The 57,671-nt window shown below is 41.7% G+C and carries 48 protein-coding genes, 11 tRNA genes and 2 pseudogenes (2 of these 61 running past the window's edge); 24 read left to right on the top strand and 37 right to left on the bottom strand.

Going from position 1 to position 57,671, the window contains the following annotated elements; all coding sequences use genetic code 11:
- A protein-coding gene (locus tag PULV_RS02970; protein WP_193330898.1) for a hypothetical protein crosses the window boundary here: on the top strand, positions 1–1,712 show its 3' portion. 532 nt of this gene lie to the left of the window's left edge; the window shows 1,712 of its 2,244 coding nt (coding positions 533–2,244); the start codon falls outside the window, past its left edge; it ends in the stop codon at positions 1,710–1,712.
- 152 nt (positions 1,713–1,864) lie between these two features.
- Here the strand turns inward: PULV_RS02970 and PULV_RS02965 are convergent.
- Positions 1,865–2,110 (bottom strand): annotated as a pseudogene (locus PULV_RS02965) (endonuclease III); the annotation flags it as partial.
- 134 nt (positions 2,111–2,244) lie between these two features.
- On the opposite strand from PULV_RS02965, the gene PULV_RS02960 reads away from it, so the two are divergent.
- Together PULV_RS02960 and PULV_RS02955 are read left to right on the top strand one after the other, a co-directional pair.
- The gene (locus PULV_RS02960) at positions 2,245–2,562 is read left to right on the top strand and encodes a hypothetical protein (RefSeq protein ID WP_193330897.1); all 318 of its coding nucleotides are present in this window, start codon (positions 2,245–2,247) and stop codon (positions 2,560–2,562) included.
- A gap of 315 nt (positions 2,563–2,877) precedes the next feature.
- A complete protein-coding gene (locus tag PULV_RS02955; protein WP_193330896.1) occupies positions 2,878–5,508 on the top strand; it encodes a TonB-dependent receptor domain-containing protein in 2,631 nt (876 codons plus the stop codon).
- Between the two features lie 113 nt (positions 5,509–5,621).
- On the opposite strand, the gene PULV_RS22130 is transcribed toward PULV_RS02955, so the two are convergent.
- The 3 genes and pseudogenes from PULV_RS22130 to PULV_RS02940 all read right to left on the bottom strand — a co-directional run bounded on the left by PULV_RS22130 (position 5,622) and on the right by PULV_RS02940 (position 7,597).
- Complete coding sequence (locus PULV_RS22130) at positions 5,622–5,747, bottom strand: hypothetical protein (RefSeq protein WP_405127478.1); 126 nt, start codon at positions 5,745–5,747, stop codon at positions 5,622–5,624.
- A 179-nt stretch (positions 5,748–5,926) separates the two neighbouring features.
- A pseudogene (locus tag PULV_RS02945) lies at positions 5,927–6,162 on the bottom strand (endonuclease III); the annotation flags it as partial.
- A gap of 514 nt (positions 6,163–6,676) precedes the next feature.
- Positions 6,677–7,597, bottom strand: a complete 921-nt coding sequence (locus tag PULV_RS02940) for a WYL domain-containing protein (protein ID WP_193330895.1) — start codon at positions 7,595–7,597, stop codon at positions 6,677–6,679.
- 811 nt (positions 7,598–8,408) lie between these two features.
- On the opposite strand from PULV_RS02940, the gene PULV_RS02935 reads away from it, so the two are divergent.
- Complete coding sequence (locus tag PULV_RS02935; RefSeq protein ID WP_193330894.1) at positions 8,409–8,762, top strand: YegP family protein; 354 nt, start codon at positions 8,409–8,411, stop codon at positions 8,760–8,762.
- 103 nt (positions 8,763–8,865) lie between these two features.
- A complete protein-coding gene (locus PULV_RS02930; RefSeq protein ID WP_193330893.1) occupies positions 8,866–9,729 on the top strand; it encodes a hypothetical protein in 864 nt (287 codons plus the stop codon).
- Positions 9,730–9,983: 254 nt separating this feature from the next.
- Here PULV_RS02930 and nth read toward each other — a convergent pair whose 3' ends face one another.
- The 19 genes from nth to PULV_RS02835 all read right to left on the bottom strand — a co-directional run bounded on the left by nth (position 9,984) and on the right by PULV_RS02835 (position 19,881).
- Positions 9,984–10,616, bottom strand: coding sequence for an endonuclease III (nth, locus tag PULV_RS02925; protein ID WP_193330892.1), 633 nt, complete (start codon positions 10,614–10,616; stop codon positions 9,984–9,986).
- A 36-nt stretch (positions 10,617–10,652) separates the two neighbouring features.
- Positions 10,653–11,354: an electron transport complex subunit E gene (locus PULV_RS02920; protein WP_086742982.1), complete on the bottom strand. Its 702-nt coding sequence runs from the start codon at positions 11,352–11,354 to the stop codon at positions 10,653–10,655.
- Positions 11,351–11,989 carry an electron transport complex subunit RsxG gene (rsxG, locus tag PULV_RS02915; protein ID WP_193330891.1) on the bottom strand — a complete coding sequence of 213 codons (639 nt, stop codon included), beginning with the start codon at positions 11,987–11,989 and terminating at the stop codon, positions 11,351–11,353. Before rsxG ends, PULV_RS02920 begins: the two co-directional genes overlap by 4 nt.
- Positions 11,986–13,044: an electron transport complex subunit RsxD gene (gene rsxD, locus PULV_RS02910; RefSeq protein ID WP_193330890.1), complete on the bottom strand. Its 1,059-nt coding sequence runs from the start codon at positions 13,042–13,044 to the stop codon at positions 11,986–11,988. Before rsxD ends, rsxG begins: the two co-directional genes overlap by 4 nt.
- Positions 13,041–15,425, bottom strand: a complete 2,385-nt coding sequence (gene rsxC / locus PULV_RS02905; RefSeq protein WP_193330889.1) for an electron transport complex subunit RsxC — start codon at positions 15,423–15,425, stop codon at positions 13,041–13,043. The genes rsxD and rsxC overlap by 4 nt, the downstream gene beginning before the upstream one ends.
- 9 nt (positions 15,426–15,434) lie before the next feature.
- Positions 15,435–15,989: an electron transport complex subunit RsxB gene (rsxB, locus tag PULV_RS02900; RefSeq protein WP_193330888.1), complete on the bottom strand. Its 555-nt coding sequence runs from the start codon at positions 15,987–15,989 to the stop codon at positions 15,435–15,437.
- The gene (gene rsxA, locus PULV_RS02895; RefSeq protein ID WP_086742987.1) at positions 15,989–16,570 is read right to left on the bottom strand and encodes an electron transport complex subunit RsxA; all 582 of its coding nucleotides are present in this window, start codon (positions 16,568–16,570) and stop codon (positions 15,989–15,991) included. The genes rsxB and rsxA overlap by 1 nt, the downstream gene beginning before the upstream one ends.
- A 152-nt stretch (positions 16,571–16,722) precedes the next feature.
- Positions 16,723–18,651 carry an EAL domain-containing protein gene (locus PULV_RS02890; RefSeq protein ID WP_193330887.1) on the bottom strand — a complete coding sequence of 643 codons (1,929 nt, stop codon included), beginning with the start codon at positions 18,649–18,651 and terminating at the stop codon, positions 16,723–16,725.
- 152 nt (positions 18,652–18,803) lie between these two features.
- A tRNA-Asn gene (locus PULV_RS02885) sits at positions 18,804–18,880 on the bottom strand.
- A 26-nt stretch (positions 18,881–18,906) separates the two neighbouring features.
- Positions 18,907–18,983, bottom strand: a tRNA-Asn gene (locus PULV_RS02880).
- A 21-nt stretch (positions 18,984–19,004) separates the two neighbouring features.
- Positions 19,005–19,081 (bottom strand) — tRNA-Asn (locus PULV_RS02875).
- 23 nt (positions 19,082–19,104) lie between these two features.
- Positions 19,105–19,181, bottom strand: a tRNA-Asn gene (locus PULV_RS02870).
- A gap of 23 nt (positions 19,182–19,204) precedes the next feature.
- Positions 19,205–19,281 (bottom strand) — tRNA-Asn (locus PULV_RS02865).
- A 23-nt stretch (positions 19,282–19,304) separates the two neighbouring features.
- Positions 19,305–19,381: transfer RNA gene (locus PULV_RS02860), tRNA-Asn, on the bottom strand.
- 23 nt (positions 19,382–19,404) lie between these two features.
- Positions 19,405–19,481 (bottom strand) — tRNA-Asn (locus PULV_RS02855).
- 23 nt (positions 19,482–19,504) lie between these two features.
- Positions 19,505–19,581: transfer RNA gene (locus PULV_RS02850), tRNA-Asn, on the bottom strand.
- A 23-nt stretch (positions 19,582–19,604) separates the two neighbouring features.
- Positions 19,605–19,681: transfer RNA gene (locus PULV_RS02845), tRNA-Asn, on the bottom strand.
- A 23-nt stretch (positions 19,682–19,704) separates the two neighbouring features.
- Positions 19,705–19,781: transfer RNA gene (locus PULV_RS02840), tRNA-Asn, on the bottom strand.
- 23 nt (positions 19,782–19,804) lie between these two features.
- A tRNA-Asn gene (locus tag PULV_RS02835) sits at positions 19,805–19,881 on the bottom strand.
- Positions 19,882–20,738: 857 nt separating this feature from the next.
- On the opposite strand from PULV_RS02835, the gene PULV_RS02830 reads away from it, so the two are divergent.
- Genes PULV_RS02830 through PULV_RS02820 form a run of 3 tightly spaced genes read left to right on the top strand, consistent with a single transcriptional unit; the run spans position 20,739 to position 25,022 of the window.
- Complete coding sequence (locus tag PULV_RS02830; protein ID WP_193330886.1) at positions 20,739–22,112, top strand: MATE family efflux transporter; 1,374 nt, start codon at positions 20,739–20,741, stop codon at positions 22,110–22,112.
- Positions 22,109–24,100, top strand: coding sequence for an excinuclease ABC subunit UvrB (uvrB, locus tag PULV_RS02825; RefSeq protein ID WP_086742990.1), 1,992 nt, complete (start codon positions 22,109–22,111; stop codon positions 24,098–24,100). Before PULV_RS02830 ends, uvrB begins: the two co-directional genes overlap by 4 nt.
- The gene (locus PULV_RS02820; RefSeq protein ID WP_086742991.1) at positions 24,093–25,022 is read left to right on the top strand and encodes a class I SAM-dependent methyltransferase; all 930 of its coding nucleotides are present in this window, start codon (positions 24,093–24,095) and stop codon (positions 25,020–25,022) included. Before uvrB ends, PULV_RS02820 begins: the two co-directional genes overlap by 8 nt.
- A 32-nt stretch (positions 25,023–25,054) precedes the next feature.
- Here PULV_RS02820 and PULV_RS02815 read toward each other — a convergent pair whose 3' ends face one another.
- Positions 25,055–25,297, bottom strand: coding sequence for a hypothetical protein (locus PULV_RS02815; RefSeq protein ID WP_086742992.1), 243 nt, complete (start codon positions 25,295–25,297; stop codon positions 25,055–25,057).
- Between the two features lie 245 nt (positions 25,298–25,542).
- Positions 25,543–26,202: a 7-cyano-7-deazaguanine synthase QueC gene (gene queC, locus PULV_RS02810; protein WP_086742993.1), complete on the bottom strand. Its 660-nt coding sequence runs from the start codon at positions 26,200–26,202 to the stop codon at positions 25,543–25,545.
- A 151-nt stretch (positions 26,203–26,353) separates the two neighbouring features.
- Here queC and queE point away from each other — a divergent pair, with 151 nt between their 5' ends.
- Positions 26,354–27,019: a 7-carboxy-7-deazaguanine synthase QueE gene (gene queE / locus PULV_RS02805; protein WP_086742994.1), complete on the top strand. Its 666-nt coding sequence runs from the start codon at positions 26,354–26,356 to the stop codon at positions 27,017–27,019.
- 120 nt (positions 27,020–27,139) lie between these two features.
- Here queE and PULV_RS02800 read toward each other — a convergent pair whose 3' ends face one another.
- Genes PULV_RS02800 through PULV_RS02780 form a run of 5 tightly spaced genes read right to left on the bottom strand, consistent with a single transcriptional unit; the run spans position 27,140 to position 30,635 of the window.
- Positions 27,140–27,571 (bottom strand): DUF2069 domain-containing protein, encoded by a 432-nt coding sequence (locus tag PULV_RS02800; RefSeq protein ID WP_086742995.1) that lies wholly within the window; start codon positions 27,569–27,571, stop codon positions 27,140–27,142.
- The gene (gene wrbA / locus PULV_RS02795; RefSeq protein ID WP_193330885.1) at positions 27,568–28,122 is read right to left on the bottom strand and encodes an NAD(P)H:quinone oxidoreductase; all 555 of its coding nucleotides are present in this window, start codon (positions 28,120–28,122) and stop codon (positions 27,568–27,570) included. The genes PULV_RS02800 and wrbA overlap by 4 nt, the downstream gene beginning before the upstream one ends.
- Entirely contained in the window at positions 28,119–28,469 is a 351-nt protein-coding gene (gene arsC / locus PULV_RS02790; protein ID WP_193330884.1) for an arsenate reductase (glutaredoxin), read from the bottom strand. The genes wrbA and arsC overlap by 4 nt, the downstream gene beginning before the upstream one ends.
- Before the next feature lie 50 nt (positions 28,470–28,519).
- Entirely contained in the window at positions 28,520–29,968 is a 1,449-nt protein-coding gene (bepA, locus tag PULV_RS02785; protein WP_086742998.1) for a beta-barrel assembly-enhancing protease, read from the bottom strand.
- 1 nt (position 29,969) lies between these two features.
- On the bottom strand, positions 29,970–30,635 hold the full coding sequence (locus tag PULV_RS02780; RefSeq protein WP_193330883.1) for a hypothetical protein: 666 nt from the start codon (positions 30,633–30,635) through the stop codon (positions 29,970–29,972).
- Positions 30,636–30,923: 288 nt separating this feature from the next.
- Here PULV_RS02780 and PULV_RS22095 point away from each other — a divergent pair, with 288 nt between their 5' ends.
- Both PULV_RS22095 and PULV_RS02770 read left to right on the top strand, forming a co-directional pair.
- Positions 30,924–31,058, top strand: a complete 135-nt coding sequence (locus PULV_RS22095) for a hypothetical protein (protein ID WP_264372473.1) — start codon at positions 30,924–30,926, stop codon at positions 31,056–31,058.
- Positions 31,051–32,115, top strand: a complete 1,065-nt coding sequence (locus PULV_RS02770) for an AI-2E family transporter (RefSeq protein WP_193330882.1) — start codon at positions 31,051–31,053, stop codon at positions 32,113–32,115. Before PULV_RS22095 ends, PULV_RS02770 begins: the two co-directional genes overlap by 8 nt.
- Positions 32,116–32,193: 78 nt before the next feature.
- Here the strand turns inward: PULV_RS02770 and bcp are convergent, their stop codons facing one another.
- Together bcp and PULV_RS02760 are read right to left on the bottom strand one after the other, a co-directional pair.
- Entirely contained in the window at positions 32,194–32,670 is a 477-nt protein-coding gene (bcp, locus tag PULV_RS02765; RefSeq protein ID WP_086743001.1) for a thioredoxin-dependent thiol peroxidase, read from the bottom strand.
- Positions 32,671–32,679: 9 nt separating this feature from the next.
- Complete coding sequence (locus PULV_RS02760; RefSeq protein WP_086743002.1) at positions 32,680–33,213, bottom strand: glycine cleavage system protein R; 534 nt, start codon at positions 33,211–33,213, stop codon at positions 32,680–32,682.
- Positions 33,214–33,463: 250 nt separating this feature from the next.
- Here PULV_RS02760 and bamC point away from each other — a divergent pair, with 250 nt between their 5' ends.
- On the top strand, positions 33,464–34,525 hold the full coding sequence (gene bamC / locus PULV_RS02755; RefSeq protein WP_086743003.1) for an outer membrane protein assembly factor BamC: 1,062 nt from the start codon (positions 33,464–33,466) through the stop codon (positions 34,523–34,525).
- Between the two features lie 151 nt (positions 34,526–34,676).
- Positions 34,677–36,050 (top strand): YjiH family protein, encoded by a 1,374-nt coding sequence (locus tag PULV_RS02750; protein ID WP_086743216.1) that lies wholly within the window; start codon positions 34,677–34,679, stop codon positions 36,048–36,050.
- A gap of 27 nt (positions 36,051–36,077) precedes the next feature.
- Here the strand turns inward: PULV_RS02750 and PULV_RS02745 are convergent, their stop codons facing one another.
- Positions 36,078–36,281, bottom strand: coding sequence for a DUF2897 family protein (locus PULV_RS02745; protein WP_086743004.1), 204 nt, complete (start codon positions 36,279–36,281; stop codon positions 36,078–36,080).
- 158 nt (positions 36,282–36,439) lie between these two features.
- Between PULV_RS02745 and PULV_RS02740 the strand changes: the two genes are divergently transcribed.
- Positions 36,440–37,774 (top strand): ankyrin repeat domain-containing protein, encoded by a 1,335-nt coding sequence (locus PULV_RS02740; protein ID WP_193330881.1) that lies wholly within the window; start codon positions 36,440–36,442, stop codon positions 37,772–37,774.
- A gap of 153 nt (positions 37,775–37,927) precedes the next feature.
- Positions 37,928–40,171 (top strand): aminotransferase class V-fold PLP-dependent enzyme, encoded by a 2,244-nt coding sequence (locus tag PULV_RS02735; protein WP_193330880.1) that lies wholly within the window; start codon positions 37,928–37,930, stop codon positions 40,169–40,171.
- 105 nt (positions 40,172–40,276) lie between these two features.
- On the opposite strand, the gene PULV_RS02730 is transcribed toward PULV_RS02735, so the two are convergent.
- Positions 40,277–41,299, bottom strand: a complete 1,023-nt coding sequence (locus PULV_RS02730) for a LacI family DNA-binding transcriptional regulator (RefSeq protein ID WP_086743007.1) — start codon at positions 41,297–41,299, stop codon at positions 40,277–40,279.
- Positions 41,300–41,651: 352 nt separating this feature from the next.
- Here PULV_RS02730 and pgi point away from each other — a divergent pair, with 352 nt between their 5' ends.
- The 7 genes from pgi to PULV_RS02695 all read left to right on the top strand — a co-directional run bounded on the left by pgi (position 41,652) and on the right by PULV_RS02695 (position 53,415).
- Complete coding sequence (pgi, locus tag PULV_RS02725; protein ID WP_193330879.1) at positions 41,652–43,295, top strand: glucose-6-phosphate isomerase; 1,644 nt, start codon at positions 41,652–41,654, stop codon at positions 43,293–43,295.
- Between the two features lie 503 nt (positions 43,296–43,798).
- Positions 43,799–45,268 carry a glucose-6-phosphate dehydrogenase gene (gene zwf, locus PULV_RS02720; protein ID WP_086743009.1) on the top strand — a complete coding sequence of 490 codons (1,470 nt, stop codon included), beginning with the start codon at positions 43,799–43,801 and terminating at the stop codon, positions 45,266–45,268.
- Between the two features lies 1 nt (position 45,269).
- A complete protein-coding gene (pgl, locus tag PULV_RS02715) occupies positions 45,270–45,977 on the top strand; it encodes a 6-phosphogluconolactonase (RefSeq protein ID WP_086743010.1) in 708 nt (235 codons plus the stop codon).
- A 726-nt stretch (positions 45,978–46,703) separates the two neighbouring features.
- Positions 46,704–49,259 carry a TonB-dependent receptor gene (locus tag PULV_RS02710; RefSeq protein WP_193330878.1) on the top strand — a complete coding sequence of 852 codons (2,556 nt, stop codon included), beginning with the start codon at positions 46,704–46,706 and terminating at the stop codon, positions 49,257–49,259.
- Positions 49,260–49,372: 113 nt separating this feature from the next.
- Entirely contained in the window at positions 49,373–50,938 is a 1,566-nt protein-coding gene (locus tag PULV_RS02705) for a tryptophan halogenase family protein (protein WP_193330877.1), read from the top strand.
- A 28-nt stretch (positions 50,939–50,966) separates the two neighbouring features.
- Positions 50,967–52,526: a tryptophan halogenase family protein gene (locus tag PULV_RS02700; protein WP_086743013.1), complete on the top strand. Its 1,560-nt coding sequence runs from the start codon at positions 50,967–50,969 to the stop codon at positions 52,524–52,526.
- Between the two features lie 172 nt (positions 52,527–52,698).
- The gene (locus PULV_RS02695; protein WP_086743014.1) at positions 52,699–53,415 is read left to right on the top strand and encodes a SapC family protein; all 717 of its coding nucleotides are present in this window, start codon (positions 52,699–52,701) and stop codon (positions 53,413–53,415) included.
- A 161-nt stretch (positions 53,416–53,576) separates the two neighbouring features.
- On the opposite strand, the gene PULV_RS02690 is transcribed toward PULV_RS02695, so the two are convergent.
- Together PULV_RS02690 and PULV_RS02685 are read right to left on the bottom strand one after the other, a co-directional pair.
- The gene (locus PULV_RS02690; RefSeq protein WP_086743015.1) at positions 53,577–53,828 is read right to left on the bottom strand and encodes a YdcH family protein; all 252 of its coding nucleotides are present in this window, start codon (positions 53,826–53,828) and stop codon (positions 53,577–53,579) included.
- Between the two features lie 10 nt (positions 53,829–53,838).
- The gene (locus PULV_RS02685; protein WP_086743016.1) at positions 53,839–54,156 is read right to left on the bottom strand and encodes a TraR/DksA family transcriptional regulator; all 318 of its coding nucleotides are present in this window, start codon (positions 54,154–54,156) and stop codon (positions 53,839–53,841) included.
- Between the two features lie 166 nt (positions 54,157–54,322).
- Between PULV_RS02685 and PULV_RS02680 the strand changes: the two genes are divergently transcribed.
- Positions 54,323–55,348 (top strand): isoaspartyl peptidase/L-asparaginase family protein, encoded by a 1,026-nt coding sequence (locus PULV_RS02680; RefSeq protein WP_193330876.1) that lies wholly within the window; start codon positions 54,323–54,325, stop codon positions 55,346–55,348.
- A gap of 49 nt (positions 55,349–55,397) precedes the next feature.
- On the opposite strand, the gene gltS is transcribed toward PULV_RS02680, so the two are convergent.
- Entirely contained in the window at positions 55,398–56,591 is a 1,194-nt protein-coding gene (gltS, locus tag PULV_RS02675; protein ID WP_227009340.1) for a sodium/glutamate symporter, read from the bottom strand.
- A 227-nt stretch (positions 56,592–56,818) separates the two neighbouring features.
- Here gltS and PULV_RS02670 point away from each other — a divergent pair, with 227 nt between their 5' ends.
- Positions 56,819–57,671: the beginning of a prolyl oligopeptidase family serine peptidase gene (locus PULV_RS02670; protein ID WP_193330936.1), read on the top strand. 1,181 nt of this gene lie beyond the right edge of the window; the window shows 853 of its 2,034 coding nt (coding positions 1–853); it begins with the start codon at positions 56,819–56,821; its stop codon lies beyond the right edge, outside the window.

Below are 57,671 nucleotides of genomic sequence, written 5' to 3'. Positions count from 1 at the left end.
ATAATTCAATAGAGCAGTTATGGGATATCGACGATGTTACATACGAACACGGTGTGATTGAAAAAAATAAGGTTGAATCAGGAGATACAGCTAGAACGTTCACCGTCAATAGCTTTTCAGCGTCGTTGCTGTCGGAGAAAGAAGAACTTAGAAGTGTAACTATTTCGCAGAAACACTTAGCTGAAGTCAATTACGCTTCGGACAATCACTATAATCTCGAGGTTGACGGTGATTTTGTCTATGGCGGAGACAATAGCATTTGGAAGCTTAATGCAGGACTAAATAAAAGCAGTAGCGATCATGCTTCAGGTTCTACTACTATAGAGAACGAAACTGATTCAGTTCGAGCAAACTTTACTATGGACGGCTACGCTAACTTCACCTATAACAATGCGAATATAGGAAGTGCATGGTTTCCTGATGTTTTTGATGGTGCAATATGGCGTTCAAGAAACGTTTGGGGTTTATTTCTTGAACAAGTTTATGCTACTAAATTAAAAGTTCTTACCCAATCCATAAATTTAGAACAAATAAACGAGCAAGCTCAAATTGAAATTGAATTTTCGGCCCCTGTGCATAGCCAAGGTGTCCGCGCAGAGGATCTAAGTGGCTATCCTTTTAGGCAGATTGATTCAACAACAAATAATAATAAACTTTCTTTTGACTCAGGATTGTTATTAGAAAATGAAATAATTTATTTTTCTGCTAGTGCGCAAAGCATTTATGCTGGAGAAGGTACTAGCAAGGGATTTGCTGTAGATGTTTTAGAAAGAGGAGAATTTGTTCATATCCCTAAGCCATCCGTTTTCGTACCTGGTAAAAATTTGTTCTTTTATGAAGAAAATAGCTATTGGCAATTTTTTGATATAACTGGAGAGATGGTTTATAAAAAAGAGCATTTGACAAGCATTTATAATGCTTGCGTTGATAGTCAAACAGGAAACTTATTGATTTCTGGAAAAGTTGGAGGGACAGACTCAATATTTATGTTAGATATGAATGGTTATTCTTTGAAGGATCTTGGCTCAAAGCAAGAATCTATTCAGCGCGTCGCATTACGAAGGAGTAATAATTCAAATTATTGTCGCGAAATCGCTTATGGAATTTATACCGAAATGGCGGAGGGGGGGAACCCAACCTCAGACTACTTAGTAAAGTTCAATAATCTCACAAATGAATATGAGCAATATTTATTGCAAACCGAACCTACAGGTTATTCGATTATAGAAAATCCCAAAATAGAAAAATCTGTAATATCTGGAGGATTAAATTTATCGGGGTTGATTATCGGATTGTACTCGAATTTAGGCGGGGAATTGAGTAGGGAGGAGTTCCAATTCTCATTTGATCATTTGGAAGGCTATCACAATCACAATGATAACTCAGTTTTCTTAGAGGTTGATGAGGCAGGCGCTCGTTTGTTTGCCCATAATTTAGTATTAAATCTAGAAAATCTTAATGAAATAATTCACGAATTTTCTGGCACTGAAAATGTTGAGATTGAGAGTATTTTGCGAGTAAGAGAAGACTTAGGGCTAATAGTGACAACAGAAGGTGTATACGACTTAAATAACTATGAAAAGTTAAAGAGTTTGTCATTCCTTAAGCTGAAACCGGAACAAAAAGTATTTGATGTAGAGAAGCAACTTTATATTGCATTGGAAAAAAATATGATTTTTAAGCTAGATTTGACCCCTTACAGTTCAAAGTAAACTTTCGTTTACTTCAAAAGCAAAAAGCTATAGATTTTAACTAAGGTTAAATTTGTAGCTTTATTTTGATGTGCTTTAGTCCGCCTGGCCGGAGAAGCTGACCTTTTATTACTGAATTAAAAGTCTGGAAATCGCTCAAAACTGATCTAGGGCTATTCTATTTTATCTTTAAACTCACATAAATCTTCAATAATACACGAACCACATTTTGGTTTACGGGCGGTGCATACATAACGGCCGTGTAGAATGAGCCAATGGTGTACGTCTACTTTAAATTCTGCAGGTACCACTTTTTCGAGTTTTTTCTCAACCGCAACCACATCTTTACCCATGGCAAATTTAGTGCGGTTTGATACGCGGTCGATGTGGGTGTCGACGGCTATTGTTGGCCAGCCAAAATATAATGAACGTAGACTTTTGCAAGACTGCTTTGAGCGAAAGGCAGACGGTCGCTCTAACACTCTTTTGGACATAAACAATTTAGAGCCGACCAGCGGCTCTGTGCCAGAAGCAGACGAGAAGTATTTATATCTTGCACAGTGCAAGATGTGACCCCGTTGCTCCCATACAATGGCTGACTGAGCAAGATGATTTTGAACCGCTTAGCGAAAAGCCAATACTGGCGTTACCTCACGATTTCTATTGGGCAAAAATCGACAATGATGCACTTTATTTCGTCACGACTGAAAATAACCACGAATCCCTTAATCGAATCTCACTCAATGCTGAGCAAGCGCTCACAAAATTTAAGCTTAACGCTTTTGCCAGTTTCGATGTCAGTAAAGACAGAGTGATGGTTAGTGATTTAGCGAAAAGAGAGGGCGATATTCATCTTACCGTTAGCTTTTAATCTTTCATGCACTTTCATACCAATCCTCAATAATACTTAATCATTTTGAGGGATTAAAGCTGACGCTAGCTACGTTAAAAATTTCTTATTTAGAACAACTAAATAGCAAAATTTTCACCTTGCCTACATGGATGTAGGTACCTCAGCGATAGCAGGACGCGAGAGCGGTGCTATCGACAAGTTTTCCTCGCCTCAAAATAGCTCACTTAATTAAGAGGATTGGTATAAAATTACCTAAATGTGCGACATTTTGTCACACTTAAAATGGAACTTTCTTCTTTATACTTGCCGCAAATAATTGAAGAGGAAAGGGAAATGTTCAAGTTGTCTAAACTTTCTTTAGGTATCCTAGCAATATCAGCGAATGTAATAGCATTTAATAGTGCGGCTGAAGACGCTATTGAGCGAATTAGTATTACGGGTTCTAAAATCCAAAAAATAGATCTTGAATCGGCCAGTCCAATTACAAGCTTATCTGCCGATGATTTAGCTATTACAGGTATTTCAAATTTAGAAGAGGTTTTACAATCACTCACCGTTTCAGCGGGGCCAGCTGGAAATTCTACGAATGCATACTGGACGAGTAACGGCTATGCAACTGCGCAAGTAAATTTAAGAGGTTTGGGCATAAAGCGCACTTTGGTGCTGCTTAATGGGCAAAGGCTTGTCGCTGGTGGAACGGGTGCTAATGATAGCCCAGACCTAAATATGATCCCTATGGGCTTAGTTGAGCGCATTGATATTCTAAAAGACGGTGCTTCTGCAATTTACGGGGCTGATGCAGTCGCTGGTGTTGTCAATATTATTACCAAAAGCGGTGTTGATGGTGCCAAACTGATAGCGAAAATAGGGCAAAGTAGTAAGAAAGATGCTGAGCATGCAGAATTAAACTTTATTATTGGTCATAGTTTTGAAACTGGGAGTGCTGTGTTCAATATCAACTATGTTGATAATGGTCATGCTATGCAATCTCGACGCAATAAATGTCCGTTAAGAGAAAGCGATGATGGTTTAGATTGTATTTACTCGGGCACAACCATAGGTGGGCGAGCTCAATTGGCGGATGGTCAAGAGGTTCAGTTTAATCAGAATGTCGGCTCGAGTGGAAATACTTTTGAACCCTACAACAATAAACTGCATGGCTATAATTGGTTTGAGTCACTCAATTCATACAGCCCGATGCAACGGCTAAACTTATCGACTTTTTTTGAATATAACCTCAATGAAAATCTACAGCTCAACAGTGGCGTTATTGTGGCAAACCGCCGTTCAAGTCAAATTGTCACCCCTCGGGGTTTTAGAGCCGTAAATGTCAGTAAAGATTTCATTTATAACCCAACGGGACAAGACTTAACGCTAAAAAACCGTCGAAATATTGAAGTAGATAATCCCGAATTCTTCCAAGAAACAAATACATTACAGTTAAACTTAGGTGTAACCGGAGAGCTTAAAAATAGTTGGTTATGGCAAGCGCATTATAATTATGGACGAAACACAGGCCGCGATGGTTGGAGTTACGACATGGACGATATGCGCGTTGCAAATTCACTTGATAGCGAGTTATGTAGTATTGATCCGAGTGCCGAGATCCCATGTGGTGATTTTTTTGGTGTGGGGGAGTTATCTCAACAAGTCATTGATTATGTTACTTATCGAAGAGAGGGCACAGGTGGAAATCAACTACAATCAATGAGTGCTGAACTTTCAGGAGATTTAATAAGTCTGCCTTTTGGTGATGTTGCATTTGCTGCAGGTATCATTCAACGTAAAGAAAAAGGGTGGCGAAACCCTGATCCAGTGGTATTGCGTAATCAAGAGGAAGATGCAATTTCGGGTGATTCAGAAGTAAAAGAAGCATTTATTGAATTTTCAGTCCCCTTATTGAGTGATTTGGCTTTTGCACAAGATGTGAAGCTTGATATGGCAACGCGTTATTCTGATTATCGAGACTTTGAGGCTGAGACAACCTATAAGCTCGGACTTACTTGGCGCCTTAATGATAGTTTTATGCTAAGAGGTGTCAGGTCCAGCGCATTCAGAACACCAACCATTACAGAGCAATTTGGTGGTACTAATACTGAAAATTTGTTAACTATCGACCCATGCGCTCAAGCGACTGGCGCAATCTTGATAAATTGTCGCGCTGATGGAGTACCAGATAACTTCGTCCAAGATGGTTCGACAATTCGAACTGGTGTGGGTGGTAACCCTGATGTAGCTCCGGAAAAGGCTCATACATTTACTATGGGCGCGGTTTATCAGTCGGAGAATGTGTCTGCCACAGTAGATTACTTTAATATCGACATTGACGATGCTATCAACTCTGTTGCTGGGACAAATATGCTGCGTTTATGTTATACCGATCCGATAGCGTACCGAGACTTTTGTAATAGCTTTACTCGTGACGATAAAAGTAAGCAGATTATCTCATTAGAAAAGCGACCAATGAATGCAGCGAAAGATCAGACTGCAGGGATTGATTTAAATTTACAAGTTAGAGGTGCATTTTCTGACATAAATTGGCATCTAAACTGGGAAACAACGAGATTACTTAAGCATGAAAATACCGCGTTTGATGGTGCTGAAACAGAAATGTTGCTTGGAAAAATTACCTCAGATCGAGGTAGTTTTGCGAAGTGGAAGTCGCAATTAACAGCAGGTGTAAAAGCAGCCAATTGGCAAGCCGCTTATAGTGTGCAATATATCGGCAAAGCTGATGATGAAAATGGCGGCGGAGAAATTGGCAGAACAGTGGAAAGCGTCATGTACCATGATACTCAGGTTCAATATTTTTGGTCAGATTCGCTTACGCTTGCGCTAGGCATTGATAATATTTTTGACAAAAAAGCGCCATTCTTAACGTCATGGAATGATGCAAACACAGATGTATTTACCTATGACACAGTTGGAAGGCGAGGCTACTTGAAAGTGATATTTGATTTTTAAAGCTAAGGAAGTTAATCGGGGAAAGGCTACTTTCCCCGAAAAGTTTATACCACATCATAGGCAAGCATGGCATCAGCCACTTTTATAAAGCTCGCAATATTTGCCCCTTTCACCTAACCTACGTGATCTTCATTTTCACCATATTGCACGCATTTATCATGTCTTTGCTCCTTGATGTTGTGAAGTCTTTTGTCAAGCGCTTCATGTGAACACGACATACGAATACTGTTTTGCGACATTTCTAATGCCGATACAGCAACATCACCGGCATTTGCAGCTTTGTCTGGTGCAAAGAGAATTATACTAATCCTCTTAATTAAGGAGCCGGGGTCAGGTCTTGCACCGCACCGAAATGTGGGGTCAAGTTTTGCAAGATATAAATGCTCATCGTCCGCTTTTGGCACAAAGCAGGCTTTGATTACTCTGTTTTCCCTTTAAACTCACACAAGTCTTCAATTATACAGCTGCCGCATTTTGGTTTTCGAACAACATAGGTATAACGTCCATTAAAATGAGCCAGTGGTGTACATCCACTTTAAACTCTTTGGGGATCATTTTTTCGAGTTTTTGTTCAACAGCAACCATATCTTTTCCCATGGCAAATTTGGTACGGTTGGAAAAACGAAATATGTGGGTGTCGACAGCGATAGTCGGTCAGTCAAAATATAATGAACGTAGAGCGAAAATACTTACTTTTGCAAGACTGCTTTGAGCGAGGAGCGGACTGTTGGGCAAACTCGTTTTTGGGCAGTTCCGATTTAGGACGAATACTTATTTTGTGCCAGTTACTGCCGTTCAGCAAAAACTTAACATCACAAACCTGATCATGATAGCAGACGCTCATGAACTCATTTTTGGAAAGATGCGTTAGCCTCTTTTAATTAATCAAATCTAGATTGCCTAATTTGGCTATTTACCAAGCAAATAAGATCCGGCCTATAAGTTAACTGAACCGTCCAATGACAATCTGGATTGACTAAAAACAATGTGGTTTCAGATGGTTGGGAATTTTTTTTGTGTACCAAACCATGTACCACTGGTACACGGATTTATATGAATATGTGTGGAATTTTAGCGAACCGCTTGAAAGATCAAGCGGTTACTAAAATTGATGAGTCAATCGGTAAGATTACTATTTAGTTTTAGTTGGTTCATACTGTAGAACAATTTAGAGATATTTGAACACGTTTTCCATACATTCAAGGTGCTTCAGAGTAGAGCTATTCTTCAAGTGAAAATTGTAATTACCATCACCGCTAGGATTATCGTTAACATCAATTTTCCAGTGCTTCTTAAGGTAGTAAACTAATACCGCTTTTTCAGTCACCAAAAAATCATCGTCTCTATCAACTAAACCAAACTCTTGAATCAAAGTTGACTTCTTGCTGTCGGACAAACTAGGGTGCAATGTCAATTGCAAAGGCACAAGCAAATGCCAATCAGAATCTTGGGCTAGTGTTTCCAAGGGTAAGGCCGAATCATTCGAACATTCTGTAACATTCTTTAAACGTGAGAATTCAAAACATTTAAATTTAACACCCCCAGATGCTGCGGATTCCCTATGAAAAGCCCTAAACATCCAAGAATGCCCATCATAAAAGAAGGCTGTTGGAACTAAAGTTCTCTCGTCATGATTTTTACTGTTTCCTGATATGTAGTCGCACTTTATCGCAGTTTTGGAATGAATAGCTCTTGTCACCTTACTAATCAGATCAATATCTAAATGCCGTGGCACCATTCCAACTCGCTTGTAAGGAAGCATAGGGCGATCATATAGCTTGTTCTTATTAAAGCCATTGGCTAACATCCCTAGAGCAGTTTCCGCATCTATCTCAATTAAAGGAGTAAAAGAGTCTCGCAAAATAACGTTTTTGCGCATTACTCTATCGTAGTCAACGTTTCTAGGACGTAATCTTTTGTATTCTGAAATTTCCTTTGAGGCTGCTGCGTCACCAATTCCGAAAAAGTCGAGTAGATCTGAACGGTTCAATCCACCTAAAAATCTAACCACAAAATCGATAAAAGCAAACCTTTCGGCTCGCTGTGCATTGTACTTTTTTATCAAGCTCTCATAAGTGAATTTATCCACGACACTCTCCTACCAAACATACTTCTTTCAAACCAATATTAATCAATTATTAATACATATACCAATAAAAATTTAAATCATGCATGCGCACTGTTGATCATCATGGCACGTTGATATATGATACATGTAGATCATATATTAAGCTATATGTGCACATGTAGTGATATGTTCTATCAAATAGCACTATATATGGTGATCCAACAAATAGAGAGGTACAAACAATGGCTATTTATATGGTGATCCAACAAATAGAGAGGTACAAACAATGGCTATTAACGGAAAGTCAGGTGATAACAGAAGACATGGAGCTGTCAAAGGCAGATCTCAAACCCAAACAGGTTCGGGGCATTGGGTAAAAAGGGATACTAGTACAGGACGCTTTATGGATGTTAAGTCTGATGGCACAAAATTTAAGGGGGTCAGAAAAGAAAAATAGGTATTAACTTTTGCTAATACCTATTCTCTGTGAAACATGATAGCTGATATCTGAACAATATTTTCTATCAGGCCGTATAACGGAGGTCTCAAGCCTCGAAGTCATACTTATTCATCTTCGCACGATGATTTTTAAGCATAACTTTAGTTGTTTCACATTACAAGAGTCACTTCCAAATAAGACTATGGAGGATACGTCATGAGTAAACCAAAAGTAATTCATGTCATCTCTTATCCACGTTACCGATTTGGGCGCTGGGAACAAGTATGTACTCACTGGCGTTCAGCACCATCGTCGTAGCGTGATCAATTGTAATGATGGGTTCGGTGCCTCCTTTATAGGCACCTTTTTAACTAAAGTAATGAGAGTTCAATTATGAAAGCTAAATTTCAATTATTCAAAAGCACAAAGAAAAACCAATTTTATTTTCGCCTTTTGGCAACCAATAACCAAATTATATTGGCCTCTGAAGGCTATGCGACTAAAGCGAACGGTAAGAACGGCATTACATCCGTAAAAGTTCATTCTCCACATGATAATTTCTATCAGCGATTAAATGCATCCAATAGACAATATTATTTCACGCTAACGGCAGCCAATAATCAGGTTATCGGAGTTAGCGAACTGTATGTATCTACTAAAGGTCGAGAGAATGGTATTGCATCCGTGAAACAAAATGCGCAAACCGCTGGAATTGAGGATTTAACAGTAGAGTATGCTGGAGCCTAGTGCTTCAGCTACTAATTTACTGTGGCGTGAATTTCTTTACGCAATATTATTACTTACCAAACCCTTTGCTGGGCTGACATAGAATTAAGTTCAAGGATAATGAATGATCAACGCAAAGTTTATCGAAGACGCTACTATCTGCTCTACTATGGATTACAGTGATAATCCTGAAAAGTTCAGAGGTCTTATTGTCTGCCCAGAATGCGAGCAAAAGACTTGGTTTATCAAAGGCTACTCTACTGAAAAAATGGAGAGAATGGCCTGTTTCGCTGCACACCACAAAGAGGGCTGTAATGCATCGACGGTTATCCTGAGTCCTAATGATGATGTCGAAGAGGCAAAAGAAATTGACGCTATGTCCAGTGATTTACGTGTAGACTTGGATAGATCAAATAGTCAGACTATTTATGTATCTCAAGAAAACAATAAACACGGTGAAGAAGATTCAAACTGGCGTTCTGCCCCTAAGGAAAAAGTTATCGGTGGGTCTGATGGTTACCCATTAAATAAATCTCTTCGACAGCTGCTAACTCATGTTTGTAATAACCCTGATTACGCAGAAAAGGGACAAAGCATCACTATCGTGGCCGATTCAGGCCGTAAGATAATAGATGGTCCACTTAAAAATTTTTTAGTTCCAATTGCTAATATCACACCTAATCAATTATCTGAGTCCAAAATATTCTGGGGGACCATAAATAACCTTAATGAAGATAATAAAGGCCAACTTTGGCTCAACTATGGTGACTACCGAACAGAACCTAGTATTGTATTAGACAAAAATCAAAAAGCTGAACTCATCAAAAACTTCAAACTTAAAAGCATTTCTGAGTTAGACGGTTCTGATGTGATTATTGTCAGTCGAGCTGGTCGCTCTCCAAAAGGTAAGGTAATAATTAAAGCCAGCTTTTCTAAGTACATGTCATTTAGAAGATACAAAGTAGCTGATAACAAAACCTGTAACTAACACCCTGCTGGCTCATATAAGTAAAATGCATGTAGTAGCCTGCATATTATGAGTACACTTAAAAGTAACAGCTAAATCATGTATTCCAAATGCCCTTAAGATTGCGACATTTGGGTGTTTGAACTGTCCACTGTATTGGGTTTAAGAATCAAAAGTTACACTCTTGAATTATTTTAGAGTCTTTGCGTTAACTCATCTTGGGGCAGAAACGAGTTACGCCTCAAGGTCCGTTCATGGCACAAAGCAGGCTTTGATTACTCTGTTTTCTCTTTAAACTCACATAAATCTTCAATAAGACACGAACCACATTTTGGTTTACGGGCGGTGCATACATAACGGCCGTGTAGAATGAGCCAATGATGTACGTCTACTTTAAATTCTGCAGGTACTACTTTTTCGAGTTTTTTCTCAACCTCAACCACGTTTTTGCCCATGGCAAATTTAGTGCGGTTTGATACGCGGTCGATGTGGGTGTCGACGGCTATTGTTGGCCAGCCAAAGGCCGTGTTAAGAACGACATTGGCCGTTTTTCGGCCTACGCCCGGTAGGGCTTCGAGGGCTTCGCGATTTTCGGGGACTTCACTATTGTGCTTATCAACCAGTATTTGGCACATTTTGTAGACGTTCGCGGCTTTTGAATTAAATAAGCCGATGGTTTTGATGTAGTCACGCAGCGTATCGTGGCCAAGATCTAAAATGGCTTGCGGGGTATTGGCGACAGGAAACAGCTTGCGAGTGGCTTTATTCACTCCCACATCGGTGGCTTGTGCTGAAAGGGTGACGGCAACGAGTAGCTCAAACGGGCTGGAATATTCAAGCTCCGTTTCAGGGTGTGGGTTGTTATCGCGTAGGCGCGTAAGTATTTGGTGACGTTTTTCTTTATTCATGCAACTTAAACGCATTATACAATAATGCGCTTCCCCTTAAGTTAAACTAGTGACCCTTGCTCTAGGCCCCTTTTCTGGTTGTGCAACCGGTGCTTGGTGTGCTTTAAGTTGTTCATCGATGATATTTTTTGCTGCGATGAGAAATCCCATCGCGATGAACGCCCCTGGCGGTAAGATTGCGAGTAAAAACTGGCTGTCGAATTCAAATACTTCAATGCGCAAGACGGTCGCCCATTGTCCTAATAGCAAATGTGCGCCATCAAATAAGGTTCCTTGGCCGAGCAGCTCTCGCACAGCGCCAAGTACCACTAACACACAGGTAAAACCCAGACCCATCATAAAACCATCCCATGCTGATAAAGCCACGGTATTTTTTGACGCAAAGGCTTCTGCGCGGCCAATAATGGCGCAATTGGTGACAATCAGAGGAATAAAAATCCCGAGGGATTGATAGAGTGAAAAAGTATAGGCGTTCATCAATAATTCAATGATGGTCACAAAGGCGGCGATAATCATCACAAAAACGGGGATGCGGATTTCTTTTGGTACCCAGTTACGCACTAACGAAACGGTAATATTGGAACCCATTAAAACCAATAATGTCGCAAGCCCTAAACCAAGCGCGTTGGTGATGGTCGCGGTGACGGCCAATAATGGGCACAAGCCTAATAATTGAACGAGGGCAGGGTTGTTTTTCCAGAGTCCTTGCTCGGTAATCGTTTTTAAAGCGTCATTCATGATTGGCTCCCGTCGCACTGATTGCGCTTGGCAAATAAGGCATCAAAATGAGTTTGTACATACGTGTTGGCTGATTTGACACTGTTGACCACCGCACGAGGCGTGATGGTGGCTCCGGTGAATTGGTCAAATTGCCCGCCATCTTTTTTAACCGCCCAACGACTGTCGTCGGTAAGGAGCAACTGTTGATCAACAAACGAGTGGATCCAGTCTGATTTTTCAGGTTCGACTTTATCACCTAGTCCCGGTGTTTCTTTGTGATTAAGTACTCGCACACCTGCAACTGTACCGTCTCGATAGATCGCAGAAAGTATTTCGATTTTGCCACTGTAGCCATCAGGCGCAGTGCTTTGCACCAGTAACGCGATGTTTTCACCTGCTTTACGGGCACGGTAAATAGTATGTGGGGCTAAGGTGCCAAGCGCTTCTGCACTGACAATCGTGCAATCAAGATAGAGCTGATTATCATAGCGGGTGCTAGGGAGCACTTGAGATAGAGTATTCATCAGCTTTTTTTGCTCTTGAAGGGCAATTTGATCGGCTGTAGCTAACTGAACTAAGGTCACAGCTCCCGTCGTCAATAAAGCGAATGCAGCAAGAATACCGCCATTTTTACTCATAGAAGGCAATATCATAAGGCATTCCTATGGCCGTAAGTGCGCGGCTGAGTGTAATAATCGATTAAGGGCACTGACATATTAAGTAATAATACGGCAAAGGCCACTGCGTCCGGATAACCGCCAACAGTTCGAATGATATAAATCAGTAAGCCAATGAGTGCGCCATAGATTAAACGGCCTTTGTTGGTTGTTGCAGCACTGACCGGATCGGTGGCAATGAAAAATGCTGCAAACATGGTCGCGCCACTTAATAAATGAAAAATAGGGCCTGCGGTTTGATCAGGAGATATTAGGTAGCCGATGCTCGCACAAACAGTGATGCTCGCCAAAATGGAAACTGGAATATGCCAGTTTATAACCTTTGCTTTTATCAGGTATACACCGCCGAGCAGAAAACCTAAATTAACCCATTGCCAACCAAGACCTGCAAATTGACCAAAAACAGCCTGTTGCATACTTTCGGTAACGGTTAATCCTTTGTTGAGATCCGTTTTGAGAGAATCAAGTGGAGTCGCCATGGTGATGCCATCAACATCGAGTTTAAGTTGAGCAAGGCTAAAGCCATTTTGGCTAAAACCAGTCAACACGACCCAAAGGTGATCAGCGGCACTCAGTGCATGAGTTTGCAAGGTTTCGATGGGTAACCAAGAAGTCATTTGCACCGGAAAAGAAATTAGCAAAAGCACGTACGCGGCCATAGCTGGATTAAATAGGTTAAACCCTAAACCGCCATACAGTTGTTTTACGATTGTGATGGCAAAGAAAGTACCAATCACAATAATCCACCAAGGTGCTAACGAAGGGATACTTAATGCCAGTAGCACCGCCGTCAACACGGCGCTGTAATCTTTTAATGAAGGCAGTATGGATCGTTTGCGCAATTTTAGTACCGCAGCTTCGCAACTAATGGCTGTGACGATTGCTAACGCTAATTGGATAAATACGCCATAACCAAAGAAATACCACATCGCAATAAGGCCCGGAATACAGGCAAGTATCACGCTGATCATTAAAGAGGACAGTGATTTTTGACTGTGGCTATGGGGAGAACTTAACATGTTGAGTTTCATGATTGGCTGTCATCCTCATTGGTATGCGTTGATGTTTGACTGGCTTGTTGAGCGGCTGCGAGTTTTTTCGCCTTCGCGCGGGCAATGGCAGCGGCTATTTTGGCTTTTTTATCGTCCTGCTCGCTGGTGGGCTCGACAGCTTGCTCCATCTTCGGCTGTTTAGTGTGAGTCTCGCTTTGCTGAGCGGCTGCGAGTTTTTTCGCTTTTGCGCGGGCAATGGCAGCGGCCACTTTTGCTTTTTTATCGTCTTGCTCACTAGTGGGTTCAACTACTTGTTCAGTATTTGGTTGCTCAGTGTGAGGCTCGCTTTGCTGAGCGGCGGCGAGTTTTTTCGCTTTTGCGCGAGCAATGGCAGCCGCCACTTTGGCTTTTTTATCGTCTTGCTCGCTGGTGGGTTCAACTATTTGCTCAGTATTTGGCTGCTCAGTGTGAGGCTCGCTTTGCTGAGCGGCGGCGAGTTTCTTCGCTTTTGCGCGAGCAATGGCAGCGGCCACCGCAGCTTTTTTATCATCTGTAGGTGCTGGGCTTGTATCGTTGTTTGCATCCGATGCGTCACTTTCTTGTGCTGCGAGTTTTTTCGCTTTTGCACGGGCAATGGCGGCCGCCACAGCAGCTTTTTTATCATCTACAGCAACTGGGCTTGCCTCGTTGTTAGCATCCGATGCGTCACTTTCTTGTGCGGCGAGTTTTTTCGCTTTTGCACGAGCAATGGCAGCGGCCACAGCAGCTTTTTTATCATCTACGCTCGGAGCTTCTACAGCATTTGCGGGCTGTTTTTGTTCTTTATAAGCCCGTGCTTCAGCTTTTCTCTGCGCTCGTTTAGCGGCAAAGTCTTCTTCGTTGCTGGTCGATTCAGTTTGCTGTTTTGCTTTGGCTCGAGCAAGCGCTGCAGCAACGGCGTCTGTTTTATCTTTGTCTTGTTCTGCGGCACGAGGTGCTTGGCGTTTGTGCCTGTTTTGTCGTTCGGCTTGCTCGCGTTCTAACCGGCTATTTCGGGCTTCAAAGCGTTCTTTTGCACGCTCAGCTTTTAATTTATCGGCTTTTGCTTCTTTAATTTCGGCTTTAGCGACTCGGTAATACTGGACTAACGGAATGTCACTTGGGCACACATACGCACATGCACCACATTCAATGCAATCAAAAAGATTGTGTTCTTCAAGCTTGTCATGTTCTTTGCTTTTGGCAAACCATTGAAGTTGTTGCGGTAATAGGCTTGCGGGGCAGGCATCAGCGCAAGCACTGCAGCGGATACAAGCTTGCTCATCACCAGCAAAAGGCATTTCGATGGTGTTGGGGGCCAGTAAGCAGTTGGTGGTTTTGATCACCGGTACTCTGACGGTCGGCAGGGTGAACCCCATCATCGGGCCTCCCATAATGACGCGTTGATCTGACTCTGGTTCAAACTGGTGCGCCATGAGTACATCGCGCACTTGGGTGCCAAGTAACACCCAAGCATTACCGGGTTGTTTGATGGTTTGGCCGGTTACGGTGACCACTCGTTCAATCAAAGGTTTGCCGCAAACAACCGCTTGTTCTATCGCGAACATGGTTGCGACGTTTTGCACGACGATGCCAATATCACTGGGTAACTTAGTGCTGGGTACTTCGCGCCCAGTCAGCACTTGAATGAGTTGTTTTTCGCCGCCACTTGGGTATTTTGTCGGAATAGCACGAACCAATATTTCGGGATAATTGGCAGCCGCGGCATTCATCGCCGCGATGGCATCGGGTTTATCGTTTTCGATTCCGATGATAATACGACTAGGTGTTAGAACATGAGCAAGAATGAGGCAGCCTTGGATAATTTGCTCGGCATGTTCTTGCATCAGACGATCATCTGCCGTGATATAAGGCTCACATTCGACTCCGTTGATGATCAAATACTCAATATTTTGCTGTGTCTGAGCTTTAACGTAAGTCGCAAAACCCGCTCCGCCCATACCACTAATGCCCGCAAGGCGTATTTTTTCTACTAAATGATCTTTTTCGAGGGTTGCCCAATCTGGACACGGTTCAAGTTCAGCCCAGGAATCTTGGTGATCGGGTTCGATCATAATGCTCAATTCTGGAAGCGCTGAAGGATGAGCGGATGTGTTTGGTGCAATATCAATAATAGTGCCTGAGGTTGGGGCATGCACAGGCACTGCCCAATGCCCTTTGGCTTGAGTTAAGGGCTGACCTTTTAGGACAACATCCCCTTTATTAACGATTAAAGTACCATGGCTACCGATATGTTGTTTCAACGGCACGGTTAAAAGAGCCGGAATAATAGCTTGGTTAATTGCAGTTTGATTAGATAGCTTTTTATGCGTTTGGGGATGGATCCCACCTGGATATTGCCACAGCACACCACGATCAATTTGATTGAGTAAATTATCCACGACTACCTCTTAGTCAATCTGTGTGACTGGAATAGCATCGAGCTGCCATTTCCAATTTTGGCTGGTTGTTTTCACTGGCAACATATCGATGCAATCAACAGGGCAAGGTTCGACGCAGAGGTCACAGCCGGTGCATTCATCAATTAGTACAGTGTGCATTTGTCTTGTCGCGCCAATAATGGCATCGACAGGGCAGGCTTGGATGCACTTTGTACAGCCGATACATTCGTCTTCGCGAATATACGCCACTGTTTTGATTGGCTCTTTTGCTTCTCCTCCGGCAAGAGGTTTGGCTTCTACTCCCATCAAATCGGCCAGTTCTTTTACAGTTGCTTCGCCTCCGGGAGGGCATTTATTAACCTCATCCCCGTTCGCAATCGCTTCGGCATAGGGACGACAGCCCGGGTAACCACATTGGCCGCATTGTGTTTGTGGCAAAATAGCATCAATTTGTTCAACAATAGGATTGCCTTCGACGCGGTATTTAATGGCGGCGTAGCCGAGTATTAAACCGAATAAAAGAGCAAGAACTCCAAGAGAAATAAGTGCGTAAACTAGAATCATTAAAACTTAACCAAACCTGTAAAACCCATGAATGCCATTGACATCAACCCTGCGGTAATCATTGCAATCGATGCGCCTTTGAAAGGGAGGGGAACATCTGCTGCACTTAATCGTTCTCGTAATGCTGCAAATAATATCAGCACCAGAGAAAAACCAACCGCAGCGCCAAATCCGTAAATAGCGGATTGGATGAAATTATGGTTTTTATTAATATTCAACAGTGCCACACCCAGTACTGCACAGTTTGTGGTGATCAGCGGTAAAAAAATACCTAATAACCGATAAAGCGTTGGACTGGTCTTTTTTACGACCATTTCAGTAAATTGGACCACAACAGCGATCACTAAGATAAAACTCATCGTCCGTAAAAACTCGAGATCCAACGGCATTAAAATATAATGGCTGACGAGGTAACTGGTCACAGAGGCCAGCGTAAGAACAAATGTGGTGGCCAATGACATGCCGATGGCTGTTTCGAGTTTTCCAGAGACGCCCATAAAGGGACAAAGTCCTAAGAATTGGACTAAAACGAAATTATTAACCAGCACTGTTGCTATTAAAAGTAACAGGTATTCTGACATGGTTGACTTCCAGCACATTAAAAAACTGGCTTATTATCCAGTTTTCTTCGGGATTTAACAACTTGAAAGGGGAGATTGCTGGGTAAAAATAGCAATAAATCGCATTTACGGCCGAACAGACCATAAATGCGTCGAATTACAGAGTAATAACCTTAAATTTCGCGTGGTTTTTCAATGTAGTAGCCTTGCGCGCCATCAAGACAAAGTTGCTCAACAATGTGCTTTTCTTCCTGGCTTTCAACACCTTCGGCCAGAACGGTCACGCCAATTCGGTGGGCTAAATCAACGATTAAGCGCATAAAGTATTGATTGTTTTTATCTTCTTCAAGGCCTCGAGTATAAGAGGCGTCCATTTTAATAAAGTCGGGTTTTAAATCTCGGAAAAATTTAAAAGAGGTTAAACCAACCCCAAAGCGCTCGACAGTGATCCGTGCACCAACGCGGTGGATCATATCAATAAAACGCTTACTGGCTTTAACGTTTTGCTGTAAACCAAACTCACTGATCTCAAAAATCAGTTTACTGGAAATATTGCTGTCTTTTAGTAGGCGTCGCTCTAACCAAATCAAAAATTGCTCATCATGAGCGCTTCGAGCAGTAATGTTAATGCCAAAAAACTGCCCAGCTAAATTCAGTGTTTTGATTGAGTTAAGTGCGGCTTCAACAATCATTTTGTCAACATGAAAAATTTGGTCGAGTTTTTCTGCCATGGCCAAAAACGATGCTGTGGGCAGTATTTGATCTTCGGCAGTTTTAAAGCGAGCGAGTATTTCAGAGTACACACGGGCGCTGCGATTTGTTGGCATGATTGTTTGTATTAATAATTGCACGCGAGAATTATTTAAGACATCGTCAATCACGGTACGCCAATTTTGATTGCCAAAATTCGCGCTGACATTGTCCATTAAGTCACTTTCTTTTTGGACGTGCCATGCATTGACTTGTTTGCTTTGGGCTAAACTAAGTGCCGTATCCACCTGTGATAATAATTCCCCAAGCGGCTTAGTGGATGAGTATGAAACAATTCCAGTGTTGGCCACTGAGCTGAGCTCGACGCCGCGTTGGTATTCTGTGAATTTTGCTTGTAAGTCTTGTCCAAATCGCTCTGATTCTTTAATCGGAATATTAGGCAATAAAACGGCAAAATCAGAGCTATTTAAACGGTAACATGTCGCACCTGCATAGGTGCCTGCGGCTTTAAGTAATAACTGAGCGACTTCTTTAATATATTCATCACCGTGATGAAAACCGCGGGTCTGATTAATAAGCTGTAACTCACTGCAGCGTACCATAGCCAGTGTACCGAACTGATTTACTTCGGTATTTTCGATATTTTGTTCATAATACTCAACAAATAGATTTCGGTTACCCAGCTCGGTGACGGAATCTTTAAATGCTTGTTGCTTGATTGAGAGTGCAGAATTTTCGATTTCTTGTTGTTTACGCTTTAGGTAAGTATTGAGGCGCACAATGCTTGGAAAAATGGCCGATACACTTTGTTTGGCAATACTGGTATCAAGTTGACTGTTCTTATCATTTTTTTCTATAAAGCTGTCGACTAATAAGGACATATTATTACCAATGCTTTCTTGGGCGCGTTTGATGATGGTTTTCACGCTTATAAAAGGCACAAATGACAAGGTAATGATAAAAAAGACAAAAACAAAAAATTGAGTTTGTGCGTATTCTATTTCGTTTGTCAGATTGATGGTAAATTCTAATTTTAAATTGCTGTCATTATTAACCACATATTGTGGGCGAATGAGAGGAGTCGAATTATGGATCAGATCAGCAAGGGCAGGGAGCGAGGTTCGGCCTGGTTCAGAATCAAGTATATTTCCATCTAAATCTTTAATAATAAGACGATTTAAATTAAAGGTGATGATGAGCTGCGTAGAGAGAGTTTCTGCATCTACATTTAAAGAGGTGTTTTTAAGATGGTAATCAACCGCTTTTTGCGTTTGCAATTGCTGTAGAGAAGCCAAGCTTTGCAAATTACTGACAAATAAATAAGTGCCTATGGTGAAGGAGGAGATAAAAAAGAAAATTTGAAGCAAAAAAAATCGTGTTGTTCCAGCCATGGTCCATTTCTTATTTTAAGTTGTTCACAGTGGTAAATTTAGATTACCGACAGGTAAATATCTATTCTTAAACAAATAAATTTCAAATAAGAAGGTTAAGGCAAAGAGTAATAAATGTCTATATAAAAGAGTAGGGAATAGGTGTTTTGATTTGGCTCCCCCTCCCCGACTCGAACGGGGGACCTGCGGATTAACAGTCCGTCGCTCTAACCAACTGAGCTAAGGGGGAACTAAAATAGGGCAGTGTACTTAAATTGGCTCCCCCTCCCCGACTCGAACGGGGGACCTGCGGATTAACAGTCCGTCGCTCTAACCAACTGAGCTAAGGGGGAACAATATATGTAGTATGTAGTTGGCTCCCCCTCCCCGACTCGAACGGGGGACCTGCGGATTAACAGTCCGTCGCTCTAACCAACTGAGCTAAGGGGGAACTACATAAAGTGTCTAGAAACTTGGCTCCCCCTCCCCGACTCGAACGGGGGACCTGCGGATTAACAGTCCGTCGCTCTAACCAACTGAGCTAAGGGGGAACTACATAAAGTGTCTAGAAACTTGGCTCCCCCTCCCCGACTCGAACGGGGGACCTGCGGATTAACAGTCCGTCGCTCTAACCAACTGAGCTAAGGGGGAACTACATAAAGTGTCTAGAAACTTGGCTCCCCCTCCCCGACTCGAACGGGGGACCTGCGGATTAACAGTCCGTCGCTCTAACCAACTGAGCTAAGGGGGAACTACATAAAGTGTCTAGAAACTTGGCTCCCCCTCCCCGACTCGAACGGGGGACCTGCGGATTAACAGTCCGTCGCTCTAACCAACTGAGCTAAGGGGGAACTACATAAAGTGTCTAGAAACTTGGCTCCCCCTCCCCGACTCGAACGGGGGACCTGCGGATTAACAGTCCGTCGCTCTAACCAACTGAGCTAAGGGGGAACTACATAAAGTGTCTAGAAACTTGGCTCCCCCTCCCCGACTCGAACGGGGGACCTGCGGATTAACAGTCCGTCGCTCTAACCAACTGAGCTAAGGGGGAACTACATAAAGTGTCTAGAAACTTGGCTCCCCCTCCCCGACTCGAACGGGGGACCTGCGGATTAACAGTCCGTCGCTCTAACCAACTGAGCTAAGGGGGAACTACATAAAGTGTCTAGAAACTTGGCTCCCCCTCCCCGACTCGAACGGGGGACCTGCGGATTAACAGTCCGTCGCTCTAACCAACTGAGCTAAGGGGGAAGCGTGTGTCTCTCAACGGGGCGAAATATTAATGACCGCACTGCAAAGTGTCAACAACTAATATTGTAATAATTCAATAATTAGGTTTGTTCGCTTGTTTTCTACTCAATAAGCTGGGTTTTTGACGTTTTTGTTTTTAAATTGAGCAGTTTATTTTGCACCTCACAATAGGATGGTTGCACTCTCAAGCGTATTACAGAGACATTAAAAGGTATTACAGAGAAATAAAAGCTCTGTGTGCAGAAAACTATTTGAGCAAAGTGTACGTAAAAAAGTGTAGGTAAGTAGATTAAACATAAAAGCACTTTTCATATCGAAAAAAATGCCCTGAAGTTAGACTCGTTTGTAAATAAAAAAGGGTAAAAAGGGTCCGTTTTTTTATAAGCCTTATAGAATAAGGCTTGGAATTAGTTATCCACGGTTTCTGTGGATAACTCTGTTTATGAAACTTTTAAAAGTGAATTCAGGCCTTTGTTTGCCAGCGATACAGCGAGATCAAGATTTATTTCATATTTATTTATTCTTTTATTTTCAGTTAGTTATTAAAGTCAAACTATTTAATGACAAATCTTTTGCTTTATTTAAGTGGTTGTAATTGATTTGAAATGATTGTGCAAAAATAAAACACTTACAGCGCTAGTTGTTACTAACATGTAAATTTTCGGTGTTGATTATGTATTTTTGGCAAAGGTGATGGGCTGGAGCCTGATATTTTTTATTCACAGTTATTTACTGAGCACAACACAGACAAAGAGTTAAATATTGTGTTGCAATTTAAGCGCATTATTTTATCGATTTAGATAGAAGCCCTTGGCTGGATGTTTTAGAATAGCCATCCCTGAAAAAATGGCGTCAGTATGCAAACTCAATCATCACCGAAACCAGATTTACTCTCCGATCCTATTTCTTTGACTCTGCGCAAAATGACCATCCCAATGTTGTTTGGAATGATCACGCTGATGTTATTCAATTTAGTTGATACCTTTTTTGTTAGTCTACTGGGCACAGAACCATTAGCTGCAATTAGTTTTACGTTTCCTGTGACATTTACTGTGATTAGCCTCGCTATTGGTTTAAGCATCGGTACTTCTGCGGTGATTGCAAAAGCCCTCGGGTCAAAAAACCTTGATGAAGCACGGTATGATGGAGTAGTGGCATTAATTGTGTCAGCGTTAATGGTCGCAGTGTTAGCGTTTATAGGTTATTTGGCAATAGACATTATCTTTGGTTGGTTGGGGGCCAGTGAGCGTTTAATGCCTTATATATACGATTATATGTCGGTGTGGTTTATTGGCAGTGTGATTTTGATTACGCCGATGATCGGCAACGCAGTGCTAAGAGCCAGTGGCGATACCAAAACGCCGAGTATTATCATGGGGTTTGCGGGTATAGTAAATGCTGTTTTAGATCCTATCTTGATTTTTGGCTTTGGGCCAGTGCCTGCTCTGGGGATTCAAGGGGCGGCGATTGCCAGCGTGATCGCTTGGAGCTCGGCAGTTGTTTTAATTTTATATATTCTGATTGCTCAAAAACAGTTATTAAGCCTTGATGCGGGGCAGCAAACTTTTTTCCGCGCGGCAAAAAAGATACTCAAAATTGGTTTTCCGGCCGCCAGTGCAAATATGCTCACACCGATTGCTATGGCGGTAATGACTGCGTTAGTTGCACGTCATGGAGAAACTGCAGTGGCAGCGTTTGGAGTGGGGAGCCGGATTGAATCCATCGCTTGTCTCGTGGTATTGGCGCTATCGATGACGCTTCCGCCGTTTATTAGTCAAAACTTTGGGGCACAAAAACTCGACCGCGTTCAATATGCTTATAAAGCAACTTTGAAGTTTATTATGGTGTGGCAGTTTGCAATTTATGTGCTGCTGATTGCGACATCTCATTGGTTAAGCCGTGCGTTTGCCGATGATCCTCATGTTATCGAAGTGATTAAGCTCTTTATGTGGGTATTGCCTTTGGGTTACGGTATTCAAGGGATCATCATTTTGACGAATTCATCATTTAATGCCTTACACCAACCTATGAATGCGCTTATTTTAAGTGTGATCCGTCTGTTTATCTTTTATTTACCCTTTGCCTATGTTGGCAGCATCGTTGCTGGTTTAGAAGGGTTATTCGTGGGTGCTGTTATTGGCAATATCTTTACTGCGTGTATCGCTTACCGTTGGTTTATTAAGTATCTTGAAAAAGTAAACCAACAACAATCTCAAGAGTGTTTAGTATGAGTGACGTCTTTGAGTTAGTCTCTGAGTTTACCCCTGATGGCGACCAGCCGACAGCCATTAAACAGCTGTGCGAAGGACTTGAAGCCGGGTTGGCACACCAAACATTATTAGGTGCAACGGGCACGGGTAAAACCTTTACGATGGCCAATATCATCCATGATTTAAACCGTCCAACCATTATCATGGCGCACAATAAAACACTCGCTGCTCAGCTTTATGGTGAGATGAAGGAGTTTTTTCCGAACAACGCGGTTGAATATTTTGTTTCTTATTATGACTATTATCAGCCCGAAGCGTACGTTGTTGCCAGTGACACATTTATTGAAAAAGATGCGTCAATTAATGAACATATTGAGCAGATGCGCTTATCAGCCACTAAGGCACTGTTAGAGCGTCGTGACGTAATTATTGTTGCGTCAGTGTCAGCGATTTATGGTCTGGGCGATCCAGATTCATACATGAAAATGATGCTGTTACTTAAAGTGGGCGAAACGGTTAATCAGCGTGATATGTTAAGGCGTTTGTCTGAACTGCAATACACTCGTAATGATATTGACTTTCAACGTGCTACTTATCGTGTACGAGGGGAGGTAGTTGATATCTTTCCAGCAGAATCAGAAACGTACGCTATTCGCGTTGAAATGTTTGATGACGAAATTGAGCGTTTAAGCATTTTTGATCCCCTGACTGGCGCAGTCGAAAAGCACATTGTCCGTGCAACAATTTACCCAAAATCCCATTATGTGACACCGCGAGAAACGATTTTAAATGCTACCGAAGCGATAAAAGCAGAGCTTAAAGAACATCGCGAATTTTTACTTAAGCACAATAAATTAGTTGAAGAACAGCGTGTCACGCAGCGTACTCAATATGATATTGAGATGATGGTCGAGCTTGGTTATTGTTCTGGAGTTGAAAACTATAGCCGTTATCTATCAGGACGCGCGCCGGGCGAGCCACCTCCTACTTTATTGGATTATTTGCCAGATGATAGCTTGATGATCATCGATGAATCCCATGTGACGGTGTCACAAATTGGTGCGATGTACAAAGGGGATCGCAGCCGCAAAGAAAACTTAGTTGAATATGGTTTTCGTATGCCTTCTGCAATGGATAACCGCCCACTCAAGTTTGATGAGTTTGAAGCAATTGCACCACAAACCATTTATGTGTCGGCGACACCCGGTGATTACGAATTAGAACGTTCATGCGGTGAAGTGGCTGAGCAAGTTATTCGTCCAACCGGGCTGCTCGATCCAGAAATTGAAGTGCGTCCTGTTAGCACTCAAGTCGATGATTTATTGTCTGAAATCTACAAACGCGTCGCGCTTAAAGAGCGAGTTTTGGTCACGACACTCACTAAACGGATGGCTGAAGATTTAACGGATTACCTGTCAGAACATGATGTAAAAGTGCGTTATCTTCATTCAGACATAGATACAGTTGAAAGAATCGAAATCATTCGAGACCTTCGTTTAGGTGTATTTGATGTGTTAGTGGGCATTAACTTATTAAGAGAAGGCCTTGATATGCCAGAGGTGTCGTTAGTGGCTATTCTGGATGCTGATAAAGAAGGATTCTTGCGTTCAACGCGCTCTTTGATTCAAACCATTGGTCGTGCCGCACGTCATTTAAGTGGCCGGGCGATTTTATATGGTGATAAAATCACTAAATCAATGGCCAAAGCTATCGAAGAAACGGAGCGCCGCCGTGAAATCCAACATGCGTATAATATCAAACATGGCAAAGTACCCGTTGCTTTAAATAAAAAAGTCACAGACATCATGGATGTGGGGGAGGATGTCAAAGGGCAACATACACAGAGCGCACCTGCGCTTAGTTCGCAGCTTTCCCCTGGTCAGATTGCAGATCAAATTAAGACCCTTGAAAGTCAAATGTTATCACATGCTCGTGAGCTTGAGTTTGAAAAAGCCGCGCAACTTCGTGATCAAATCCAACAATTACAACATAGTTTAATTCATGCCTAATTTAGATTTTACGCCTATTTGCGATGCACTGGTTAAAGCCGATATTCACAGTGAAGAGTTGCAGCGGGTTTTTCATGGCCGTGGCCATACTATTGCCGAACTTAGCCACTTAAATGTCGATTTTTATCCACCTTATTTGTTTATCAGTGCCTACGAGCCGCTCACGCAAGTGCAGCTGGCACAATTAAACACTGTGTTGCTTGACACTATCAATGCGCATTGGCCTAACGCCATTACCGGAATGATTTATCAACATCGCGCAGGGCAGCAGACGCAGACCACAATCTTAATGGGTGAAGATCCCGGCGCGTTTGTGATCCAAGAGCTAGGAGTGAAATATCAGGTCGAACTGACTCGTCACCAAAATACTGGCATTTTTCCAGATATGCGCGAAGGGCGACAGTTTGTAATGAATCATGCACAGCACGCCAATGTACTGAATTTATTTTCTTACACCTGTGGTTTTTCGGTTGCAGCTATGAAAGGCGGCGCTGATCGTGTGGTGAACATGGATATGAATAAAGGCGTGCTGCGAATAGGTAAAATTAACCATCAATTAAATGATGTGGATCGAAATGTCAGCTACTTACCCCATGATATTTTAAAATCGTTTGGTAAATTAAAAAAGATGGGCCCTTATGATCTAGTGGTAGTCGATCCACCTAGCTTCCAAAAAGGCAGCTTTGTGCTGACAAAAGACTACCAAAAAATTATCCGCCGTGTGCCCGAGTTACTCACCGACAATGCCCATGTCTTATTTTGTGCAAACAGTCCTGAATTATCAGAGCAAGCATTTAAAGACTTGATTGCTGAACATTGTGACAGTCGTTTAACATTTATGCACCGTTTAGAGCCAGCCCCTAATTTTATCGAGGTTGATACAGATCGCAGCCTCAAAGCACTCGTGTACACACGCGCGTAATACGAGGCTAAAAAGCCGTAATCGATCAGTGCTTAGAGCTGATCGATTTCTTCTTTTAGAGAATAGTTTTTATCTGTGACTATTTTTTCGAGTACCTGCACACGTTCAGTTAATGCAGATAACTGTTGCTTGAGCTGTTTTTTTTCTTCATCGCTTTCACTATTGTGAGCGAGCGTTTTTTCTTTAAATTCGAGATGTTTCTTATACATATCGAAAATGACCCCAAAGCCAACGGAAATAAAGACAATGAGGACTATCATTGTTGTGCCATTCATAATGTGCTCCTGCATGTTAGCCGAGATGAATCATGTCATCGCGAACGTAATTTAACGTGAGGGTTCAGTATTAATAATATTGGCCCAGTTGCCAACTGACAAAAGTCATTATTGCGCAAAATGATCGTTCAATCGACTCAGTAAAGTGTAAGTAAATATAATGAGTCTGCTTTTTATAGAGAATAAAAAGCGTGTAATTAAAAAAGGAAAGAGATAAAAAAGCCCTGATAAACAGGGCGATAAACTTATGCTTCGTATTCGAGGGGATCGGAGACGTTATTTAATGAAAACGCTTCGAGGCGCTCTTGGCACGCACCACATTTGCCACATGCTTTTTGACGACCGTTATAACAGGTCCATGTTTGGCTGTAATCTAAACCCATTTTTAAGCCATCAGTTAAAATATCTATTTTGGTGTTGTTTAGATAAGGGCTGATGATTTCAACGGCATCGTAGTTGGCTATTTTGCACACATCATCCATTTTTTTAACGAATTCTGGGCGACAATCTGGGTAAATAGCATGATCGCCTGAATGCGCACCATAATAGACCTGACTGGCCTTCAGCGACACGGCATACCCGACAGCTAGTGAGAGTAAAATCATATTCCGGTTTGGGACTATGGTGCTTTTCATGCTTTCTTCTTCATAATGTCCCTCAGGAACATCAATGTCATCAGTCAATGAAGAGCCGCCAATTAACTGATTAATAGCAGAAATATCGACAATTTTATGTGGAACATTTAATTGTTTACAAACGTTAGCTGCCACTTCGAGCTCTTTTACGTGACGCTGACCATAATCGAACGATAGGGCATAGACTTCGTGGCCTTGGTTGATGGCTTTATTAAGCACAGTAAAAGAATCCATTCCTCCGGAATAAATAACAACAACTTTTTGCGGCATAATCGTCTCGCTCTGGGTATAATAGAGGTTTTGTCAGGGCGCGATATATTACACGTTCATCGGCAAAATAACAATTTTCAGTGCTTAATATCTTATTTAGGCCGTTTTTATCGTTTTACGTCTGAGTGCGTGCAGTTATAGGAAGTTTTTTTTGTATAAAATTAATGAAATATTTGAAACCATCCAAGGCGAGGCAAGTTTCACGGGTGTTCCTGCGATTTTTGTCCGTTTACAAGGATGTCCCGTTGGTTGTGCTTGGTGTGATACAAAGCAAACTTGGGAAACATCAGATACCTATAAAGTCGATTTAGAAAAAACGGTTGAAAAAAAAGCCGACTCGGAGTTATGGGCAGATGTGTCAGTGGCGCAGCTGTTAGCTATCTTTACTGAAAAAGGCTACAGAGCTAAACACATAGTGATCACAGGTGGAGAGCCGTGCATGTATGACTTAAACCCATTATGTGAAGGGTTACATGCAGCGGGGTATGATACGCAAGTTGAAACCAGTGGTACGTTTGAAATCAAAGTCCCTGCTAAAACTTGGGTGACGGTGTCACCGAAAATTAATATGCGTGGTGGTTATCCAGTGCTTAAAAGTGCCATGGAACGTGCTAATGAAATTAAGCATCCTATTGCCATGATGAAACATGTTGAAGAACTTGAACAGCTGATTGAAGCGTGTGGGGTTTCACCCAAATTGATTTACTTGCAACCGATTTCACAAAAAGCCAAAGCGACACAGTTGGCAATCGAAGTATGTACACAGAAAAATTGGCGGTTATCTGTTCAGGTGCATAAGTACTTAGGGATTAACTAGGGGCTATACACTGCTCGGGGCGATAAAAACGCTTTCATCTCGAACAAAATTTAATCACAAAAGATCAACAGCCACTAAATGCTTATGCTAAAACGCTCAGAATTTCTGAGCGTTTTTGTATCAGGAATGATCTGAATGGGCGGCTTTTTCATCAGCTAAGTCGTCTTTGAGTTTGCGGATTTTAAGCCCTAACTCTTGACCGCGATGGCGCGAGTAATACGTACAACCAATAAACATGGCGCTGGCAAACAGCAGCTCTAATAAAACCCATATCCGTAATTCTGGCGCTGTCCAAAGCAAGGTAAAACCATGAATGAAATAAATCATGACCACAAAATTGGCCCACGCGTACGTATATGTTTTGTCTAATACGATGCCAATTAATGGCAAGAGTAATGGCAATACATAGAGGCTGAATAAAAAGCCATCGCTATAGCCTGCAGGTCGTGCAAATACAAACATCCATAATGGCATTAAAATCAGTAAGCCCGCGTAACCAAACAAAGCTAGACGCTGAAACTTTTTAGTGATCGGTTTTTTCTCGATGTTCATGATGATAATTTCTCAGAAATAATAGCTAATCGTTTTCCGATTGCATGGCAGATTTTTTGCTCGTCTTTACTCAGTTCATTGGTGTTGTCTAAGCCCGCGACATGGGTTGCCCCATAAGGCGTGCCACCTGTTTGTGTGCTGGATAATTCAGGCACATCGTACGGCACACCGAGCAACATCATTCCGTGATGTAATAAAGGTAAGGCTAAGGTTAAGAGCGTGGTTTCATTACCACCATGCATACTTGAGCTGGAACTAAACACACATGCAGGTTTATCGATTAATGCGCCTTTTAACCAGAGATCGCTGGTCGACTCCCAAAAGGTTTTAGCCTGTGCGGCCATCATGCCAAAACGGGTTGGCGTGCCAAAGGCGAGTGCTTGGCAATCGCGTAAGTCTTCTTTACTCACCACAATGTCATCAGGCTGTTGCGCCACAAAGGTGCGCAGTTTCACTTCACAGCCGTGTTGCTCGATTGCATCCGCAATTTCATGGGCTAAGTGTTTCACTGAGCCATGACTGGAATGATAAAGTACTAGAATATAACTCATGGGAATAGCGCTAACACCGTTTCAGGCGGACGGCCGATAGCTGCGCGGTCATTATGAATAACAATCGGGCGTTCTATCAGTTTTGGGTGTTGATGCATGGCTAACACTAACGCTGCTTCATCATGTTGCTCTTTAAGTGCTAGCTCTTTGTATAAGTCTTCTTTGGTGCGCATTAATTGGCGAGCAGAATCAAAACCTAATTGTTTGATAATACGTTGAAGTGTCTCGATTGAAGGAGTGTCTTTGAGGTATTCAACAATTTCAGCATTAATATTATGCGTATTAAGCAGCGCCAGGGTTTCACGTGATTTAGAGCAGCGCGGGTTATGGAAGATTTGAACAGTCATAGGATCACCTTAAAATAGTTTGCGCTATTGTAGGCAAAGCAACGCAAGACTTAAAGTCTTGCGAGCTCTTTTTGCATTTGACGGTATTGCTTGAGGAGGGCTTTTAAGCGTTGTTGTTTGATGTCCTCATCGAGGCTGACAAAATTAAGTGCTTTTTGTATTTCATCCGAGGCGCGCTGGTAGCCTCCGTTACTGGCTAAAATACTGGCGACAGTTTCGTGATACGCAGAATGATTGTCTTGGCGTTTGTAACAGTCGGCCAATAATTGCTTAGCAAGGCTGTGTTCTGGTTTTTCAAGTAAAAAGTTTTTCAGTAACACTTCTGCTTTATCAAGTTGGTTGGCGGTCATTGCTGCATTGGCCAAATTAAGCGTGATAACTTGATTGTTAGGTTTCACTTGGTGAAATTGACTCAGCATTTCAACCGCTTGTTCGGCTTTATCTTGTGCAATGAGTAAATCCGTTTTGGTATCAAGATAAAAAGGATTGGTGGCATCGTTTTTTAATAACTCAGCTAATAAGGCATCTGCTTCATCTAATTTTTTTTGGTCTAGCAGTGTGATTGCTAATCCGTATTCGAGGGCACGCTTATCTGTCGCAATGGTTTTTTTGAGCTCACTTCTAAAAAAGCGTTCTGCATGTTCACTTTTATCGTTAAAGCGGGCAATAACACGACTCTTTGCGAGTAAAAATTCAATGCTAGAAGGCACGTCCTTCAAAGGGAACTGCTCTGCTCGTAAACGGATATCTGAGACTCGGCTATCTGGGAGTGGGTGGGTGAGCAAAAATACCGGAGGTTTTTTCTTAAAACGTAACTGGGCCGCCAGTTTGCCTAAAAACTCGCTCGATGCACGAGGATCGTAACCGGAATTATTTAAGATGGTCATGCCAATGCGGTCGGCTTCTTGCTCTGCGCCACGGCTGTGACTCATCTGGCTCAACGTCGCTTGGGTTTGATTGGCTGAAATAATCGCCAAGCCTGCATCTGGAGCGACAATGGTCGTTAAAATACCCGCAATCATGCCGGCAATCGTTAAAGGGGCATTGTCTTGTTGCGATTGAAGTCGACGAGCAAGGTGGCGCTGAGTGACGTGGGCAATCTCATGACCCAGTACCGAAGCAAATTGGCTTTCTGTATCAGCATTGAGGATAAGCCCAGTGTGAACACCGACATGGCCGCCGTAAAAAGCAAAGGCGTTAATGTCTGAATTTCGAAGCCAGAAAAACTTAAATGGGAAACGCACATCGGCGGCGTTGGCAACGAGTTTATTGCCTATGTTGGTGAGGTATTCATCAAGCACAGGATCATCAAAAATTGGCGAGGTGCTTTTAATTTTCATCATCATTAACTCACCAATCGCTTGTTCTTTATCGATGGGTAAGGCACTCACTGCGGAGGTACCTAAGTCAGGTAGGTTAAATGAGGTTTGTGCATATGTACTTGATGTTAAGAATAAATTACTGCTGATTAAAGCGGCCAGTAGGGTGCGTTTTTTCATTTTATTCCTTGCTAGTCGGCTCAGGGCTAATCAACCTTGCTAACGCTAAATCATCTTGATCGACAGTCCGTTCTTTTTCACATAAATCGTAAAATTCTTTAATTGAGACGCCCTTAACACTGACAACGTTCAATTCTTTTTTCAAAAATTCAATAATTTTATACACGATTTTATGTGAATAGATGATTAACGCTTTATCTGCATCATCACCTCTTTGGAAGAAAAACTGCATGTATTTGTGCAGTTGATTTATTCGCAATACAATTTTCATGGTGTAGGGATCCCAGATCCGAAACTCCATATATTTATTATCACTGATGTATTGATCGATTTGCTTATCTTTAGCTAAGGGAAAGGCGTGTAATTCAAAACCACGGTCAGTAAAAATTTGGTGTAATGCGATACGAGGTTTTTTTTCGCAGTCAATAATTCCAGAATGACTGATAGTGCCGCCGAGTAGTTCTACATGCCAGTTACGTTTATCAATCATGCGTTTAACGGCATTGTCAAAACCATGGCTTAAAATGCCTTCAGACTCTGCTAACGAAGAAGCAACCATATGATAAAAAGGCGGTAGCTCTCCCCAGTTAAGCTGCTTTTTATACCAGTTTATTTCTTTAAGTGTTGGGTTAACGGGTAACTTGGCTTTGCTATTTTGTTTTGACATGTAACTGACCCACTTCAAGATATCTTTTTAGCATAAAGCATTGCAGAGACTTGGTATATGCCGACTCTTTTAAAAATAGCAAAAAAAAGTGTGCTTTGTTTGCTATTTGAGCAAATTAACATTTTTGAGTTTACCGAGTTAACACAGTGGCTTACTATGAGACTTAAAGTTTATTATTGTTGTTATAGAAGCATGGTAGAGTGTGATTTAAGCCTATTTGTGTGTCCGCAATTGTTTGTGCAATTTAAGTATCATTTAAAAATAATGGCGAAAAACAAGCAGTCTGGCATGTTTAAAGTCGCCAGAGACGCGGACATCGCAGATATTGAGCGTTACCTGACACATCAACAACTTTTTTATCGAATTGAACAGCACCCGCAGTTCAAGTGTGTATTTGTTTTGGAGCAAGCTAACGGTGTTTGAATTTGTTAAATCGTGGTACGAACGTAAGTTCTCAGACCCTCACTCGGTCACTTTATTACTGGTTATTTGTGCTGTTGTATCATTGCTCTATTTTGTGGGCTCGTTAATTATTCCTGTATTGGTTGCTATTGTCGTTGCTTATTTATTGGAGTGGCCAGTGCAACGTTTGGCGTTACTGGGTTTTTCGAGGTTAATGGCATCCACTCTGGTGATGTTGTGTTTTAGTGGTATCGCCATTGCTTCATTTTTTGGCATTGTGCCAGTGCTGTGGCAACAGACATCCAATTTGCTCCAAGAAGCCCCCCATATGCTTGAGCAAGGCAAATCATTTTTAATGCAATTGCCTCATCAATACCCTGAGCTCATCACTGAGATGCAAATTAAAACAGTGGTCGGCACCGTTGAAAATAAGTTTATCGAATTTGGTCAAGTTATTTTGTCCGTGTCACTGACATCACTCAAAGACATTGTCGCCTTACTTATTTATTTAATTTTAGTGCCGTTATTGGTCTTTTTTATGCTCAAAGATAAACAAGAATTAGTGGGTGGGATCGGGCGTTTGTTACCCGATCAGCGTCGATTGATTAGCCAAGTGTGGTTGGAAATGAATCAACAAATCATGAATTATATTCGTGGTAAGGTCATTGAGATTTTAATTGTCGGTGGCGCGTCATTTATTACATTTACTTTATTTGAGTTACGTTATGCTGCGCTGTTAGGGGTGTTAGTGGGCTGCTCGGTATTGATACCTTTTGTCGGTGCCGCATTGGTCACCATTCCTGTGGCTGCGGTGGCCTTGTTTCAGTTTGGTGTCAGCCCTGAATTTTGGTATATCATCATTGCGTATAGCATTATTCAAGCCTTAGATGGCAATGTTTTGGTTCCGTTGTTATTTTCTGAGGCGGTGGATTTGAACCCTGTGTATATTATCGTCGCCGTGTTATTTTTTGGTGGATTATGGGGCTTTTGGGGGGTCTTTTTTGCTATCCCATTGGCATCGCTAGTCCGTGCTTTACTCAATGCATGGTCGATGCAACCTCAAGAAATAAAAGCGTAGTAAACCGGATTGCGCCGTGGGCGCAAGAGGCACAAAAAAGGCACGAACACGTGCCTTTTCTATTTGTATAAAGGCTGATCAGCCTTTTATGTGTGACATCACGACTTCGTGGTGATCTTTAGTTTTAAATTTATCAAAGACGTGTTTGATTTTGCCATCTTGGCCAATTAGAAATGAAATACGATGGATGCCGTCGTATTCTTTGCCCATGAATTTTTTGTAACCCCACACTCCAAATGCGTCAGCAATAGCATGATCTTCATCAGAAAGCAGATGAAAGTTGAGCTCTTTCTTATTGACAAAATTAGCAATGCGTTTCACCGGATCTGGGCTTATTCCAACAACCGTGGTGTTTAATGCCAGGAGTGCATCTTTATTATCGCGTAGGTTTTCTGCTTGTACGGTACAGCCGGGAGTAGAAGCTTTTGGGTAAAAATAGACCAGTACTTGATTGGCTTTTAGTAACTGTGCAAGCTCAATAGGTGTGCCGTGTTGATCAGATAATGAAAATAATGGGGCGTTATCGCCAGCTTTAAGAGGATTGATAATGTTCATAATTATTCCTTATCGAATTCGTCTAAGAATATATTCAAGGTTGAGTTCATTGCACAATTGTTCAAATTGCACTTTAAAAGTATCGAACTCCACGTCGACGGATAAATTGACTTCAAGTTCAGAGCGCATAAAGGTTTGATCTTTATCGTCAAAAGTATCGGATTTAAGCGAGCAAATGTTGATGTGGTTTTCACCTAACAGGGTTGTGACGCGACTGAGTGTTCCAGGCGCATCAATACCTGAATATTCAATGGTATAGCCTGCGCTGAATTCCGTATTTGGGTGACTCGAAGTGCGTTTCATCATGGTCAACAAACCGAGTTCAACACTTTTAGTTGGTAGAATGTGCTCGACGCGGCTAATGGCCGACATATCACCAGCGAGCAGCATGATAAACGAAAATTCGTTACCTAAAATTGCAATACGACTGTCAATAATATTGCAATGACAATCACTTACAAGTTGTGTTAATGCCCCGACAATTCCAGTTCTATCTTCTCCGATTGCTGTCAGCACTAATTGATGATTTGCAAATCCCGTCATTTATTCCACCCTATGTCATTCTTGGCGCGAAACTCTAACATAAATCAGAAGAAAAGATTAGCCATTGTTGTGTTTACATCAAGGTGCACGTACCATAAGTGCGTTTTATCTATCGGGTTATGCTCAATTTAGTGTAATCTACCCAATAATAAAAATTGAGTGTTGAATTTAGACCTCAAAATAGACTGAACCATTTTAAGTGTGCCGACTCAAAGCTTCGTATCTTAAGGCACGCAAAGGAGAAGAATAAGTGCAGTATTGGATTCGTAACACGTTAGTGTTAAGCGTCATTGCAGGGTTATCGGGTTGTAGTGTTTTTACTAATAACGCCCACCACGAAAAAAACTATCGTGTTTCAGAGCAGTTAAAAGTCCCTGCGAATCTAACGAAACCTTATCAAAATCCTGAATTTGTCATGGAGCCGAAACAATATAAAAAAGCCGCGGCAACCGATAGCTTAAAGCCACCGGCGCAAGTGTTAAATACAGCGCCTGGAAGTTGGAGTGAAGAAGGGGATTCGCAAGCGCGTATTTATTTTGATAAGCCTGATGGGATCACTGATTTAAAAGGCTTTATCTGGCAAGCCTTACGAGATTTGCTCGCTGATCACCAAGCACAAGCACTGCAAGAAAACGAAGCAAAAGGCACAATGGAAACCGATTGGTACTCAATCCATAAACCGATTGAAGTATGGTTTTGGCAATCTGAAAAAGAAGTCAGTCGTCAGCGTTTTGAGTTTACGATTGAACAAAAAGATCACCAACGTACCGCCTCTGTTTTAGTGAAACTAGTGGACTATCAATCAAAAAATGAGCCGCTAACAGGCGTGCTAAAACAGCAACTTGAAGTCGGTGCATTGAACGCGTTTGTCACACAGTACGACTTTAACTATCGTCAGTTTGCAGTGCAGCAACAAAAAGAGCGGGGCATTATTTCCTTGAAGATGGGCTTTGATAACAAAGGCAATGCATCTTTAATCACCGAACAAGAATATGTAGTCGGATTTACGCGTTTTGCCGCGTTGTTAGAAAGTTTAAACTTTGCAATCACCGAGCTTAATGATAAAACTGGATTAATCAGCGCTACGTATGACAAGCCTGATGCCAGCGTCTGGGATTCAATTTGGGGAGATGATTTATCTGAGCTGCCTTTAGAAAGTGGTCAGTATCAAATCTTAATTGAGACCTTAGAAACAGGCGGAACAAGTTTGACTTGGATGGACGGTGAAGGAGAAGTCTTAGAGCCGGGCACAATGAATGACTTACATCAGGCATTAGTTAAAGTATTGCGCAAAAAAGGTGTAGACATTTAAAATATTTTAACAAGTTAACAGCCTTGCCATGTTGCATAGCAAGGCTAAATAGACAAACGAAAAGAGCACGTGCGGCTCTTTTCTTTTGTCTGTATTAAAGTTGTTATTTGAGCGCTTAATGCTCGAATATAAAAATAATAAAGGCACTGCTATGCAAAATCAGCACGTTGAGCAATTAAATCTATATCATTGGCGCACCTTATTCGCGTTTATTGTCCCGTCTCTTATTGGTGTGTTCTTGTTTATGACACCGGTTCCGTTAGGAGATGTATTTACTATTCCGATTGCGGTACTGGCTAAACAAGTTCAGCAGTTAGTGGCCTCGCATATTACCGCTATGGTGACAGGGATTATCTGTTTTACCGCTATTTTTGGCTTGTTTGTTAAGCTTCTCAAACCTGCGTTTATCGCGCGAATTGGCTTTTTGCAGCACTTATTTGATGTCAGTTATGTGTGGGTCTTTACACGTTTGGCTGGCATGGTGTTTGTGGTGATGACCTATTTTAAAGTCGGACCTGAAGCGATTTATTCAGATAATACTGGGCATTTAGTGTTACATGACTTAATGCCGGTGTTGTTTTCTGTTTTTATTTTGGCTGGTTTGTTACTGCCATTATTGCTTAATTTTGGTTTACTTGAGCTAGTTGGTACCTTACTGACAAAAGTGATGCGGCCATTGTTTGGTGTGCCCGGTCGAAGTGCAGTTAACTGTGTGGCTTCATGGTTAGGTGACGGAAGCGTTGGGATTTTGATGACCGCCAAGCAATACGAAGAAAAATTTTTTACGGCCAAAGAAGCGGCCATTATTGGCACCACTTTTTCTGCGGTGTCGATTACTTTTAGTTTGGTGGTGATTGGTCAGGTTAAACTTGAACATTTATTTGCGCCTTTTTACTTAACTGTGTGTTTGGCGGGGATTGTAGCCGCGTTAATTGTGCCGCGTTTACCACCTTTGAGTTGGAAAAAACATGAATACGTTGATGGTACGACGCCTAATGGCGATGCAGAAGCGCTTCCTGAAGGTAAGACATTGTTTAAACACGGCTTAGAGGTGGCGTTAACTAAAGCTTATTATGCGCCAGGTATTAAAGGCACTGTTCAAGAAGGGTTGAAAAATGCCTTTGATATGGTGTTTGCAGTTTTGCCTGTGGTCATGGCTGTCGGTACCTTTGCATTAATCATTGCCGAGTACACGCCGGTATTTCAAATATTGGGTACGCCGTTTATTCCTTATTTAGAATTACTCAATGTCCCTGAGGCTGAAAAAGCAGCACAAACCATAGTGGTGGGCTTTGCTGATATGTTTATTCCTTCGATTTTAGCAGCCAATTCAATTGAAAGTGATGTAACACGATTTATTATTGCAGCAATGAGTGTCACGCAGCTGATATATATGTCAGAAGTCGGTGCTTTGCTTTTAGGCAGTAAAATACCGGTGAATATTATTGAGTTGTTTGTTATTTTCTTACTAAGAACATTAATTACACTGCCTGTGATTGCATTGATGGCGCATTGGTTGGTGTAATTTTTTAGGGGATGAAAAAAACGAACATCAAGGATGTTCGTTTTTTTTGTCTTCGTTTTCTGTTTGCGTTTCTTGCGCTTGTTTTGCAGCCAGCGCTGCTTTGGCTTTTTCGATCGGATCTTTGTTAAATTGTGTCATGTCATATTTGGCGCTTGATTTTAGCAGGGCGATGTTCCCCCACACAAAGCCAAACACAATTGCGATGATTAAAATAACCTGCCAAGTTTGCATGGTTGACCTCCTCTTAACCTTTGCCTTTAGCATGCTCTAAAATCTGCGAAAAGTCATCAGCTAATAAAGTGTAATCGACCTGAATCTTCGCTTTTTGCTGCTATGGTTTCCTGCTAATATAGCCGCGAAATTATCTGTGAATAAAATGAGGTAGTGCCTTGTCAAACGAAAATGTGCTTATTTGGCCCAAACAATATCCTTTGTTGTTAAAAGGCTTGTTAGAGCAAAACGGTGCGCATATTCTCGATGCATTAGAGCAATGGCCTCAATGTGAAGAAAAAACCGATGTTGATGGACTGACGCTCACTATTTTGCCGCCGATGTTTTATTTGTTATGGCAAAAGCCTGCGGAGCCTTTTCAAGAGTGTGCATTTCAGCATATTTTTGAATATGAAGATGCTGAACATCAGTATGTGGAGCAGGTATTAGTTCATCTTAAAGCGCAGTTAGAACAAAATGAAAAAGTGACCTTGTTATTACTCGAACGCCTAGCTCAGTATGTCAACTTTACCACGCAGTTTAAGCATTTCTCTTTAGTCAGCCCTGCGTGTTTATGTTTGCAGCTGCATTATTTTAATGTCTTAAAAGTGTTGCTCGAAAATGGGCTGGTCCTGAGTGAGCAAGATATTTTAACCTTATGGCAAGATACTGAATTACATGCAGTGTTGCTGCCTTATTTAGGTAAAGCGGTCAAACAAACAAGTAGCTTACTGGAAACCATAACTGAGCGGCTGATAAATGGTGAAGACTATTTTGGTTTATTGGTTGCTTTGCAGCACGATGAAACAGACCTGACATTACTCGAAAAAGCCTTGCTGGCACATATTCGAGATGACAGTGCCAAACAAACATTGTGTAAACGTTTTTTAGCACAGGGAGCAACAGGGACTGTCGAAGACGAAAATGGTATGACGGCACTGATGTGGGCCGCTAAACGTGGCTTTATTGATGTACTCGTAAACCAACTTGATGAGGCGGTTCTCAAACAGACTGACCATGAAAACCACACATTATTGCATCACGCAGTCATGGCGCAAAATGAGCAATGTATTGCATTGCTGTTAAAAAGTGGCGTTGACTATACGGTAAAAAACAAGGATGGCCTAACCGCGTATCAGTTGGCGGTGAGTCTGGGCTATCGTAATGTGATTAAGCTCTTAGAAAGAGATTTTGGCATTAAAGAGCTCAGCCCTGATCAGCAAATTAAGCGTATTCGTTTAGTCCACGTTTTACATGCAGTGGCTTGTTGGCTGTTGCCTGTTCAGCTTTTTTTCTTTTTTATGCCTAATTTTGACTTTAAAAGTGAATCTTCGTTTGTTTGTGCATTAATGACTATGCTCATGTTGTTTTATGCAATGAGCTTAAAACGTTGTAATTTATATCCTTATATCAAGCACCCGTGGAGTTTATCGTTCATTCGCGGAGTGTCATTTTTAAGCCTTGCGTTGCAGCTAATGATGGTGGTTGTCGTAGTCGTCACCGCGCTAAGTTAAATTCACTTTTTAAACATAAACCTGCTTAATAGCAGGTTTTTTTTGCTTTATTTATAAGAATGGCGGTTGTTACAGCGATTGGTTATTAGCTATCTGCGTGTATCTGTGTAAAATTGGGTTATAAGATATATCTTAAAGTAATATAAGGCATTTATGTTTACCCCAATTGATCCTCACCTTCATCAACCACAAGTCTATTTAGATGCCAATGCAACCACCGCGGTGTTACCTGAAATTGCAGATATTGTTTCACATACCATGCAAGTGTGTTTTGGTAATCCTTCAAGCTCTCATATTACAGGTATAAAAGCTAAGCATTTGATGGAAGAAACTCGTCAGTTAGCCAAGCAGGTCATTGGTGCGCAAACCGGGCATATTTTGTTTACATCGGGTGCGACTGAAGGGATCCAAACAGCGATCGTATCTGCATTATTGGCGATTAAAGAGCATGATATTGCAGAGCCTATTTTGATGTATGGTGCAACAGAGCATAAAGCAGTGCCAAACACGTTAGCTCATTGGAATAGTGTACTTGGTATTAATGCTACTATGATGGCCATTTCTGTTGATCAGGATGGCTTATTGGATCATGATTTTATTGCAGAGCATGTGGGCCAAGCATTGATGATTTGCACTATGGCTGTGAACAATGAAACGGGTGTATGCCAAGATTTAGCATTGTTAGAACAAGTCATTAGAGCGAATAACCCATCGGTAGCTTGGATGGTCGATTGTGTACAGGCGCTGGGTAAACTCGATTTAGCCATCAGTGAAACAACGATTGATTATGCACCTTTCTCGGGTCATAAATTATATGCCCCTAAAGGAATTGGCTTTTTATATATTCGTGAGCAGAGTCCTTACACACCATTTATTGCTGGTGGTGGGCAAGAAGGCGGAATGCGCTCTGGTACCGAAAACCTTCCTGGTATCGCAGGATTAAATCGGTTGTTTTCACTCTTAATTGATCCGCAGCAATCAGTCTTTAAATCTCATCAGCAGCTACATAGCTACCGTGAACAGCTAGAGAAAGCTTTACGGTCTGTTTTTCCGAAAATTGTCTTTAATCATCGTTTTGATTTGAGTGTGCCAACGACCTTGAACTTTGCAGTTAAAAATATTTCGAGCAAAGAAATTATGGATTTGTTTGATGCCGCAGGGATCCGTGTCAGTGCAGGCTCTGCATGTAGTTCAGGTGCTTCGCGCAGTTATGTGCTCGATGCAATGAGTGTTGACAATTGGCAATCTGAAAATGCGATTCGTTTATCGTTTGGGCCCGCTGCTACACAAGTCGAAATAGATGAAGCATGTAAACGTATTACACAGTTAAAATCAGTGTTGGCTTCGGCTTGTTTGGTGATTTCAGACTCGCAAGTGACTGAGCAAGAGGTGTGCGCGCTTGGTTTGAGCCAATATAAACATCAAGGGGCATGTTGTTGGTTGTTTGTGACCGATGAAAAAGAAGCGGTGATCATCGACCCGATTATTGAGCTATTGCCACGTTTGATGAATGTAATACAAGGGCAAAAATTAACCTTGAAAGCGATGTTAGCGACTCATCAACATGCACATGATGAACCTTTGGCATCTTATTATTCGTTAGCGGGATTAACACAACCGGACAATCTGGATCTGCTGGGCTGGCCAAATCAAATCGATGATATTCAAATCGGGCGCTATCAATTAATGCGCATTAGCACTCCGGGCCATAACGAAAACAGCGTCTCTTATTTGTTAATGGATCAAGATAAAGTTGTGATCTGCTTTTGTGGTGATTTGATATTACCCGGCGGGCTTGGGCGAACTAACCTTGATGATTCTGATCCGGCGCAGATGTATGACTCCTTATTATCACTTAGCCAACGATTATCATCTGATAGCGTTTTATGTTCATCCCATGATTATGCGCAAAGTTTCGCCATTGATTGGCACAGCCAGCAGGCAATTAATCCACTGCTCAATCATGTGGTGACACAGCAGATAGACAAACAAGAGTTTATTAAACAAAAACAAGCTTCCGACCAATCTTTAGCTGCACAAGTCGAGTATTTTTGTGGTGCCGTAGTGAGTCCAGCATCACACAGCCTTGTTGAAAAGTCATTACCTGCCGCTTTGAGTTTGATAGCTGAAGAAGGTGCGATTTTGCTCGATATTCGTGAATCATACGAGCACAGCGCCAGCCAGCTTGCAACGTTACTTAATATTAATGAGCAGCATGTACGCAATGTGCCACTCAATCGAATTTCGGATGCGATCTGGCAAAAGCGCTTAGATCCAAAACAGTCATACGTGTTAATTTGTCGCAGTGGTAATCGCTCACGACAAGCATGCCTCAATTTGCAGCAACTTGGTTTTGAGCAGGTGTACAACATTCGGGGTGGCTTGGCATTGCTGTAAATAATTGGCTCTAATGAAATAACAGCTCAGTCAGTTTATAACAATTGATTGAATAATCATGCCGATGGATAGTTTATCGGCATGATTGTTTTTAATTATGAAGGGTTACTCTTGTGCCCCAGTGCTATCTCGGACAACAAGCTCAGGAGTAAACATTTTTCGAAGATCTTTGTCTTGATTACGGGTGCCACGTGTTTTTGCAAACAGCAGTTTGGCTGCATGTTGGGCAATGGTATCAATAGATTGATGTGCGGTGGTCAGTTTTGGCCATGTTTGACGAGAAAATGGGTTATCCTCAAATCCTGCAATCGACAGCTGCTGAGGGATTTTTATGGACATTAAACGAGCAGCAAAAAGTGCCCCCGCAGCGATTTCATCGTTACATGCAAAAATTGCACTGACGTCTTTATTGTCTGCCAGTAATTGTTTGGCATTTGTCACCCCAGATTCGAATGAATATTGACCATCAATAACCAACGACTCATCAACGGCTATGCCATTTTTACTGAGGGCTTCTTTATAGCCTGCCAATCGTTCTAAAGTCGATTTATGCTCTTTATCACCAGATAAAAAAGCAATGTGTTGATGGCCAAGTGAAATAAGGTGCTCCGTAATGGCAAAACTGGCATCACGGTCATTTACGTAGATGCAGTCTGTTTGCTCTGAAGAGCTTTCACAACCTGACAAAATACGAACATAATTAACACTGAGTTGATCGAGCATTTCAATTACATCAGGGCGTTCAGATAAAGGTGGGGTTAAAATCAAGCCTGAAATACGCGCTCGTTTTACCATAGTTGCTAACTCCTCAAGCATCATATCATCACTGCCTGAGCACGGATGAATAAGGAGTTCATAGCCTTCTTCTTTACAGCGAGACAAAATGCCTTTTTGCATGTCTAAAACATAGTAGGCATTGGGGTTATCATAAACTAAACCTATGGTGAATGACTTTGTTCCAGCTAAACTTCGTGCTGCAAGGTTAGGCTGATATTTTAATTCGTTTACCGCTTCCATCACTATGTCGTAGGTTTTTTTACGCACTGATGGCTCATTGTTCATCACACGTGATACGGTTTTCATTGATACGCCGGCAAGTTTAGCGACGTCATTTATTGTTACTTTCATATTATTATTTTATTTTCGTTGTGAGCGAAACATACCTTACTTGTCAGCAAAAGCGCATAAAGCCAAAGATTTATCGGCAATGAGTTTACATTGAAATATTTCTTCTTGAAATTTTTAACTTAGCATCCCGATTGATTTTGCTTAGTTTATCTAACTTCTATGCAAGATAGCAGAAAATATTTCGTTTATTAAACATGACAACGGTGTCAAAAAGTTTATTTGACTTATTGACAGCGTTGTCATTTTTACTTATTGTTAACTTCTATACATTAAACATGTTCATTATTTGACGTGTTAGAACAAAATTTAGTTAGATTTAACAACGTTTAGATTTAGCGATAAAGGAAGCATTATGAGTAGCCGTTCTGTTTTGCCTGCATGGCAAGCACTACAAACATCAGCCGAGCAAGTTAAAAACCTGCATTTAAAGCAAATGTTTGCCAGTGATCCTCAACGTTTTAATCAATTCTCTGTTGCGATTGATGGTGTGTTGTTCGATTACTCAAAACAGCGCCTGACTCAAGATGTATTTACGCAGTTGTTGAATCTAGCAGAGCAAACTGATTTACGCCAATGGCGCGATAAGATGTTTGCGGGTGAAAAAATTAATATTACTGAAGACCGTGCTGTCCTTCATGTTGCGCTTCGTCAACCTGCTGGCACACCTTTGTTTTTAGACGGCGAAGATGTCAATCAAGGAGTTCATCAAGAGCTGGCTAAAATAAAAGCGTTTGTGGCGCGTGTGCGTTCAGGACAGTGGCTTGGCTTTGATGGTCAGGCAATCAAAAATGTGGTGAGCATTGGGGTCGGCGGCTCAAATTTGGGCCCTCAAATGGCGACCGAGGCGCTTAAAACTTACGCAGATGACACCCTTAATATTCATTATGTCTCTAATGCCGATGGGGTTCAGATCCACCAAGTATTAGCGCAGCTTGACCCTGCCACGACACTGTTTGTGGTGTCATCTAAAACGTTTACTACATCTGAAACGATGACCAATGCAAAAACTGCACTGGCATGGTTGAATAAAGCAACAACTGCACAAGGCGCTGTGGCCAAACATTTTGTCGCTGTGAGCTCTAATCTGGCCAAAACCGCTGATTTTGGTATTGATAGTGACAATGTGTTTGCGATGTGGGATTGGGTTGGCGGTCGTTTTTCAATGTGGTCAGCGATTGGTCTGCCAATTGCGCTGTATTTAGGTTTTGAAATATTTGAAGAATTACTCGCGGGCGCGCATGAGATTGATCAGCATTTTTTAACCGCGGACTTTGAGCATAACATTCCGGTGATAATGGCCTTACTCAGTGTTTGGAATACCAGCTTTTTAGGCGCTGATGCGCAAGCTATTTTACCTTACGATCAGACCATGCATATGCTTCCTGCTTATTTACAACAAGCAGAAATGGAAAGTAATGGTAAATCAGTGACCTTTTCCGGTGAGTCGGTCAATTACACAACGGTACCGCTGATTTGGGGTATGACGGGCATTAACGGTCAGCATGCGTTTTATCAGTATTTGCATCAAGGGACCACCATTGTTCCGGCTGATTTTATTGGCTCTGTAACGCCAAGCATTGACGTAGGGCAGCATCATCAAGTGCTAATGTCTAATTTCTTTGCGCAAACTCAAGCGCTGATGGATGGAGTGAATGAAGACACAATTACAGCAGATTTAAAGAGTAAAGGTGTCTCAGAAGCACGTATTAGTGAATTAGTTAAGCATAAAGTTCATCAAGGAAATCGTCCAACAACCTCGATTTTATTGGACAAAATAGATGCTCGTGCCGTCGGACGATTGGTTGCGTTATACGAACATAAAATATTTTGCCAAGGCATTTTGTTAGAGATTTGCTCATTTGATCAATGGGGTGTCGAATTAGGTAAAGGCTTAGCATCGAATATTGAAGCGCAACTAGCTAATCATGATTTGACAGATGAACACGACAGTTCAACCAATAATTTAATAAACTACTTTAAACAAAAAAGAGCTTAATTCTAGTGAGCAAGATTGCTCCGAACCAGTAGCGCTGGCGTCCTCTGAGGTTGCTTGATGTGAGACAAGCAATCTCAGAGAGCCTTTTTTGTTAAACTGAATACCTTTGAACGGGTAGCGCTGAGTACTTAGGACCTGTAATTTTGTGAGAGGGATTACAGCGTCTCTAAGACTCATTATCTATACCGTGGTAAACGAACCTTTGAACGGGTAGCGCGGGTGACTTTAGGGTTTGCAATTTGTGAGAGGGTTGCAAACTCTGAGCCCCTTATCCTAAAAATGAATTAAAGCACTCGTTTTAATTGCCTCCATACGCTGCTTCAGGCATATTTACTCACTTAAATAATGGCAGCTGCATACGAATTCATATAAAAGCAGCGAAATAAACGGTAATTTAACCAAACAATTACCCAATAAAAAGATACTATAATCCTCAGCACTTGTTCATGTACATACAGTGCCATTGATATAGAGCTCTCGCTCCCAACAAAAGAGATTTAACTATGCTAAACCCATTTGATATTGTTATTTTTGGTGGCGGTGGTGATTTATCGCTACGTAAATTGCTTCCTGCATGGTACCGCGCATATCAGGAAGGCAATTTGCCAGCAGGTAGCCGCATCATGCCAACGGTCAGAGAATTAGCAAATCGCGAAGAATTCATCGAAAAAGTCAATCAAGGATTACAAGCTCACCTCAGTAAAGGCGAATACAATAAAAAAGATTGGGCAGCATTTGCTGAGTTTATTGAACCAATCGCGATAAACGTCACAGAAATAGATGAAAACTGGACAGTGTTAAAAGAGCGCCTTGAGTCAGTTGAAGCGGATCGCTCTCGTGTATTTTATCTCTCTCTTCCTCCTGCAGTGTATGGCCGCTGTTGTGAGCTATTGTCACAAATGGAACTCATTACTGAGACTTCGCGGGTTGTTGTTGAAAAGCCGATTGGCTACTGCGGCGCGTCTGCTGAAGAAATCAACTCGCAAGTGGCGTTATTCTTTAAAGAAGAGCAAATCTTTCGTATTGACCATTATTTAGGTAAAGAAACCGTTCAAAACTTGATGGCGCTTCGTTTTTCAAACGCTTTGTTTGAAAATTTGTGGGATGCAAAATCAATCGACAATATTCAAATCAGTATTTCTGAAACCGTGGGTCTTGAAACGCGCGCAGGCTTTTACGACAAAGCGGGTGCACTTCGAGACATGGTTCAAAATCACTTGTTGCAGTTATTATGCTTAGTGGCGATGGAGTCACCGCATAAACTTAATGCAAACAGCATTCGCACAGAAAAGCTTAAAGTTTTAGAAGCATTACGACCTCTAGTTGGCAAAGCTGTGTCAGAGAATATTGTCAGAGGGCAATATGTGCCAGGCACGCTCAATGGCAAGGTTGTACCAGGCTACTTAGAAGAACTCGGTGATAATTCAATCACAGAAACATTTGTAGCTATTAGAGCGCATATTGATAACTGGCGTTGGTCAGGTGTGCCATTTTACTTGCGTACAGGTAAACGCCTTAAAAAGCGTTGCGCTGAAATTGTAGTTGAATACAAAGGTGTGTCACATAATGTGTATGAGCAAAATGTTGGCGCTATCCAACCGAATCGGTTAATTATTCAATTACAACCTGAAGAAAGCATTCAGTTGACCTTAATGTCAAAGCGTTTGGATAAATTAGAAATGGAACTTGAGCCTGTTACTTTAAATATCGAGCTGGCTGAAGATTACAAAAATGGTTACCAAGGTGATGCCTATAAGCGTTTGATGCTCGATGCTGCAGCGAATAACCCCGCATTATTTATCCACCGTGATGAAGTTCGCCAAGCATGGAAGTGGATTGATCCGATAATTGAACATTGGCAACAAGCAGGCACACCTGCTTTATATCGTGCCGGTTCTTGGGGCCCCGTTGATGCGGATGAGCTGTTAGCAGAAAACAATCACACATGGTTTAATGCCGGGGACGAAGATTAACATGCCAATTATTGAAAAATTTTTTGAATCAAAAGAAGCGTTAAATGCCGAGCTATCTACATCGCTTGAAGTCGCATTAACTTCAGGAATTGAGGCTGGCGGCCGTGCAACATTGCTTGTTTCAGGTGGTTCTTCACCGGCACCGGCTTATAAACATTTATCAGGTTTAGCATTACCATGGCATAAAATTGATGTCGCGATGGTCGATGAACGATGGGTAGATGCTCAGCATGAAAAGAGTAATGAAACGTTTATTAAGCAAACTTTGCTTCAAGGTCACGCTAAAGATGCGAATTTCGTGACTATGAAAAATGCCTCAGACTCAGCTCAAGCGGGTGTGGTTGAATGTGAAGCAGCTTATCAAACACTTAAGCAACCTTTTGATGTGACGATTCTAGGCATGGGACCAGATGGCCATACGGCATCGTTATTTCCTCATGCAACGGGTTTGGAGCATGGCTTGACGACTAAACAGCTCGTCTGTGCAATCAATGCACATAAAAGCGAAGTAACAGGGGACATTACTGAAAGAATGACGCTTAGCTTAAGCGGTATTCTTAATTCTAAAGTGATTAAGTTGTTGATCAGTGGCCAAGAAAAGCTAGCTGTTTATCGAAAAGCAAAACAGAACCTCGATGTGGCTCAAACGCCTGTCAGTGCCGTACTTCAACAAGAAGATGTTACGGTAGAGGTGTATTGGGCACCTTAATTATTGTGTTTAAAAGATGAATAAAAAAAGCACCGAAAGGTGCTTTTTTTATTGAGTCCACTTTGTTGTTTGAGAGTCATCACAGTAAAAAAGGAAGTGATGGAGTATTAATGACAAGAAATTCTATTAAATCGACTTTAAATATGTTGGCTTTTTTAAAAAAGGCACGGTAGAATACACAAATGACAGCGCTGTCATTTGTGTATTCTACCGTAAAGTATGGTTTATTTATCCTGCCCGATAATTTAAACAGAGCAGCTCTATGGTCCCCTTGAATAAACACGTTGCAAGTTTGTTTTATACACTTATCTTGATGCGGTTCTTTTTCTTTGAACCGTAGTTCAGTCTAAAGGTCAAACCAGTCAATCCGACTCTTCGTAAAATCGCTTAGGTATTGATTTTAAATGCTATTTTCTGCTGTTATTTTCTTCGATAAATTTGGTTACACTTTTGAACCTAGGTATCTCACCGCTTATATCTTTACATTCCTATGTAACGCTAGGTACTATTGGAACCGCAAAGGGGCAGAATGCAACGAGCATGTTTCTATGTTAATTTTTTGTATTTTAAATCAGTGTCAAACTGTTTTTTTGTACAAAAAACGCAAAAAAAATGTAGCGAAGTTGTAATTTTGCGTGTATGGTTTGTTACTAGATGACAGCGTTGTCATCATCACTGGGCAGAAGTGATATAAAAAACCAACAAAATTGATTCAAGGGGAATCCTGTGTTAGCTAAAAATTTCAAAAAAAGCTTATTAGCAGTAAACATCGGTCTTGTGATGACTGCAGGTTTTACTGGTACTGTTTATGCGGCTGAAGAAGCCAAAGTTCAAGAAGATGTTGAAGTCATTGAAGTACGCGGTATTCGTCGCTCTTTAGAAGCGGCTGTTAATACTAAGCGTTTTGCCAATGCTGTTGTTGATTCAATTTCAGCAGAAGATATTGGTAAATTCCCAGACAAAAATATTGCTGAATCACTTCAACGTGTTGCTGGTGTATCTATCAACCGCGGTTTCGTAGGTGAAGGTGCTGAAGTATCAATTCGTGGTGTTGATCCAACGCTAACTCAAGTTCAATTAAATGGCCAATTTGTAGCTTCTACAGCTTGGTTCTCTCAAGGTGCAAACAAGCGTAGCTTCAATATGGACCTTTTGCCTTCAGAAATGATTGCTGGTCTTGAAGTTTACAAATCTCCTGTTGCATCTTTAGACGAAGGTGGTGTGGGTGGTACAGTTGTTATGCGTACTCGCAAGCCTTTAGAACTTGATTCTCTTACTGTTTATGCATCTGTAGAAGCAAATACAAATTCATTAAGCGACGACAATGGTTTCGGCGCGACGGTTCTTGGTAGCTGGAAAAATGAAGATGAGACATTCGGTATCATGGCAATGGGCTCTCAACTAGAGCAAATTGGTCGTGGTCGTAAGTCTGAAAACTACTGGGAAGAATCATGGTCAGCTTCAGGTATTGCTGGTTTTGATCAAGACCGTGAAAGAACTGCTCTTGACCTAACTATGCAGTTTGCACCATCAGATGATTTAGATTTCACGCTTCATTATCTTCGTACAGAGCTAGATGCTTTCAATACAAACCAAAACTTTTTAACAATTGGTGCTAACGGCGACACGATGACTAACGTTTCTGGTCGTACAGCGCCTAATGGTTTACCTCTAGTTGGTACTGTAAATGATGCAGGTTGGTTAGCACAAGATACCAATACACGTAATGCTGTCATGACAAGTAACGTCATCGACCTTCAAGCTTCATACCAAGGTGATACATATAAGCTATCTGGTGCTATCGGTAAAACGTGGGCAGACGGTGGTAATGGTGGTAACGCTAATGGTTTATGGGGTCAACCTGTTAATGCTTCTACAGGTATTACTGTTGATGTGAACATGGACCTAGCTAACAGCATGATCATGATACCAAATGGTGTTGATTTACGTGATCCTTCTTGGCAGGCCTTCCAAGGTCATTCTCTAGCTCGTACAGAATTAGAAGATGAAGAAGTGTATGCACAAGTTGATTTAGACCTTGATGTTGATTGGGGTGCAATCACTCAATTTGAAGCTGGTTTAAAAGTTCGTTCACATGAATTCTCAAACGCAGCTTATGGTGCAACAATTGATGCATCACAGTTAAACTTTAATAACATTGGCGATCTTTCAGATGGTTACTTATCTGACTTCGGTGAAGTTGTAACCGGTGGCACACCAACTTCTTACGTTAAGCTTGATGGCAAAGCGTATTGGAATGCGCTAAACAACGCAACTACAGCTTGGGATTTCCAAGAAGGTAACTGGGGTAGCGTTAAAGAAGATGTGTTTGCAATGTATGCTCAAGGTAACTTCAGTGGCGATAGCTACCGCGGTAACTTAGGTCTTCGTTATGTACAAACTGACACTGAAGGTTCAGCTTATAACGGTAACCTAACAGGTAAAGACGTATTCGAAGGTAATTATAGTGATTGGTTACCAAGCTTCAATGCGGCATTAGACATCAGCGAAGACATGATTTTACGTGTATCTGCTGCGAAAGTAATGACGCGTGCAGGCTATAGCCAGTTAACTCCAGGTTATAAAGGCTTACCACAAACTCCACCAGAAAGTGGTCGTTTACAAGCGTCTCGTGGTAACCCTGCGATCGAACCGTTCCGCGCTAACCAAATGGATATCGGTTTAGAGTGGTACTACAACGAATCATCTTTAGTGTCGTTCGCAATCTTTAATAAAGACATTGCATCGTTCATTTCGACTAAGAAAATCATTGAAGATTTAACAGATGTACCAGTACCTGGTCGTTATGAAGTAAGTGTTCCTGACCAAGGTCGTGGTGGTAAAATTGAAGGTGCTGAATTCCAGTTCCAAACAAACTTCGGCAACGGTTTTGGTATGTTGTTCAACTACACGTATGTTGATGCAACAGGTGAAACAGATGATGGCGATAAAATCCGTCTTCCAGGTTCGTCACGTAATGCTTACAACTTAACTGGTTACTACGAGAACGAAATGTTTACTGCTCGTGCAGCTTATACTTCTCGTGACGAGTTCTACGCTGAAGGGACTGCACTAGGTAACGGTAACGATTTCTTCTCTGACCAACAGTTCCTAGATGCGTCTGTTACTTGGCATGCAACTGAGCACTTAGATGTGTCTCTAGAAGGTGTTAACTTAACAAACGAAATCACTAACCAATACTTCGGTGGTGGTTTGAACACGCTACGTGTTGTTACTGATAACGGTTCACGTTATGCCGTTAAAGTTGCATACCGTTTCTAATTACCTCGTGTAATTGATTCTTAAAAGGGAAGGCATAGCCTTCCCTTTTTTAATTAATCCCTTTACTGTTGTAAAAGAAAAAATTCTATTTATATGTCTAGGAGGAGAGCGTGATGGCTATAAAAGCAATCTTAGACTCAATTGTCATTGTAGGTGGTGGAACAGCTGGTTGGTTAACGGCGGCCAACTTAGCGAAATCTTTAAATTGCGATAAAAACGATGCAATCAAAATAACCTTAATCGAGTCTCCTAATATTCCAACAATCGGTGTGGGCGAAGGCACTTGGCCAACGATGCGTAAAACGTTAGCCAAAATCGGTATCGATGAGAGTGAATTTATAAAACAATGCGGCGCATCATTTAAACAAGCAACAAAATTCGTCAATTGGAAAAGTAACCCACTCAATGGCGAAAATAATCATTATTATCATTTGTTTTCTTCCATTTATGATCCTACCGATTTTAACTTATCTCCTTATTGGAAGCTTGGCTATGCAGGCGATGAGTCACTTACTTATGCTAATGCGGTGAGTCCACAAGCGTTATGCTGCGAATTAGGCTTAGCGCCGAAGCAAATTACAACCAAAGCTTATGATGGGCTGCAAAGTTATGCGTATCACTTAGATGCGGGTAAGTTTTCTGAAATGTTAAAAAAACATTGTACGGAAAACTTGAACGTTCATTTTATTGCCGATGATGTGACTGAAGTGTGCCTCGATGAGACAGGTTCGATCTCAGGCGTGAACACCCAAAATAGTGGCTTGATAGAAGGTGACTTTTTTGTTGATTGCACAGGTTTTTCATCGTTATTGCTCGGTAAAGCACTTAACATTGGCTTTAAATCGGTCGCAGATACCTTACTGACCGACTATGCCGTCACAGTACAAGTACCTTATGACGATCCTAATGCTGATATCAGTAGTTGCACAATTTCAACCGCCCAAGAAGCAGGATGGATTTGGGATATAGGTCTTGCAAACCGCCGCGGCATTGGGCATGTCTATTCATCAAAGTTTATGTCTCATGAAGACGCTGAGCGCATCTTACTCGAGTATGCTGGCCCACAAGCTAAAGGTTTGATGACTCGAAAAATAAAAATGGAAGTGGGTTATCGCGAAAAATTTTGGCATAAAAACTGTGTGGCGATTGGTTTGTCTGCCGCTTTTGTTGAGCCGCTTGAAGCATCCGCTATTTTCTTGATTGAAGCCGCATCAAATATGCTCGCAGAGCAATTTCCTCGTCAGCGAGTTGGGATGGAGTATGCTGAAAGAAAATTTAATGAATCATTTAAATTCCGTTGGGATAAAACCATTGATTTCATCAAGCTGCATTACGTTTTATCAAAACGCGATGATCCGTTTTGGCGAGCAAATAAAGACGAAATGACGATCCCTGATTCCCTCAAAGCGCAATTAGCCCATTGGTCAGTTCAACCTGTGAGTAATTATGATTTTGCCAATGTGTATGAACCCTTTCCACTAGAAAGCTACCAGTTTGTTCTTAATGGAATGGGGTTCGAACAAAACTTAGAGCCGAGTCGGGCGTTATTTCCGATGGTAGATAAGGCAACCATGAGTTTTGATAAAGTGAAAAAAATAACTGAATTTGCAGTCAAAGACTTACCCACTAACCGAGCGCTGTTGAATAAAGTGCATCAACATGGTTTTAGTAAAATTTAGTGAGTCTGTATGCCTAAGAGAGGCTGATATGAAAAAACGAATTAATGATGTAGTTATTGTCGGTGGAGGAACGGCTGGTTGGTTATCAGCAGCGTTACTGGCAAAAAAATTAAACATACTTGCGCCCGATTCAGTCAATATTACCCTTGTTGAATCACCAGATATTCCAATTATGGGGGTGGGTGAAGGCACTTGGCCAACGATTAGAACCACTTTGCAAGAAATAGGGATTGATGAAGTCGAATTCATCACTTTCTGTGAAGCCAGTTTTAAACAAGGAGCTGAATTTGTAAACTGGTCTAATACACCCACAAATGGTCAATCAAGCAGCTATTTCCACCCGCTCAATGCGGTGTTTCATGCTTCTTATGATTTTAATCTGGCCCCGTATTGGCTGGCGGGTGAACTAGGTGAGATGCCTTATGATCAACTTGCTGCTTCTCAAAGTCGCGTTTCACAATTAGGCTTAGCGCCTAAGTTAATCACTACGCCGCAATACCAAGCGATACAAAACTATTCTTACCATCTTAATGCGAATAAGTTTGCCGAGTTACTGACAAAGCATTGTGTTGAAAAGTTAGGCGTCAAACATATCAGTGCGAATGTCACTCAGGTGAACCTGAGTGTAGATGGCAATATCAGTTCTGTTTTGACCGATATCGCTGGTGACATTAAAGGCGATCTTTTCATTGATTGCTCTGGCTCAAAAGCGTTACTGCTTGGCGAAACATTGGGCGTGAAATGGAAAGGGATCAGTGACATCATTTTTAATGATACTGCGTTGGCATTCCAAGTTCCTTATCAATCAGACACATCGCCTATAGCGTCTAATACCATCGCAACAGCACACGACGCGGGTTGGACCTGGGATATAGGTTTGCAAACTCGCCGAGGCGTTGGGTATGTCTATAGTAGTCAACATACAAACGATGTGGAGGCAGAACAAGTCTTGCGTAATTATGCTGGCAAGATGGCTGAAGACATCGATGTACGAAAAATCAATCTGAACCTGGGTTACCGAGAGAAATTCTGGCACAAAAACTGTGTGGCCATTGGTATGTCAGCCGCATTTATTGAGCCATTAGAAGCATCGGCAATTTTTTTAATTGAAGCGGGTGTCAACATGATTGCGGATCAATTCCCGCGAGACTTTGCAGCGATGCCGTATGTTGAGAAAAAGTTTAATAATACTTTTTCACTGCGTTGGCAAAAAAGTGTTGATTTCATCAAACTGCATTACTGTATTTCAAATCGCAGAGATACCCAATATTGGGTTGATAATTGTGACCCGAAATCCATTCCTGATTCGTTACAAGAGAAGTTGGCTCACTGGCAATATCATCCGCCGAGTAAACATGACTTTGACAATGCATTTGAACCGTTTGTCCTCGATAGCTACTTATTTGTTTTATATGGCATGGGCTTTAAGACCAATCTGGCAGATAATTTATCCGCTTTCCCTCATGTTGCCCAAGCCAAGATGAAAAAGCAGCAAATCGACAAACTCACTGAACAACTGATCAGTCAATTGCCATCAAATCGTGATCTTATTGATAAAATTAAACAATATGGCATGGCAAAATTATAGAAGTGACACAGACGCTAAAAGTTACTATCAATAGGGTTTTGGTGAAGGCATTTATTTTTTAGCTTGGATGGGGAAACTGCATTTTTCCCCTTCCAATTTATAGCTAAAACCAGTAGCCTTAAGGCCAACAGTAAGTTGAACACATTAAAATAGTATTTATTGGAGCAGTAAAATGACGGATTCAAATATTCAACCGTTACACAATGTAACACATGCGAAAACTAAAATTAAAAACGGCATCAACACTGAATTTATGAAAACTCAACATTTAGTGCCTATCGTGGCGCATGAGTTTTCACGTGTAGCAAACGAATACCCAATTGTATATGTAAAAAACGCAGAAACAGGCGAGTTTCAGCCAGTTGCGATGCTAGGCCTTGAGCCAAACGAAAACCTATTCATCAAAGATGGAAAATGGGAAGGCATGTACATTCCACATGCATTAGTTCGTTACCCATTAGCATTGGTTGCTAACCCTGAAGATAAAGAAAAGCTAATGGTTGCGATTGTGCAATCAAGCGATTTAGTAAACGAAGAAGAAGGTCGTGAGTTATTCGACGAAAAAGGCGAAGAAACTGAATACCTTAAGCGTCGTAAAGAGTCATTAATCTCTTACCTTGAGTTTTCACAAGTTACAGCTGCATTTTCTAAATACTTAGCAGACAAAGAGTTATTGTCAGCGCAAACGCTAACGATTGAAATCAACGGTGAAAAACGTGATATCAACGGTATCTACTTAATTGACGAGAAAAAACTAAACGAATTATCTGACGAAGATTTCCTAGATATTCGTAAGCGTGGTTTCTTAGGTCCGATTTATTCTTTCCTAACGTCTATGCATCAAGTGAATCGTCTAGCTCGTATTAAAGCAGACCAAAACGCGCAATAAGCGATGTTTTAAATAAAAAAAGAGCGATTATCGCTCTTTTTTTATGCCTGAGATTTACTTTTGTCATCCAGCGTGATGGTTTATTCAGAAATTAGCTTAATTGACAGGCATGAAAAAAGCACCCGAAGGTGCTTTGAGTGCAAGTAACAAACCCATTGAGGTTATGCTGTTTCAGCATGGCTCTTAAGCATGCTGTAAAGCTCATCTTTAAGCTTTAAACGCTTTAGTTTCAGCCCTTCTAAATAATTATCTGTGGTGTTTTCGACACCTTCTTCGATGCGGATCACTTCATGATCAAGTTCATGATACTCTTTGAATAGGCGAGAGAAATGTCCGTCATTCATTTTTAGTTCGCGGATCTCTTCTTTAAATTCAGGGAATTCACGGTGGATGTCGTGTTTTTCAATATTCATAATGTTTATCCTATTGTGCGCAGTGAATACAAGTTTGTACATAAGGGAGTGCGGTTAAACGCGCAGCTTCGATAGGCGCTGCGCATTGGCTGCACTGACCATAGTGTCCATGATTAATTTGAGCAATGGCGGCATTGACGAGTATCAACTCTTCTTTGGCTTGATGATGGATTTCATCGAGCACTTGATCGTTTTCTGTCTCAGTCGCTTGTTCGGCAAAATCAGCTGCTCGACCGTTTTTAAAGTCTGTCTCGATAGCTTGAATACGGCTTAGCAATTCACGTTGTTTGTTTTCTAGTTGCGATAATAGCGTTGCTTGGGCGGTCATATTCGTCTCCTTATTCCTTGATACTTACGTTACGCCTTTTGAAAATTAAAAACTTGATCTAGAACAACAAGCCATGCAAATTCCATTTATCGCAATTGTTTGTAATGCTCATGTTAATTTTGCACAGTGATTGCATAATTTTATCAATAGGTGTGAGTCAATAAGAATGAAAAAATCCACATTGTTGAGCTTAATAACAGCAACCTTGATGTCATCGGCGGTTTACAGTGCAAGCCAACCCATCGCAATCGCTATTCATGGTGGAGCAGGCACGATAGAAAAAAGCCGTTTCACTCCAGAACAAGAAGCGGCATACCGAGACACGCTGCGCCAAGCAGTTGAAGCCGGTTACGCTCAGCTAGAAAGGGGCCACACCAGTTTAGATGCAGTGACTCAAGCCATTACGATTCTAGAAAACTCGCCATTTTTTAATGCAGGAAAAGGGGCTGTGTATACTCACGATGAAAGCCACGAAATGGACGCCTCCATTATGCTGGGTCAGTCGCGTGAAGCGGGAGCCGTCGCCGGCGTTAAACATATTGAAAATCCGATCAACTTAGCGCGCCTTGTAATGGAAAAGTCAGTGCATGTGATGCTCAGTGGTCAAGGCGCTGAGGAATTTGCTGTCAGTCAAGGTATGACGCTTGTTGATAACTCTTTATTTGATACTCCACATCGATTAGACGCACTCAAACGCGCCAAAGAAAAGTTAAAACAGGCGCAAAAACAGCTTGATTACCAAGCTGCCCATCAAGCATTGCCGATTGAATATAAAGTTGGAACCGTTGGAGCGGTTGCCCTTGATAAAGCAGGCAATATCGTCGCAGGGACGTCCACCGGAGGCATGACCAATAAACGCTTTGGGCGAATTGGTGATTCACCTATCATTGGAGCGGGCACATTTGCAGATAATCAGTCTTGTGCGGTGTCAGCCACGGGGCATGGTGAATATTTTATTCGTTACAATGTTGCGGCTGATATTTGTGCCCGTGTGCAATATCAAGGAAAAAGCATTGCAACAGCTGGTAAAGAGGTAATTTTTGGCCCGATGTTAAGCGCTGGGGGCACTGGAGGGGTGATCATTCTTAATACCAACGGTGAGATCAGCATGCCGTTTAATACCAAAGGCATGTATCGCGCCAGCAAAACCAATACTCAACCAACTTATGTCGGGATCTTTGCCGGCGAATAGGACATGAGCTCAATTTTAAATGATTCCCTTGTTGCTTTTCAGCAAGGGGTTACATCTGATTGAGCATAAATTGAATGATTAACGCGTTGGCAATATCAATAAAAAATGCCCCAACAAGTGGCACTATAATAAAGGCTTTAGCAGATACGCCAAATTTATCGGTCACTGCATTCATATTGGCAATAGCAGTCGGCGTTGCCCCTAAGCCAAGGCCAATGTAACCCGATGCGATGACTGCTGCATCATAGTCTTTTCCCATCAACCGAAAGACAACAAACATAACAAACAGTGTAATGACCACAACTTGGGCGAACAATAACACTAAAATAGGCCCAGCCAACGCAGTCAATGTCCAAAGTTGTAAACTCATTAATGACATCGCTAAAAACAGCCCCAAACTGACGTCAGAAATTAAATTGAGCGAATGGGTACCCGTAGGCCAGTTAATTGATTTAATCATCATCGGGACTGAATTGGTTAATACGATCCCCGCAAATAAAGCCGTAACAAATTCAGGTAGTGCCAAGCCTAAAGACGCCAAAAGTCGATTGAGTTGCAGGCCAAGACCAATCGCGATGCTGATCACTAAAACACAATTTAAAATCGTCTCGACCGATATTTTTTCGCCTTGGCTATAATCACCACTGATCGCAACGGCTGAAGCTTGTTGGCCGCTCAATTGATGGCGTTTGATTAAAAACTGGGCGATTGGGCCACCCAGTACCCCACCGAGCACTAAGCCAAATGTTGCACAGGCAATGCCAATTTCCATCGCATTTTCAATGCCATACCGAGAGGAAAAAATAGGAGCCCAAGCGATTGCTGTACCGTGACCGCCACTCAAGGATACGGAGCCACCAAGCACACCTGCGGCGGAGGGTAAACCTGTAAACTGGCTGACGGCGATGCCGGTTAAATTTTGTAACACTAGGTAGATAATTGCCAAAACTAATAAAATCAATAATCCTCGCCCCCCTTGTTTGAGCGAGGTAAAACGTGCTGAGAGCCCAATCGTTGTGAAGAAAATTAATAAAAATTGATCGCGAGCATTCAGCTCAAACTCAACGACATAATCAAACATTAAATACAACGCACCAGTTATTAACGAAGCGACCATACCGCCTGTCACAGGCTCTGGAATATTAAACTCTTTTAAAAAGCTGATGTGTTTATTTAAAAACTTACCGAGAAATAAAACAAAAATTGCAATGATAATGGTCTGTCGTTGGCTTAATTCAAGCACCGTAAATCCTTTTAAGCTGTTTACTGAACAACCCATCTTACCGTCAATACACCAATCAGTCAGTGTTTATTGGGTCTTGAGCGCTGACATTAGTTGTTACATTTATCTATTTATTACCTGAACTCAATTACTTGCTGTGGTTCGAGCAGTGTAATAAAGTTGGGAACTTATTGATATTAAGGGAAATCACATTGAAAAAATTACATTTACTCAGTAGCGCTTTATTAATGAGCACTTTAGGGGCCGCCAATGCGAGCAATGACGATCCCTACATTTGGCTTGAAGATGTCCAAGGTGACAAAGCGCTCAATTGGGTCAAACAACAAAATGATGCGTCACTCGCGCAACTCAAAGCACACGCGAGTTACCAGCAGGTATTTGATAATACGCTGTCAATTTTAAACGACAAAGAGCGCATTCCATACGCATCTGAGCGTGCAGGTTATTATTATAATTTTTGGCGTGATGAAACACATGTCCGCGGCGTATATCGTCGCACGACATTTGAAGAATATCAAAAAGTCTCGCCAAAATGGGAGACCGTCCTTGACCTTGATGCCCTCGCCAAACAAGAAAATGAAAACTGGGTGTATAAAGGAATGGATTGCCATTATCCGGCCTATCAGCGTTGTTTATTATCGCTCTCACGCGGTGGCGCTGATGCAACCGTAGTGCGAGAGTTTGATATAACCACTCGCACCTTTGTGAAAGATGGTTTTAGCTTAACCGAAGCCAAAAATGCCATTAGTTGGTTTGATGAAAACTCGGTCTTTGTCGGAACCGATTTTGGCCCAGGTTCAATGACGGATTCTGGTTATCCAGGTGTAGTGAAACTGTGGCAACGTGGCACGGCGTTGAGTGAAGCCAAGACGCTTTATACTGCAGACAAACAGTCAGTCTCTGCAGCAGGATATACCGCTTATGATGGCGATAAGGCTTATCATTTAATTTACGATGGCACGAGCTTTTACACCAGCGACATGTATTTAATGCATGAAGGCAAACAAGTTAAATTGCCTATTCCCAATGATGCCGATGTGAAAGGCCTCAATAATGGCAAAATTTTTATTGGCTTAAAGT

The sequence above is a fragment of the Pseudoalteromonas ulvae UL12 genome, from assembly GCF_014925405.1.
In the GTDB taxonomy this organism is placed as follows: Bacteria; Pseudomonadota; Gammaproteobacteria; order Enterobacterales; family Alteromonadaceae; genus Pseudoalteromonas; species Pseudoalteromonas ulvae.
The sequence above is the reverse complement of the archived record's forward strand: the minus strand, read 5'-3'. Positions and strand labels throughout refer to the sequence as shown.

What these genes read in the sequence shown, in the direction of transcription:
- PULV_RS02700 (WP_086743013.1), top strand. Translation starts at nt 50,967, where the DNA reads ATGAAAAAACGAATTAATGATGTAGTTATTGTCGGTGGAGGAACGGCT.
- arsC (WP_193330884.1), bottom strand. Translation starts at nt 28,469, where the DNA reads ATGACTGTTCAAATCTTCCATAACCCGCGCTGCTCTAAATCACGTGAA.
- PULV_RS02800 (WP_086742995.1), bottom strand. Translation starts at nt 27,571, where the DNA reads ATGAACATCGAGAAAAAACCGATCACTAAAAAGTTTCAGCGTCTAGCT.
- queC (WP_086742993.1), bottom strand. Translation starts at nt 26,202, where the DNA reads ATGCCGCAAAAAGTTGTTGTTATTTATTCCGGAGGAATGGATTCTTTT.
- PULV_RS02920 (WP_086742982.1), bottom strand. Translation starts at nt 11,354, where the DNA reads ATGAATGACGCTTTAAAAACGATTACCGAGCAAGGACTCTGGAAAAAC.
- PULV_RS02830 (WP_193330886.1), top strand. Translation starts at nt 20,739, where the DNA reads ATGCAAACTCAATCATCACCGAAACCAGATTTACTCTCCGATCCTATT.
- PULV_RS02695 (WP_086743014.1), top strand. Translation starts at nt 52,699, where the DNA reads ATGACGGATTCAAATATTCAACCGTTACACAATGTAACACATGCGAAA.
- PULV_RS02935 (WP_193330894.1), top strand. Translation starts at nt 8,409, where the DNA reads ATGAAAGCTAAATTTCAATTATTCAAAAGCACAAAGAAAAACCAATTT.
- PULV_RS02780 (WP_193330883.1), bottom strand. Translation starts at nt 30,635, where the DNA reads ATGTCAAAACAAAATAGCAAAGCCAAGTTACCCGTTAACCCAACACTT.
- PULV_RS02705 (WP_193330877.1), top strand. Translation starts at nt 49,373, where the DNA reads ATGGCTATAAAAGCAATCTTAGACTCAATTGTCATTGTAGGTGGTGGA.
- PULV_RS02735 (WP_193330880.1), top strand. Translation starts at nt 37,928, where the DNA reads ATGTTTACCCCAATTGATCCTCACCTTCATCAACCACAAGTCTATTTA.
- PULV_RS02750 (WP_086743216.1), top strand. Translation starts at nt 34,677, where the DNA reads ATGCAAAATCAGCACGTTGAGCAATTAAATCTATATCATTGGCGCACC.
- rsxD (WP_193330890.1), bottom strand. Translation starts at nt 13,044, where the DNA reads ATGAAACTCAACATGTTAAGTTCTCCCCATAGCCACAGTCAAAAATCA.
- zwf (WP_086743009.1), top strand. Translation starts at nt 43,799, where the DNA reads ATGCTAAACCCATTTGATATTGTTATTTTTGGTGGCGGTGGTGATTTA.
- rsxA (WP_086742987.1), bottom strand. Translation starts at nt 16,570, where the DNA reads ATGTCAGAATACCTGTTACTTTTAATAGCAACAGTGCTGGTTAATAAT.
- nth (WP_193330892.1), bottom strand. Translation starts at nt 10,616, where the DNA reads ATGAATAAAGAAAAACGTCACCAAATACTTACGCGCCTACGCGATAAC.
- PULV_RS02890 (WP_193330887.1), bottom strand. Translation starts at nt 18,651, where the DNA reads ATGGCTGGAACAACACGATTTTTTTTGCTTCAAATTTTCTTTTTTATC.
- bepA (WP_086742998.1), bottom strand. Translation starts at nt 29,968, where the DNA reads ATGAAAAAACGCACCCTACTGGCCGCTTTAATCAGCAGTAATTTATTC.
- bcp (WP_086743001.1), bottom strand. Translation starts at nt 32,670, where the DNA reads ATGAACATTATCAATCCTCTTAAAGCTGGCGATAACGCCCCATTATTT.
- PULV_RS02745 (WP_086743004.1), bottom strand. Translation starts at nt 36,281, where the DNA reads ATGCAAACTTGGCAGGTTATTTTAATCATCGCAATTGTGTTTGGCTTT.
- rsxG (WP_193330891.1), bottom strand. Translation starts at nt 11,989, where the DNA reads ATGATATTGCCTTCTATGAGTAAAAATGGCGGTATTCTTGCTGCATTC.
- uvrB (WP_086742990.1), top strand. Translation starts at nt 22,109, where the DNA reads ATGAGTGACGTCTTTGAGTTAGTCTCTGAGTTTACCCCTGATGGCGAC.
- PULV_RS02685 (WP_086743016.1), bottom strand. Translation starts at nt 54,156, where the DNA reads ATGACCGCCCAAGCAACGCTATTATCGCAACTAGAAAACAAACAACGT.
- PULV_RS02820 (WP_086742991.1), top strand. Translation starts at nt 24,093, where the DNA reads ATGCCTAATTTAGATTTTACGCCTATTTGCGATGCACTGGTTAAAGCC.
- PULV_RS02730 (WP_086743007.1), bottom strand. Translation starts at nt 41,299, where the DNA reads ATGAAAGTAACAATAAATGACGTCGCTAAACTTGCCGGCGTATCAATG.
- PULV_RS02815 (WP_086742992.1), bottom strand. Translation starts at nt 25,297, where the DNA reads ATGAATGGCACAACAATGATAGTCCTCATTGTCTTTATTTCCGTTGGC.
- PULV_RS02930 (WP_193330893.1), top strand. Translation starts at nt 8,866, where the DNA reads ATGATCAACGCAAAGTTTATCGAAGACGCTACTATCTGCTCTACTATG.
- PULV_RS22130 (WP_405127478.1), bottom strand. Translation starts at nt 5,747, where the DNA reads ATGTCGCAAAACAGTATTCGTATGTCGTGTTCACATGAAGCGCTTGAC.
- wrbA (WP_193330885.1), bottom strand. Translation starts at nt 28,122, where the DNA reads ATGAGTTATATTCTAGTACTTTATCATTCCAGTCATGGCTCAGTGAAA.
- PULV_RS02955 (WP_193330896.1), top strand. Translation starts at nt 2,878, where the DNA reads ATGTTCAAGTTGTCTAAACTTTCTTTAGGTATCCTAGCAATATCAGCG.
- PULV_RS22095 (WP_264372473.1), top strand. Translation starts at nt 30,924, where the DNA reads ATGTTTAAAGTCGCCAGAGACGCGGACATCGCAGATATTGAGCGTTAC.
- PULV_RS02690 (WP_086743015.1), bottom strand. Translation starts at nt 53,828, where the DNA reads ATGAATATTGAAAAACACGACATCCACCGTGAATTCCCTGAATTTAAA.
- rsxB (WP_193330888.1), bottom strand. Translation starts at nt 15,989, where the DNA reads ATGATTCTAGTTTACGCACTTATTTCTCTTGGAGTTCTTGCTCTTTTA.
- pgl (WP_086743010.1), top strand. Translation starts at nt 45,270, where the DNA reads ATGCCAATTATTGAAAAATTTTTTGAATCAAAAGAAGCGTTAAATGCC.
- pgi (WP_193330879.1), top strand. Translation starts at nt 41,652, where the DNA reads ATGAGTAGCCGTTCTGTTTTGCCTGCATGGCAAGCACTACAAACATCA.
- PULV_RS02760 (WP_086743002.1), bottom strand. Translation starts at nt 33,213, where the DNA reads ATGACGGGATTTGCAAATCATCAATTAGTGCTGACAGCAATCGGAGAA.
- PULV_RS02680 (WP_193330876.1), top strand. Translation starts at nt 54,323, where the DNA reads ATGAAAAAATCCACATTGTTGAGCTTAATAACAGCAACCTTGATGTCA.